Origin of the sequence: Arcicella sp. LKC2W (genome assembly GCF_034931005.1) — a bacterium.
In the GTDB taxonomy this organism is placed as follows: Bacteria; Bacteroidota; Bacteroidia; order Cytophagales; family Spirosomataceae; genus Arcicella.
In genome coordinates, this window is the sequence record NZ_JAYGIN010000014.1 from 173015 (window position 1) to 230685 (window position 57671).

General features: G+C 35.4%; 45 protein-coding genes (1 of these 45 cut by a window edge). 33 read left to right on the plus strand and 12 right to left on the minus strand.

The genetic code is table 11. The annotated features are described in order from the left end of the window. Positions 1-25: 25 nt before the first annotated feature. The 7 genes from VB796_RS12775 to VB796_RS12805 all read left to right on the plus strand — a co-directional run bounded on the left by VB796_RS12775 (position 26) and on the right by VB796_RS12805 (position 9466). On the plus strand, positions 26-1000 hold the full coding sequence (locus VB796_RS12775) for an NAD(P)-dependent oxidoreductase (protein WP_323346937.1): 975 nt from the start codon (positions 26-28) through the stop codon (positions 998-1000). Positions 1001-1057: 57 nt separating this feature from the next. Continuing rightward, positions 1058-2119, plus strand: coding sequence for a metallophosphoesterase (locus tag VB796_RS12780; protein ID WP_323346938.1), 1062 nt, complete (start codon positions 1058-1060; stop codon positions 2117-2119). A 288-nt stretch (positions 2120-2407) separates the two neighbouring features. Next, positions 2408-4378 (plus strand): M1 family aminopeptidase, encoded by a 1971-nt coding sequence (locus VB796_RS12785; RefSeq protein ID WP_323346939.1) that lies wholly within the window; start codon positions 2408-2410, stop codon positions 4376-4378. A gap of 164 nt (positions 4379-4542) precedes the next feature. Further along, complete coding sequence (locus VB796_RS12790; protein WP_323346940.1) at positions 4543-5172, plus strand: DUF1080 domain-containing protein; 630 nt, start codon at positions 4543-4545, stop codon at positions 5170-5172. A gap of 237 nt (positions 5173-5409) precedes the next feature. Beyond that, entirely contained in the window at positions 5410-7647 is a 2238-nt protein-coding gene (gene katG, locus VB796_RS12795) for a catalase/peroxidase HPI (protein ID WP_323346941.1), read from the plus strand. 536 nt (positions 7648-8183) lie between these two features. Then, positions 8184-8873, plus strand: a complete 690-nt coding sequence (locus VB796_RS12800) for a YafY family protein (RefSeq protein ID WP_323346942.1) — start codon at positions 8184-8186, stop codon at positions 8871-8873. A gap of 95 nt (positions 8874-8968) precedes the next feature. Beyond that, on the plus strand, positions 8969-9466 hold the full coding sequence (locus tag VB796_RS12805; protein WP_323346943.1) for a DinB family protein: 498 nt from the start codon (positions 8969-8971) through the stop codon (positions 9464-9466). A 148-nt stretch (positions 9467-9614) separates the two neighbouring features. On the opposite strand, the gene VB796_RS12810 is transcribed toward VB796_RS12805, so the two are convergent. Continuing rightward, entirely contained in the window at positions 9615-10451 is an 837-nt protein-coding gene (locus VB796_RS12810) for an endonuclease/exonuclease/phosphatase family protein (RefSeq protein ID WP_323346944.1), read from the minus strand. Between the two features lie 71 nt (positions 10452-10522). On the opposite strand from VB796_RS12810, the gene VB796_RS12815 reads away from it, so the two are divergent. Next, on the plus strand, positions 10523-10657 hold the full coding sequence (locus tag VB796_RS12815; RefSeq protein WP_323346945.1) for a hypothetical protein: 135 nt from the start codon (positions 10523-10525) through the stop codon (positions 10655-10657). Positions 10658-11044: 387 nt separating this feature from the next. Here the strand turns inward: VB796_RS12815 and VB796_RS12820 are convergent, their stop codons facing one another. Together VB796_RS12820 and VB796_RS12825 are read right to left on the minus strand one after the other, a co-directional pair. Continuing rightward, entirely contained in the window at positions 11045-11617 is a 573-nt protein-coding gene (locus VB796_RS12820) for a hypothetical protein (protein WP_323346946.1), read from the minus strand. A gap of 115 nt (positions 11618-11732) precedes the next feature. Then, positions 11733-12791: a CFI-box-CTERM domain-containing protein gene (locus VB796_RS12825; protein ID WP_323346947.1), complete on the minus strand. Its 1059-nt coding sequence runs from the start codon at positions 12789-12791 to the stop codon at positions 11733-11735. 393 nt (positions 12792-13184) lie between these two features. On the opposite strand from VB796_RS12825, the gene purL reads away from it, so the two are divergent. The 8 genes from purL (at position 13185) to VB796_RS12865 (ending at position 25219) form a co-directional block, all read left to right on the plus strand. Continuing rightward, on the plus strand, positions 13185-16931 hold the full coding sequence (purL, locus tag VB796_RS12830) for a phosphoribosylformylglycinamidine synthase (RefSeq protein WP_323346948.1): 3747 nt from the start codon (positions 13185-13187) through the stop codon (positions 16929-16931). A 188-nt stretch (positions 16932-17119) separates the two neighbouring features. Beyond that, positions 17120-17584: a hypothetical protein gene (locus tag VB796_RS12835; RefSeq protein ID WP_323346949.1), complete on the plus strand. Its 465-nt coding sequence runs from the start codon at positions 17120-17122 to the stop codon at positions 17582-17584. Then, positions 17584-17988, plus strand: a complete 405-nt coding sequence (locus VB796_RS12840; RefSeq protein ID WP_323346950.1) for a hypothetical protein — start codon at positions 17584-17586, stop codon at positions 17986-17988. Before VB796_RS12835 ends, VB796_RS12840 begins: the two co-directional genes overlap by 1 nt. 519 nt (positions 17989-18507) lie before the next feature. Beyond that, positions 18508-20934 (plus strand): TonB-dependent receptor, encoded by a 2427-nt coding sequence (locus VB796_RS12845; protein WP_323346951.1) that lies wholly within the window; start codon positions 18508-18510, stop codon positions 20932-20934. 148 nt (positions 20935-21082) lie between these two features. After that, positions 21083-22222 carry a DUF4249 domain-containing protein gene (locus VB796_RS12850; protein WP_323346952.1) on the plus strand — a complete coding sequence of 380 codons (1140 nt, stop codon included), beginning with the start codon at positions 21083-21085 and terminating at the stop codon, positions 22220-22222. A 76-nt stretch (positions 22223-22298) separates the two neighbouring features. Beyond that, the gene (hemH, locus tag VB796_RS12855) at positions 22299-23363 is read left to right on the plus strand and encodes a ferrochelatase (protein WP_323346953.1); all 1065 of its coding nucleotides are present in this window, start codon (positions 22299-22301) and stop codon (positions 23361-23363) included. A 492-nt stretch (positions 23364-23855) separates the two neighbouring features. Beyond that, on the plus strand, positions 23856-24749 hold the full coding sequence (locus VB796_RS12860) for an EamA/RhaT family transporter (RefSeq protein WP_323346954.1): 894 nt from the start codon (positions 23856-23858) through the stop codon (positions 24747-24749). A 53-nt stretch (positions 24750-24802) separates the two neighbouring features. Further along, entirely contained in the window at positions 24803-25219 is a 417-nt protein-coding gene (locus VB796_RS12865; protein ID WP_323346955.1) for a hypothetical protein, read from the plus strand. 2 nt (positions 25220-25221) lie between these two features. Here VB796_RS12865 and VB796_RS12870 read toward each other — a convergent pair whose 3' ends face one another. From VB796_RS12870 to VB796_RS12880, 3 genes are all read right to left on the minus strand, one after another. Further along, positions 25222-25785 (minus strand): DNA-3-methyladenine glycosylase, encoded by a 564-nt coding sequence (locus tag VB796_RS12870; RefSeq protein ID WP_323346956.1) that lies wholly within the window; start codon positions 25783-25785, stop codon positions 25222-25224. A 227-nt stretch (positions 25786-26012) separates the two neighbouring features. Beyond that, positions 26013-26672 (minus strand): cyclase family protein, encoded by a 660-nt coding sequence (locus tag VB796_RS12875; RefSeq protein WP_323346957.1) that lies wholly within the window; start codon positions 26670-26672, stop codon positions 26013-26015. Further along, positions 26669-26911 carry a CBU_0592 family membrane protein gene (locus VB796_RS12880; RefSeq protein WP_323346958.1) on the minus strand — a complete coding sequence of 81 codons (243 nt, stop codon included), beginning with the start codon at positions 26909-26911 and terminating at the stop codon, positions 26669-26671. Before VB796_RS12880 ends, VB796_RS12875 begins: the two co-directional genes overlap by 4 nt. Positions 26912-27034: 123 nt before the next feature. Here VB796_RS12880 and VB796_RS12885 point away from each other — a divergent pair, with 123 nt between their 5' ends. Next, positions 27035-27466 carry a peptidylprolyl isomerase gene (locus VB796_RS12885; protein WP_323346959.1) on the plus strand — a complete coding sequence of 144 codons (432 nt, stop codon included), beginning with the start codon at positions 27035-27037 and terminating at the stop codon, positions 27464-27466. A gap of 167 nt (positions 27467-27633) precedes the next feature. On the opposite strand, the gene VB796_RS12890 is transcribed toward VB796_RS12885, so the two are convergent. Together VB796_RS12890 and VB796_RS12895 are read right to left on the minus strand one after the other, a co-directional pair. Then, on the minus strand, positions 27634-30135 hold the full coding sequence (locus tag VB796_RS12890) for an FtsK/SpoIIIE family DNA translocase (protein ID WP_323346960.1): 2502 nt from the start codon (positions 30133-30135) through the stop codon (positions 27634-27636). A gap of 280 nt (positions 30136-30415) precedes the next feature. Further along, positions 30416-32671: an FG-GAP repeat domain-containing protein gene (locus tag VB796_RS12895; protein ID WP_323346961.1), complete on the minus strand. Its 2256-nt coding sequence runs from the start codon at positions 32669-32671 to the stop codon at positions 30416-30418. Between the two features lie 185 nt (positions 32672-32856). On the opposite strand from VB796_RS12895, the gene VB796_RS12900 reads away from it, so the two are divergent. Beyond that, a complete protein-coding gene (locus VB796_RS12900; protein WP_323346962.1) occupies positions 32857-34167 on the plus strand; it encodes a UDP-N-acetylmuramoyl-tripeptide--D-alanyl-D-alanine ligase in 1311 nt (436 codons plus the stop codon). 246 nt (positions 34168-34413) lie between these two features. Continuing rightward, complete coding sequence (locus tag VB796_RS12905) at positions 34414-35403, plus strand: hypothetical protein (protein ID WP_323346963.1); 990 nt, start codon at positions 34414-34416, stop codon at positions 35401-35403. Positions 35404-35551: 148 nt separating this feature from the next. Here VB796_RS12905 and VB796_RS12910 read toward each other — a convergent pair whose 3' ends face one another. Further along, entirely contained in the window at positions 35552-35947 is a 396-nt protein-coding gene (locus tag VB796_RS12910; protein ID WP_323346964.1) for a hypothetical protein, read from the minus strand. A 346-nt stretch (positions 35948-36293) separates the two neighbouring features. On the opposite strand from VB796_RS12910, the gene ahcY reads away from it, so the two are divergent. The 4 genes from ahcY (at position 36294) to coaD (ending at position 39680) form a co-directional block, all read left to right on the plus strand. Then, on the plus strand, positions 36294-37610 hold the full coding sequence (ahcY, locus tag VB796_RS12915; RefSeq protein WP_323346965.1) for an adenosylhomocysteinase: 1317 nt from the start codon (positions 36294-36296) through the stop codon (positions 37608-37610). Between the two features lie 106 nt (positions 37611-37716). Beyond that, complete coding sequence (locus VB796_RS12920; RefSeq protein ID WP_323346966.1) at positions 37717-38340, plus strand: Uma2 family endonuclease; 624 nt, start codon at positions 37717-37719, stop codon at positions 38338-38340. A 93-nt stretch (positions 38341-38433) separates the two neighbouring features. Further along, entirely contained in the window at positions 38434-39228 is a 795-nt protein-coding gene (locus VB796_RS12925; RefSeq protein WP_323346967.1) for a DUF3822 family protein, read from the plus strand. After that, positions 39225-39680 (plus strand): pantetheine-phosphate adenylyltransferase, encoded by a 456-nt coding sequence (gene coaD, locus VB796_RS12930; RefSeq protein ID WP_323346968.1) that lies wholly within the window; start codon positions 39225-39227, stop codon positions 39678-39680. The genes VB796_RS12925 and coaD overlap by 4 nt, the downstream gene beginning before the upstream one ends. Here the strand turns inward: coaD and VB796_RS12935 are convergent. After that, positions 39670-40203 carry a MarR family winged helix-turn-helix transcriptional regulator gene (locus VB796_RS12935; RefSeq protein WP_323346969.1) on the minus strand — a complete coding sequence of 178 codons (534 nt, stop codon included), beginning with the start codon at positions 40201-40203 and terminating at the stop codon, positions 39670-39672. The two genes, coaD and VB796_RS12935, sit on opposite strands and share 11 nt — an antisense overlap. 196 nt (positions 40204-40399) lie before the next feature. Between VB796_RS12935 and VB796_RS12940 the strand changes: the two genes are divergently transcribed. The 4 genes from VB796_RS12940 (at position 40400) to VB796_RS12955 (ending at position 45692) form a co-directional block, all read left to right on the plus strand. Further along, positions 40400-41437 carry an HlyD family secretion protein gene (locus VB796_RS12940; protein ID WP_323346970.1) on the plus strand — a complete coding sequence of 346 codons (1038 nt, stop codon included), beginning with the start codon at positions 40400-40402 and terminating at the stop codon, positions 41435-41437. A 45-nt stretch (positions 41438-41482) separates the two neighbouring features. After that, positions 41483-43066, plus strand: a complete 1584-nt coding sequence (locus tag VB796_RS12945; protein ID WP_323346971.1) for a DHA2 family efflux MFS transporter permease subunit — start codon at positions 41483-41485, stop codon at positions 43064-43066. Between the two features lie 88 nt (positions 43067-43154). Then, complete coding sequence (locus tag VB796_RS12950; protein ID WP_323346972.1) at positions 43155-44483, plus strand: TolC family protein; 1329 nt, start codon at positions 43155-43157, stop codon at positions 44481-44483. Between the two features lie 87 nt (positions 44484-44570). Then, a complete protein-coding gene (locus VB796_RS12955) occupies positions 44571-45692 on the plus strand; it encodes a BamA/TamA family outer membrane protein (RefSeq protein WP_323346973.1) in 1122 nt (373 codons plus the stop codon). Between the two features lie 136 nt (positions 45693-45828). Here the strand turns inward: VB796_RS12955 and ald are convergent, their stop codons facing one another. Next, positions 45829-46941, minus strand: coding sequence for an alanine dehydrogenase (gene ald, locus VB796_RS12960; RefSeq protein ID WP_323346974.1), 1113 nt, complete (start codon positions 46939-46941; stop codon positions 45829-45831). 280 nt (positions 46942-47221) lie between these two features. On the opposite strand from ald, the gene VB796_RS12965 reads away from it, so the two are divergent. Continuing rightward, entirely contained in the window at positions 47222-47680 is a 459-nt protein-coding gene (locus VB796_RS12965; RefSeq protein ID WP_323346975.1) for an Lrp/AsnC family transcriptional regulator, read from the plus strand. A gap of 98 nt (positions 47681-47778) precedes the next feature. On the opposite strand, the gene VB796_RS12970 is transcribed toward VB796_RS12965, so the two are convergent. Next, the gene (locus tag VB796_RS12970; protein ID WP_323346976.1) at positions 47779-48906 is read right to left on the minus strand and encodes an NAD(P)/FAD-dependent oxidoreductase; all 1128 of its coding nucleotides are present in this window, start codon (positions 48904-48906) and stop codon (positions 47779-47781) included. A 20-nt stretch (positions 48907-48926) separates the two neighbouring features. Between VB796_RS12970 and VB796_RS12975 the strand changes: the two genes are divergently transcribed. The 5 genes from VB796_RS12975 to VB796_RS12995 form a co-directional block, all read left to right on the plus strand. Beyond that, positions 48927-49280: a DUF952 domain-containing protein gene (locus VB796_RS12975; protein WP_323346977.1), complete on the plus strand. Its 354-nt coding sequence runs from the start codon at positions 48927-48929 to the stop codon at positions 49278-49280. A gap of 323 nt (positions 49281-49603) precedes the next feature. Continuing rightward, positions 49604-50215 (plus strand): transposase, encoded by a 612-nt coding sequence (locus VB796_RS12980; RefSeq protein WP_323346978.1) that lies wholly within the window; start codon positions 49604-49606, stop codon positions 50213-50215. A gap of 15 nt (positions 50216-50230) precedes the next feature. Then, on the plus strand, positions 50231-52714 hold the full coding sequence (locus VB796_RS12985) for an endonuclease MutS2 (RefSeq protein ID WP_323346979.1): 2484 nt from the start codon (positions 50231-50233) through the stop codon (positions 52712-52714). A gap of 221 nt (positions 52715-52935) precedes the next feature. Next, a complete protein-coding gene (locus VB796_RS12990) occupies positions 52936-57057 on the plus strand; it encodes a DEAD/DEAH box helicase (RefSeq protein ID WP_323346980.1) in 4122 nt (1373 codons plus the stop codon). Positions 57058-57148: 91 nt separating this feature from the next. Beyond that, positions 57149-57671, plus strand: the 5' end (the start) of a protein-coding gene (locus VB796_RS12995; protein ID WP_323346981.1) for a BACON domain-containing protein. 2672 nt of this gene lie beyond the right edge of the window; the window shows 523 of its 3195 coding nt (coding positions 1-523); it begins with the start codon at positions 57149-57151; its stop codon lies off the right edge, out of view.

Below are 57671 nucleotides of genomic sequence, written 5' to 3' on the forward strand. Positions count from 1 at the left end.
GGAAACCTGTCCTACTGATAATAGAATGAAAAAAATACTAATTGTTGACGATTTACACGAAAATATCTTCCCATTATTAGCGGATATGAATTTTGACGTAAACTATCAACCAAACATTAAACGTCCTGAGATTTTAGAAATCATTAAAGATTATGAAGGGCTAATCATCAGAAGTAAAACCAAAGTTGACCTTGATTTTTTATATCATTGTGATAAATTAGAATTTATCGCCCGAGCTGGTGCAGGTTTAGATTTGATTGATTTACAGGAAGTTGAGCGAAGAAAGATAAAAGTTTTTGCTGCGAATGAAGGAAATTCAGATGCCGTTGCAGAACATACGTTGGGTATGATTTTAGGACTTTTTAATAAACTCAATTGGGCTGATAGTGAAGTGCGTCAGAGCATTTGGCAACGAGAACAAAATCGTGGCATTGAGCTAAAAGGCATGACCGTTGGGATAATCGGTTTTGGAAATATGGGTGTTGCCGTTGCACAAAGATTAATGGGTTTTGGCGTGACGGTTTTGGCGTATGATATTGCCCCAAAAGATTGGACTGAATACGGGTTTTTAGCTAAAAAAGCCACAATGGAAGAAATTTTTGAACAAGCGGATTTACTCACAATTCACGTACCGCTTACGCCCGAAACCAAAATGATGGTGAATGATGCATTCATTCAGAAATTCAAGAAAAATATCTTTTTAATCAATACTTCAAGAGGAGAAGTTGCTTCTGTAAAGGCAATTTTGAATGGATTAAATTCAGGGAAATTACGAGGTTCATGTTTAGATGTTTTGGAAAATGAGAAATTAGCAACGCTTTCTGAGGAGCAAAATGAAGTTTATTCTCAATTATTTCAAAAGAAAAACGTTATACTCTCGCCACACGTAGCAGGTTGGACAGTTGAGAGTTACCGTAAAATCAATGAAGTTTTGGTGAGTAAAATTAGAGAACAGGTTAGTAACGCAGACTTTAGTCTGTTTGCTAAAAGAACAGACTGAAGTCTGTGTTATAATGCAGACTAAAATAAAGGACAGACTGAAGTCTGTGTTACAAAAATGAAAAAAATACTTTTGATTTTATTATGCTTTATTTTGAATGATTTACAGGCTCAGAATAAACCCTATTCACTGTTTCTCATTGGCGATGCAGGCGATGATATTGTGCAGAACGACGTACATAAAACTTTGCAAAAACACCTAACCGAAAATCAAAATGGAGGAGTTGTTTTTTTGGGGGATAACATTTATCCACGTGGTTTAGATGGAACAAAAGACGCAGAATTGAAACTGTTAACGCAACTGCACACACTCAGAAATTTTAAAGGAGATTGGTTTTTTATTCCAGGAAATCACGATTGGGCAAAAGGGCGTTGGAAAGGCTACAAAAATGTAATTCGTCAGGCAAATTACATTAATAAATTTGCCAAAGATTCTCTCAATCAGCCTAATACCAAACACTTTTTTCCCGAAAAAGGCTTGCCTGGCCCTGTAACACGTGATTTAGGTAATAATATCGTACTTGTTTTTACCGATACCGACTGGTGGCTTCATCGTTCGTTTTATCATAAAGTTGGCAAGGAGGAAACATTTAAAAAAATGGATATTGCCTATTTCAACCGTCTTGATTCTATTTTGACTGCCGTTGAAAAACAGGGAAAGAAATCCATTTTTTTATCTCATCATCCCATTGTTGACTACGGCGAACACGGGTATCATAAAGGAAAAAGTTGGTATTATGCTTTGGTAAATTACACACCGCTACAAACGTTTGGACTTTTAGGGGTCAATCGTGCTTTGAATGCGGAGATGAATCAGCCCCGTTATATGAGACTGGCTGATAAAATGTATTTGATGTTACAAAAGCATAAAAATGTCATTGCCATTGCGGGTCATGAGCATAATTTACAAGTAATCAAACGTCCCAATTCTTTGTTTTTAATTAGTGGTTCGGGTAGTAAATTGACTCCATTGAAAAGAAAAATAACCCAAAAAGATTGTCTTTTCAATGCCAGTAAACCGGGTTTTATGGAATTGATTTTTGAAACAAACGGCAAAGTAGATTTGAAAGTTTGGGGAGGTGATGGGAAATTATTAAATGAGCAAAAGGGGATTTTTTGAAATTAATTTGATGTGTTATAGACGGCTAATTACACTGTTATAGAGAATGACATAACTTATTGGAATAAGAACTTCCCGAAAGTTTAAAACTTTCGGGAAGTTGAGCCGAATTACTAAATTTTACTTCTAATAAGTTATGTCTCAGTCTATAATAAGTTAAATTATTGATATAATCTTTTTCATAGTTGTAAGAAAGTTTAAATAAATGGAGTTTTGTAGTATAATTCATTCAATACGTAATAATACGAATAATCTATTTCCGTTATTTCATCAACGACAAATTTTCCCATGAAAAACTTACTATTTTTAAGCTTATTTATTTTAACGCATTTTACCATTTTCGCTCAAATTCCTGATAGCGAATGTGCCATTGGTAAAATTGCTGCGATGCAAAAACGCTTGCAAAATGCCAAATTGCAGGGTAATCAAGCGGCTGATAATAATATTGATGTAACGTATTATAAACTTGATTTGAGTATTGCTTACACCACTAAAAGCATCAAAGGAGAAGTAACCATTAATGCCAAAAGTAAAATCTCAGAACTTAATCAAGTGACCATTGATTTACAGAATGCCCTCACGACTGACTCCGTTAAAATAGGGAATAGCAAAATGCCTCATCTGCATCAATCCAATCAGATTTTAATCAATTTAGATAGAAAATATACTGAAAATCAGCTTGTTAGTTTAGTGATTTATTATCACGGAACTCCAGGTTCGAGTGGATTTAATAGTTTTGTTTTTGGAACTCACAACAGTCAAAAAGATTTAGCGATATGGTCATTGTCTGAGCCTTATGGCACACCAGATTGGTTTCCTTGTAAAAATGCTGTTGAGGATAAAGCCGATTCTTCTGATGTTTGGATTACAGCGGATAAATATTATGTTTCTGTCTCGAATGGAATTTTGGAGAAAGTCATTGAAAATCAGAATGGTACAAAGACTTATCAATGGAAAAATCGTTATCCAATAGCTCAATATCTCATTTCGATTGCCCTTAGTAATTATTCAGAATATAAAAATTCTTTCAAATACGATGGGGTAAATGAAATGCCCGTTACCCATTTTATTTATCCAGAATCCTTAACAACTGCCAATAAATTAGCACTTGATAAAACCGTTTTTATGTTGGATTTATTCTCTCAAAAATTCGGATTGTATCCATTTATCAAAGAAAAATATGGACACGCTCAGTTTGGTTGGGGCGGAGGTATGGAACATCAAACTTGTTCCTCAATGGGCAGTTTTGGCGAAACTTTAATTGCCCATGAATTGGCTCATCAATGGTTTGGCGATAAAATAACCTGCAAAAATTGGGAAAATATTTGGCTCAATGAAGGTTTTGCCTCTTACGGTGAATGTATTTATAATGAAGCCGTCGGTGGAAAAGTGGCGTATGATAATTATATCAAGAATTTTATGACCAGTGCCAAAACTGCCAAAGGGACGATTTTTGTGCAGGATGTAAGCAATATTAATGAAATATTCAGCTCCCCACGCACGTATCGGAAAGGAGCAACGGTACTGCACATGATGCGTGGAATTGTGGGGGATGATGTTTTTTATAAAATCCTACAAACTTATATTGCTTCCAAAAATGCTTATTCAAGTGCCACAACTGAAGATTTTCAAGCCATTTCCGAACAAGTTTCCGGACAAAAATTAGACTATTTTTTCAAGCAATGGATTTATGGAGAGGGGTATCCAAAGTATAAAATGCAATGGTCGTCGCAGGCTCAAATTAACGGATTTTATAAAGTCAATTTGAATATTTCTCAAAATATAAATACCAATCCAACTTTTTTCACAATGCCAATACAGTTGAAAATTGATTTAGGTTTGGGAGATACTACTGTCACTATTTTTAACGATAAATCTTCACAATCTTTTGAAGTTGTACTGAAAGAAAAGCCCTCCAATGTAACGTTTGACCCTAATAATTGGATTTTGAAAGATATAGAAATACTGAATGTGTTAGCAAACGAACCTGTTTTTGGGGATAATTTTGGCTTGAAAGTATTTCCTAATCCGAGTTCAGATGAAATATATGTAAGTTACCAATTGTCTAAAAATGCAATCGTTAAAATTTCGATGATAGATTTTTCTGGAAGAGAAATTTTTAGGAGTTCAGAGGAAAAATTGCCACAAGGAAGTTATTCACAAAATATCAAAATCAATGATTATCCCGCAGGAACATACATTATCAATTTGAATGTCGATGGACAAAATGAAAGTAGAAAGTTATTGATGGTAAAGTGAAATATCGGGGCTTTGTAATTCAAAATTTAACAATCGTTTCTCAAAATGTTTCAATCGTGGTAAGATGGGACAGAATTGTATTGTTTTTTAGTAAATTTTATTCATATAAATCCATTTGGAAATATTACTCATGGGTATCTCTTAACGTAAAATGTCATTTCAAAATGAAACAAATCGTATTATTTCTTAGTTTTTTATTAACCACAAATGTCTCTTTTTCTCAGAAAAAAGAAAAAGGTTGGGTATCACTATTTGATGGAAAAACCTTTGCGGGTTGGCACGTCAATGAAGAGCATCCAAGCACTTTTTCAATTGAAGACGGAACAATAAAGGTGGCAGGTGAAAGAACTCACTTATTTTATGAAGGTTCAGTTGCCAATCATGATTTCAAGAATTTTGAACTAAAACTGAAAGCGAAAACTTTGGCAGGGTCAAATTCGGGTATTTTTATTCATTCTGCTTATCAAGCAAGTGGCTGGCCCGACAAAGGTTATGAAGTGCAAGTAAACCAAACGCATGGAGATTGGCGTAAAACGGGAAGTTTGTACAGTTTTAGCGATGTAAAAGAAAATTTTGCTAAAGACAATGAGTGGTACGAATATCATATTATTGTAAAGGATAAGCACATCGTTATCAAAATCAATGATAAAGTAGCGGTTGATTATACCGAACCCGACACGCTTCCTGCCGACCGTGGACAAAAGCATTTGAGTTCAGGAACATTTGCACTGCAAGGACATGACCCTAAAAGTATTGCGTATTTCAAGGATATTAAAGTGAAGGTTTTGAAATAAAAAGAAAGAGTCCAAAACGGAGCAAATGAATTTCATTTGCTCCGTTTTGCTTTTAGAGTCATGGCTTTTGTCTTGATATTTCCTGACAAAATATCTTTTAAGGTTATGGTCATTTCTGTAAATTATTACGCTTTGTTAAATATAAATTAAATTTATATTTCCATAGAATATATAGATGAAAATTATTGAAATATTAATTCTAAATTTGTTCTATCAAAATTAAAAAAATCTCTCAAAATGGAAAATAACACAGATTCGAGTAAATTACACGACATGAACAGTGGGGGGAAATGTCCTTTTCCGCACGGAAATACGACATCAATATTGAAAAGTGCTGGAGCAGGTACAAGAAACCGTGATTGGTGGCCTAATCAATTGAAATTGAATATTTTACGTCAGCATTCTACTTTGTCAAACCCAATGGGCGAAGCATTTAATTATGCAGATGAGTTTAAATCGCTTGACTTAGATGCTGTAAAGGCTGATATTTTTGATTTAATGACTACCTCACAAGATTGGTGGCCAGCAGATTATGGTCATTATGGCCCATTCTTTATTCGTATGGCTTGGCACAGTGCAGGAACGTATCGTATTCAAGATGGTCGTGGTGGTGCAGGTGCAGGAACACAACGTTTTGCTCCATTAAATAGCTGGCCAGATAACGCCAACCTTGATAAAGCACGTTTATTACTTTGGCCTGTAAAAAAGAAATATGGTAAAAAACTCTCATGGGCTGACCTTATGGTTTTGGCAGGAAACTGTGCTTTAGAATCAATGGGCTTTAAAACTTTTGGTTTTGGTGGTGGACGTGAAGACGTTTGGGAGCCTGAGGAGGATGTATATTGGGGTTCTGAAAAAGAATGGTTAGGAGGTGATGCCCGTTATACAGGCGAACGTGACCTTGAAAACCCTTTGGCGGCGGTTCAAATGGGACTTATTTATGTGAATCCAGAAGGACCAAACGGAAATCCAGACCCGTATGCTGCTGCTCGTGATATTCGTGAAACTTTTGCTCGTATGGCAATGAATGACGAAGAAACAGTTGCTTTAATTGCAGGTGGACACACTTTCGGAAAAACGCACGGTGCTGCAGACCCAAGTCAATATGTTGGTAAAGAACCAGCCGCAGCAGGTATTGAAGAGCAAAGTCTTGGTTGGAAAAATACTTACGGAAGCGGTAGTGGAGTTCATACAATTACGAGTGGATTGGAAGGTGCATGGACAACTACGCCTACCAAATGGAGTAATAATTTCTTTGAAAATCTATTTGGTTTTGAATGGGAATTAAGTAAAAGTCCAGCGGGAGCTCATCAATGGAAGCCAAAAGCAGGTGCAGGAGCAGGTACAGTTCCTGATGCTCACGACCCAGCTTTAACACACGCTCCGACAATGTTGACGACTGACCTTGCTTTGAGAATTGATCCTGCTTATGAGAAAATTTCAAGACGTTTCTTTGAAAACCCTGACCAATTTGCAGATGCCTTTGCTCGTGCATGGTACAAATTGACTCACCGTGACATGGGACCAATTTCGAGATATTTAGGAAAAGAAGTTCCGTCAGAAATCTTGATTTGGCAAGACCCAATTCCTGCACGTACCTATGAATTGATTAATGATGAAGACATTACTACTTTGAAAGGGCATATTGCTGCTTCAGGTTTATCAGTCTCTGAATTAGTATCAACGGCGTGGGCTTCTGCATCAACTTTCCGTGGTTCAGACAAACGTGGTGGTGCTAATGGTGGAAGAATTCGTCTTGCTCCTCAAAAATACTGGGCAGTCAATAATCCTTCTCAATTATCGAAAGTTTTAGATACGCTTGAAGGAATTAAAGCTACATTCGATAGCACTGGCAAAACAGTTTCAATGGCAGATTTGATTGTTTTAGCAGGTGGTGTTGGAGTTGAACAAGCGGCTAAAAATGCAGGAATTGATGTAACAGTACCATTTACGGCAGGACGTACTGATGCGTCGCAGGAAGAGACAGACGTTGATTCATTTGCAGCATTAGAACCTGTGGCAGATGGTTTCAGAAATTATCAAAAAGCACGTTTTACTACTTCTTCAGAAGAATTATTACTTGATAAAGCTCAATTATTAACGCTTACAGCTCCAGAAATGACTGTTTTAGTGGGTGGTTTACGTGTGTTAAATGCCAATTTTGATAAATCTCACATTGGAGTTTTTACGGAGAATCCAGAATCGCTTACTAACGATTTCTTCTTGAATTTGCTTGATTTGGGTACAACTTGGAAATCGGTATCAGAATCTCAACAAGCTTTTGAAGGTCGTGACCGTAAAACTGGAGAAGTTAAATTTACTGCTTCTCGTGTAGATTTGATTTTTGGTTCAAATTCAGAATTACGTGGTATTGCTGAAGTTTATGGTTGTGAAGATTCTAAAGATAAATTCGTGAAAGATTTCGTTGCTGCATGGACGAAAGTAATGAATCTTGACCGTTTTGATTTAGTGTAATATTAGTGAGTAGTTATTGGAGATTGGTTATTGGGAAACTGGTAACTACTTTGTGATAGTTTGATTTCTTAGAAGGGGTAGTCTGGAAACAGATTACCCCTTTTTTGTTAATGGGAATAAAGCAGTCAAAGTTAGATTTCCTCCAACAAGTTCCGAGTAACGCAGTCAGCGTTCAAAACGCTGACTTGATTTCACTTCACAACACCACCTCTTACCTCCATATCATTGTTCCTGAGTAACGCAGTCAGCGTTCAAAACGCTGACTTGATTTCACTTCACAACACCACCTCTTACCTCCATATCATTGTTCCTGAGTAACGCAGTCAGCGTTCAAAACGCTGACTGCGTTAGACTTGCTTGAATAACGTAGTCGATATTAGGATTCGATAATGAGGAATTGTATAATTTACAAAAGCCACGTATATTTGAAATAGTTAGAAACAGAAACAGAAATATTTAAGATTGAAACTTACTCAACGTCGGTGAGATTCAAACCCTCGCTGACGTTCTTCCATTTACATTAAGACAAATTACAAATGAATCGCATCGATAGACTTTTTGGAATATTAACTTTTTTGCAATCGAGAAAATATGTTTTAGCAGAAACGATTGCAGAAAAATTTAATATAAGCGTCCGTACTGTTTATCGAGATTTAAAGGCTTTAGGCGAGTCGGGTATTCCATTAAGTTTTGAACCCAATAGAGGTTATTTTATCGTTCAAGGCTATTTTTTGCCACCAATTTCGCTTTCTACTGAGGAGGCAAATGCCCTATTATTGACAGAATCGTTGGTTTATGGTTTTACGGATAAGTCAATCCAGAAACATTATTCCAATGCTCTTAATAAAATAAAGGCAACGCTACCGCATAAACAAAAAGAGAAGATTGATTTATTGACCAATAATATTAAGTATCAAGTTCCTGAACGGTTAAATCAAGATTACGAGCATTTATCGATTTTGCAACGTACCATTGCGTCCAAAAATATCATTTCGTTTTCCTATAAAAATAATAAAGAAGAATACAGTACACGCCAAGCTGAACCCATTGGATTGATTTTCTATGCTTTTGGCTGGCATCTTATCGCATGGTGTCATAAACGGAATCAGTACCGAGATTTTAATGTGTCAAGAATGTCTCAAATCCAAGATACGTATCAAGCTTTCAAAAAAACTGACCATATAGAAGTAAGCGAATATATGCCTCAATTGCCTGTAAAATATTAATTTAAAAAAATAAAAACATCAAAAAATGCACTGACATAGGGTTGTCAGTAGGAGGTATTTTCTTTGTATCGTTAACTAAAAAACAAAGGAAAATTATGTCAATGATTGAAATGTACCTCAAAGAAGTAGAGCAAGAATCGCTTGTTACTCGTAAAATGTTATCTATCATTCCTGAAGATAATTATAACTGGCGACCGCACCCCAAAAGTATGACAATTCGTACATTGGCGACACACATTGCTGAATTACCAACTTGGATAACGATGGCACTAACCACTGACGAATTGGATTTTGCTTCTGCTCCTTACAATCCAATAATCATCAATAATAATAATGAATTATTGGAGTTATTTGAAACCTCTTTAATAGATGGACGTTCTCAATTAGTATCAGAAAATGAAGAGAAAGTTACTGAAAATTGGACATTACGTACTGGCGAACAAATTCACATGATGTCAACTAAAGGGGAAACTATTCATCATGCTTTATGTCAAATTATTCACCACAGAGCCCAATTAGGTGTTTACTTACGTTTGTTAGATGTGCCGATTCCAGGAAGTTATGGACCAAGTGCTGATGATACTAACTTTTAGTATTGGACAGTTTAGTATTTGGTAAATTAAAAAGGGTATCCATTGCTTTGAGAAAGTAATGAATACCCTTTTCGATTTTATACCAATAAACATCTTGTGAAGCTGATTTACTTGTTATAAACTTCCAATGATTTATAAAAACGCTATACTAAAACTCAAGTTGAGCCAAAACGGCATGGTGGTCGGAAGCAAAACGACCACCCCAAGTGTTACTCAAAGTAGCGTGTTTGAGGACTTTAATTTTATCGGTATTCAAGAAAATATAGTCAATTAATTTGCCCGTTATTTCCTTTGACTCAAAACCATTGAAGGTGCTTGCGGGTCCAAAATGAGCTTGTTTAGAGACTTTTTGAGCATCAATCAAGCCTTCATTGATAATAACAGTTGGTTCTTCCGTCGGCGTACTGTTGAAATCTCCCGTTAAAATTACGGGTATTTTTGGGTCAATCGCTTTGATTTTGGCTACCAACATTTTAGCACTTTCACGACGAGCGACTTGCCCAATATGGTCGAAATGGGTATTGAAAACGTAAAATACTTTTTTCGTTTTGTTATCTTTCAATTTTGCGTAAGTGACTATACGATTTAAAGCGGCATCCCAACTTTTACTTGGTTTTTCGGGCGTTTGGCTCAACCAAAAAGTATTGCTCTCCAAAACCGTGTATCTATCTTTTTTATAGAAAATGGGCGAAAATTCCCCACCTTCTTTGGCATCGTCACGCCCAACGCCAATATATGTATATGTAGGAAGTAATTTAGTTAAATCTCTAATTTGTCCTACCAAGACCTCCTGCATTCCGCAAATATCCGCTTCGTAAAACTCAAGCATACTTGCAAGATTTTCCTTACGTTTTGACCACTGATTTTCTCCATCCTGAACGGTTTCCATTCGGATATTGAAAGTCATGATGTTTGTTTTTTGCTGAGCAAAACTGCCGAAAGAGGTACTTAATAAAAGTAAAAGCAGATAAAATGTCCTTTTCATAGATTGTCAATTTTTTCAACAAAACTATCAATTCTAACTGGTAATTCTACCCTGACTATGATGAAATTTGTGTGAATTTTGGAGGGGGAAATGTTGATGGAAAATATTATCAATCGCTTGCCTCTTGGCGAGTGACTGATGGAAACTTTCCGAAACAATATCCATTGTGGGTTTATAACTTTCGGGAAGTTAAAGCAACTTGTTAAACAGTTTATTCTTTACAAACCGAATAAATTTTAGGTACAAGTGACGTTATGCTTAATATTTGTATCAGTGGGGAGGCGGGCGACTGATGGAAACTTCCCGAAAGTAGAAATAACTTTCGGGAAGTTAAAGCAACTTATTAAACAGTTTATTCTTTACATACAAACTGAATAAATTTTAGGTACAAGTGACGTTATGCTTAACACTTGCATCAGTGGGGAGGCGGGCGACTGATGGAGATAACTTCCCGAAAGTTATAAACCCACAATGGATATTGTTTCGGGAAGTTAAAACAACTTATTAAACAGTTTATTATTTACATACAAACTGAATAAATTTTAGGTACAATTGACGTTATGCTTAACACTTGCATCAGTTGGGGACTGAGTTTATTTTCTTTCAAAAAATTTTAAAATGTTATTGATATTTACTCCAAATCCTGCAATGTTAGGTTCAAGAATTATTGTGTCGTTCAATATTTTCCCGATTCCACCTTTCAATTCCTTTTTCACTTTAAAGTTTTTGATTTCCTTTTTGTCTTTAATGTCTTGAAATACTTTTTCAATTATTTTAATAACGTCTTGAGGTGTCTTGCAAACCTTTGCAATTTCAATAAATACTAATTTGTCTTCTGGAATTTTCCCCCCGATTGACTGTTTGTCATTACCATCTAAAAAGTATTTCGGATGAATGGTTGTAATCATCAAAGCAGGAAGAAGTTCTTTCGGGTCAATTCCGTTCACAGATTCCCAAGACATTAGTTCAGAATAAAAATGGCTTTCAGGAATTCCTTGAATAGCAAGAGAATTATTTTCGGCAGCGAATTTTGCAATCTTATCAAAACTGTCACGCAATATTTTACTAATTGGTTCGTCCCAATTGTAATAGTCAAGAATATAGAGATAGTAATTACGTTCTACACTCTCTGGTATTGCTGCAATTGTGCTAATTTTTAGTCCCATTGTAATTTGTGATGTCTGTTTTTAAGCTGATTGGTTACTTTTATAGATACTAAATTTAGATACTAAATTGTTGTCATACTTTTGTAATATTTGACACTTTACCAATAATTATTCTTTAATACTGAACTTTTCTGTCTTGGTATTGAGTTTTTTCAACTCCCGATTCGAACAGTTTGACAACAAATTTATCAAGTTGTTTACGCCCTATACTTTTGAACCATTTAGTTTCACCAAACTTACGTACAAGTATTGGACTAATTCTATAATAGGTTTTAACAAACAATCTTCCATGCCAATTTCTTGCAAGTGTATTGTCTCTAAACCGTCTTAATGCCCAAACTTCAGGACAATCATATGAACCGTAAATAGAAGTTGCAATATAACATCCTTCAGAAGAGATGTCAATTGTTGGTGTTTGATAAGATGAATCATATACCTTTATTTTTTCTGAATATTGAAGGATTATATTTTTATTAAATTCCTTATCTTGAAGCAGATTAATATACCCATTATGCATTTTAATTCCACGCTTCCATGCATCAGATGCAAGAGTTCCAAAAGTGTCTTCGAATGTTTCTGTCAAACAATTGCCGAAATTATAAATTATGCCAGCCGAAGCTGATACATTATTAACATATTGTTGAGTGTAGTTATTTCTAATTTGAATATCTATTTTGTTGTAATGGCTTTTTGCAGCATTGTACAACATTTCAGAAATCAATAAAATTTGTGCATAAAGCTCAGTTACAACATTTGTTTGTTCTTCACTATCAACAATTCTATTTTTTACCAAATGAAACGTCGAAGGAATACAATTGCTTACGGATATGGCTGCATTTTGAATCTCTGAAATTTTACAAGACATTCCTCTAAAGAACACAACGTAAAAATTAGCTTCCCAACTACTTGGGTCTTTGACTAATATCATATCATAATATCTAAGAGCGTTTTCATTATTGTGACTATCTTTGGCTCTTCTTGCAACTTCATATAAGTTTGTTAACTCCGATGATGTGTCAATTTTTACAGTTCCTGTAACTTCAATTGTACCATCAATTATCATCTTCTTTGCTTCTTCAACAGAATATTTTGTACTGCAAGATTGGCAGATAAAAACACCATCTTCTTTTATCAAATTAGTGCTATCACATATTTCACACGTTAATACTTTCATAGTTTCAGTCTCTTTTGCTACTTGTTGTTTGTTTTATAATGGTAGTTAATACGTGTATTTGCGAAGTTTCTAATTTGGCTAAAATACACCTGTAATTACTTTGGTAAAAAATGTGTTATGCAAAATTCCAATATGGCACAACACTCAAATATACAAAAGTGTTGTAGTACTTTTGGGAATTTTCGACATTTTGCTAATCATTATTTTGGGAATACTAAAATTTTTCAAAACCTCCCACAATCTACAAAATCCCATCTCCCCAACCAAGCCTATTTATTATACGGCAAAGGCTTAAATCCTATCTCTGCCAAATCCAAGCATAAATATCTCGCTTTGTTCATTTTTAAGCCCTAAATTTGTACTCTTCAATGTTTAATCAAAATTGCTTATAAAATGATTCATTTCTTCGGAAGTCCTTGGAGTGCTAACTCCAACACCGTTTTTGCGGTTCAAACGAAAGACCAATTCTCTCAAGAAGACATCTCTAAATTGTTGTGGTTATTTAATAGTTCGCTTGACAATAAATATACCATCACCAATAATAATGAATCATCGCTGAATGCAGTTTTTGTGGGGCCTCGTGCTGCTATGATTACGCCTTGGAGTACCAATGCCGTAGAAATCACGCAAAATATGGGTATTTCGGGCATTATCAGAATTGAAGAATTTACAGAAGTATCGGAAGATTTTACGGATTTCGACCCGATGCTTTCTCAAAAATATACCCAACTCCACCAATCAATTTATACCGTTAATGTTCAGCCTGAGCCAATTTTAGAAATTGAAGACATTGCGGCTTACAACAAACAAGAAGGATTGTCACTGAGTAATGAGGAGGTTGATTATTTGAATAATTTATCTGTAAAATTAGGTAGAAAATTAACGGATTCTGAGGTTTTTGGATTCTCGCAAGTAAACTCGGAACACTGTCGCCACAAAATTTTTAACGGTACTTTTGTTATCGACGGAGAAGAAAAAGAAACTTCGCTTTTCAAATTAATCAAGAAGACTTCGCAAGAAAATCCAAACGATATTGTTTCTGCTTATAAAGATAACGTTGCCTTCATCAAAGGTCCAAAAGTTACGCAATTTGCCCCTCTAAGTGCTGATAAACCCGATTTTTACGCTGAAAAAGAATTTGATTCTGTCATTTCTGTCAAAGCAGAAACGCATAATTTCCCTACTACGGTTGAGCCTTTCAATGGGGCTGCAACAGGTTCGGGTGGTGAAATTCGTGACCGTTTAGCGGGCGGACAAGGTTCTTTACCGTTGGCAGGAACAGCTGTTTATATGACTTCTTATTCACGTTTAGAAGAAAATCGTCTTTGGGAAAAAGGTATGAATGAGCGTGATTGGTTGTATCAAACGCCAATGGATATTTTGATTAAAGCCTCAAATGGTGCGTCTGATTTTGGAAATAAATTCGGTCAGCCATTGATTACGGGTTCGGTTTTAACTTTTGAACACGAAGAAACCCCCTCTAACTCCCCCGATGGAGGAGAACAAAAAAGCCGCAAATTAGGTTTCGATAAAGTAATTATGTTGGCGGGTGGAATTGGCTATGGAAAAGAAAGTCAAGCCATTAAGCAAAAGCCAAGTGTAGGCGATAAAGTGGTGATTTTGGGCGGTGAAAACTACCGAATTGGTATGGGAGGAGCGGCAGTTTCTTCGGCTGATACGGGTGCTTTTGGTTCGGGAATTGAATTAAATGCTATTCAACGTTCTAATCCAGAAATGCAAAAACGTGCCGCCAACGCCATTCGTGGTTTGGTAGAAAGCGACCATAATCCAATTGTTTCTATTCACGACCACGGTGCGGGTGGACACTTAAACTGTCTTTCGGAATTGGTTGAAGAAACGGGCGGTTTGATTGATTTAGATAAATTACCAGTGGGCGACCCAACGCTTTCGGCTAAGGAAATTATCGGAAACGAGTCGCAAGAACGTATGGGTTTAGTGATTGGCGAAGCCGATTTAGACATACTCCAACGCATTGCCGACCGTGAACGCTCACCTATGTACGCAGTGGGTGATATTACGGGAAGTCACCGTTTTACGTTTGAATCGAAAACAACAGGAGCGAAGCCAATGGACTTTGCGATTGAAGATATGTTCGGAAGTTCTCCAAAAGTGATTATGGAGGATAAAACCATTGAAAGAAATTACGCAGCATTAGACTATTCATCTGAAAATATTCCTGCTTATTTGAATCAAGTGCTTCAATTAGAGGCAGTTGCTTGTAAAGATTGGTTAACTAATAAAGTTGACCGTTGCGTAGGCGGAAAAGTTGCGAAACAACAGTGTGCGGGACCTTTGCAGTTGCCTTTGAATAATGTTGGGGTGATGGCATTGGATTTTAAAGGAAAAGAAGGAATTGCCACCACCGTTGGCCATTCACCTGTGGCATCGTTAGTTGACCCTGTTGCAGGTTCAAGAACGGCTATCGGAGAAGCATTATCGAATATTGTTTTTGCCCCTTTGAAAGACGGTTTAAAATCAGTTTCATTATCAGCCAACTGGATGTGGGCTTGTAAAAATGCGGGTGAAGATGCCCGTTTATACGAAGCCGTGAAAGGTTGTTCAGACTTTGCCATTGAATTAGGAATCAATATTCCAACGGGGAAAGATTCACTTTCAATGAAACAAAAATATCCAAATGATGAAGTAATTGCCCCAGGAACCGTGATTATCTCAGCAGGTGGAAATTGCTCGGATATTACGCAAGTTGTTGAACCTGTGTTGAAAAGAAATGGTGGTAATATTTACTACTTAAATTTATCACAAGACTCATTCAAATTAGGTGGAAGTTCATTCGCACAAATTTTGAATAAAGTTGGTAAATCTGTCCCAACCATTACTAATTCAGCGTATTTCAAAACAGCTTTCAATACCTTACAAGACTTAATTAAAGCAGGGAAAATCAAAGCAGGTCACGACGTAGGTAGCGGTGGTTTGATTACGACTTTAGTAGAAATGTGCTTTGCTGATGTCAATTTGGGTGCAAATTACGATTTAAGTTCTTTGCGTGAAATTGATACCGTTAAGGCACTTTTTAACGAAAATATTAGTATTGTTTTCCAAGCGGATGCGGAAGTTGAAACCGTTTTTGCTCAACATAATATTGCCATTTTCAATATCGGACAAGTGGTTGAAGGTGATTCGGTTACGGTTAAAAATAATGCCGATTCATTTACCTTCAATGTTTCTGAATTAAGAGATACTTGGTATAAAACGTCATTCCTTTTAGATTCAAGACAATCTAAAAATGGAACTTCTTTAGAGCGTTATACAAATTACAAAAATCAACCATTGACTTATACTTTCCCTGCTCACTTTACAGGGAAATTGCCAAACTCCCTCCCTGTTGGGGAGGGTCGGGGTGGGGTTCGACCAAAAGCGGCTATTATTCGTGAAAAAGGTTCAAACTCAGAACGTGAAATGGCAAATGCGATGTTCTTGGCAGGTTTTGATGTAAAAGACGTTCACATGACGGATTTAATTTCTGGTCGTGAAACTTTGGAAGATATTCAGTTTATTGGTGCCGTTGGTGGATTCTCAAATTCAGACGTTTTAGGTTCAGCTAAAGGTTGGGCAGGAGCATTCTTGTACAACGAAAAAGCCAATACTGCTTTGAAAAACTTCTTCAAACGTGAAGATACACTTTCGGTTGGTATTTGTAATGGTTGTCAGTTGTTGATGGAATTGGAATTGATTAATCCAGACCATGAAGTCCACGGAAAAATGCAGCATAACGTTTCGCATAAACACGAAAGTATTTTTACATCGGTGAAAGTTCAGCAAAATAATTCGGTGATGCTTTCTACTTTAGAAGGAGCAACATTAGGCGTTTGGGTATCGCACGGAGAAGGAAAATTCAATTTGCCAGCTTCAGAAGACCAATATAATATCGTTGCAAAATATGGTTATGAAAGTTATCCAGCCAATCCAAATGGTTCAGATTATAATACGGCTATGATGTGTGATGCTACGGGAAGACACTTAGTAATGATGCCTCATATTGAACGTTCAACTTTCCCTTGGAACTGGGCAAATTATCCAGAAAGAGGACAAAAAGACGAAGTTTCTCCGTGGTTAGAGGCATTCGTGAATGCTAAAAAATGGATTGATGCTCAGGCATAGTAAGATTGATAGATTACGAAGAGAATCAAACAAAAAACTTTGAGTTTGATAGTTATTATAATGAAGCTATTTTTGCAACCCTGTTTAAACGGCTTCAAGAACAAAAAATCTTCTTCGAGCATCAAATTTAAACTAAAAGTTTAAATTTGAATTAAATTTGAATTTAATAAACTATTCTAATTAAATATATGGAATGTTTGTCAGTTAAATCTGAAATATCAGACACTTTTCGAAGTGTTAGAGATTTTTCGTTTCATGCGAAAAAAGAATCTTTGTATGACGAAGAAAAGATCAACGCATTTTTGGATACTATTTTAGAGTTTAAGCTAATTCTTGAAAAGAAAACAATGACGATTAATAACGTAATTGAAAAAATAGAAAAACTAACTTGGTATAATAATTTGGATGATGAATCTTTAATGCTAATCAACGATTTAATTTCCTCAATCAAAGATTTACATTCTACTTTAATTAGGCAGTATGTTTCTTTAAATATTATACGTTCTAAAGGAATAGCAAAAGAAGAATTAAAAAAATTTAAGATTGCCATTGATGATTTGAAAGAAACCTATCAAGACTTGGAGTCAGTATTTTTCTTTTTGCCAGAGATTCCTAATTTTAAAGAAACTACAACCTTATTATCTGTCATTTGATGAAAGTATTTTGTCTTGAAGAGTTTAAACTTGAATTTGAGAAACTAAGAAATAAAAAGTCATATAAATCAATTGAGAAAGATATAATAGATTACTTCTTTGGGAAAAGTGTTGAGGAGTTAAGTTCAGGAACAAGATTGAATAATAGTATTGATGCTCCCTACATTAAAAAGCGTTTAAATGGTAGAGGAGGATTTCGGTGTTATTTTTTGTTGGTCATTAAAGATGAAAATCTTTATTTAATGTTTGTTCATCCTAAGACAGGAACTTTAGGTTCTGATAACATAACTGACGAATCTAAAGCATATTTATACAGAAAAGTATATGAATGTATTGAAAATGAGAGTTTATACTTGTTAGAATTGAACACTGAGAATGATTCTATTAATTTTAAAAAAGTGTAATATTTATTAAGTTATAAATTTGCTATCAGCTAAATAGTTTACATACTTGTTATATTTCAAAAGGCACAAAAGAACATTTCTTTTGTGCCTTTTTTTAGTCTTTTTATCTGTGTATTGAATCCTTGAGGAAAATACAAATTCAGCAGAAGTATAGTAATAATCTATTTGTTGATAGGAATTATCAATTTGACTTATGGTTTTTCTCCTTTTAAATTTGTGTCTATAAATTAGTAATTCATGATATAGTTCTAAAAACAACGTTCTGTTGATTCATAGAGATTTTAAATCATCAAATGCTATTCACTAACACAAATAAAACAGCATTAGAGCAAGTCGGGCAGGATTTGTTTTAGTGCTTTTTTTATGATACAACTTTTGCTCTCTTAAATTGGTCATTATATCTACACATACCAAGAAAAGCAACATAATATGATATGTTTTTTTTAGAAATTAGCGTTCTTTGTAAGTAAAATTATCTCTCCAAAAACACAATCAATATTCACAACAAACAAAAATCGAATGTTTAAAAAATTACGATTCGTATTACTTACTAATCTTCTAACTTATTGCTTGATTTTCATTGCTTTATCAGATATTTCTGCTCAAAATAGAGAAATACAATTGCCAATGTTAGATGGAAAAGTGACAGACTCTAAAACTGGAGAGCCTATTGCAGGAGCAACTATTTCATTAGATTTTAAAAAGACAGGAATTACTACTGACACGGCTGGTTATTATCAATTGTATCTACCTATTGGCGAGTATATTATCAAGGTAAGTCATGTTGGATATAAGCCTTTTAGAATTAAATTGATGTTGACTTCCGACAAAAAAATGGATGTTCAGTTAGAGGATGTAACCAAAACTTTAGAGGAAGTTATCGTGTCAAGTCAGGCTACACGGAAAGATATTCAAACGCCTTCTTTGGGGGTAACGCTTTTGAGTATCAAGGGAATCAAAAAACTTCCTGCCATGATGGGCGAAGTGGATGTTATTCGTTCCCTCCAAACGCTTCCAGGTGTATCTTCTGTTGGTGAAGGCTCAAACGGAATTAATGTTCGTGGAGGAGCAATTGACCAGAATTTAATCTTCATCGACGAAGCCCCCGTTTTTAATCCGACGCACCTTTTTGGCTTATTTTCTGTATTTGCCTCTGATGCCATTCGTGAGCTGGAGCTTTACAAAGGTGGTGTGCCTGCTCGTTTTGGTGGTAGAACCGCTTCTATTTTAGATATTAAAATGATTGAACCCAATCTGGAAAAATTTAAAATGTCGGGAGGAATAGGTCTGGTTTCAAACCGTGCTATGGTTGAGGTGCCAATCATCAAAGATAAATTATCTATTTTGGCAGCAGGACGTTTATCTTACAATGACTTTTGGTTTAAACTTTTAGGTTCAGACAACATCAAAAATACACGTGCTAATTTTTATGATTTGGCAACGAAGGTTTTCTATCGTCCAAATAAAAATAACACTCTTTCATTGTCAACATATATAAGCCACGACTATTATCAGGTGGATTCTTTGTTTAGTTTAGATAATGTGATTGCCAGACAAACGCAATTTAATTATGGACACCTCAATTTTTCAGGACGTTGGAGCCATTACTTCAATACACGTTTGAGTATGGATGTTTTGGGTGTTGTAAGTAATTACAAAACTCGTACTTTTTCGCCAGATAGTGTTAATAGAATTGATTTGGGCAATAATATCAATTATAAAAATGTAAAAGTCAATTTTGATTTTAATCCGAATGATAATCATAAAATCAATTTTGGCTTGTCGGGAGTACGTTATGATATTTCTCCAGGAACACTAAATAAAGATATAAAATCAAGAATTGCTACTGTCATTTTACCTGATGAGCAATCAATGGAATTGGCGGCATTTGTGGATGATGAATATAAAGTAAGTAAGAAATTTACGATACAAGCAGGGCTTCGTTATGCGTTTTTTATGAATTTAGGCCCATATTCAATCAGAAAATATATTGACGGACAACCCCTAACAACTAATTCTCAGATTGGAATTGAAGAAATAGCAAGCGGTTCAATCGAAAAAAGTTATGGTGGCATTGAACCAAGAATTGCGATGAAATATTCAATTGGTGAAAATTCGACTATAAAATTGGGCTATAACAGAATGCAACAATTTATTCAGTTGCTTTCTAATAACACAACGCCTTTGCCAACTGCTCGTTGGAAAACCTCTGATACCTACATAAAGCCTCAACGAAGTGATTTTATCTCTTTAGGATATTTCAAGAATATCAAAGAAAACGTTTATGAGTTGTCGGCAGAAGGATATTACCGTGAAACCAATCATGTTTTGGATTATATTTCAGGAGCTAATTTACAACTGAATAATGCTATCGAAACTCAAATTGTATCAGGTCAAGCAAAGGCTTATGGTTTAGAATTGATGCTTACCAAAAAACGTGGTGAAATGAGTGGCTGGATTAGTTATACGTATGCTCGTTCATTACAACAAGTACGTGGGGATTATCCAGAATTACAACAAATTGCACAAGGAAATTGGTATCCATCTAACTACGACAAACCGCATACCGTAAACGCAATGGTTAATATTCAGCCAACAAAACACCATAGTTTTGCTTTTACTTTTGCTTATAATACTGGTCGTCCGTTCTCATCACCTTCTGGTTTGTTTCAATTAGATAATAAAAAATATCCTGTTTATGAAACTCGTAATAATGACCGTATTTCAGATTATCATCGCCTTGATTTTTCTTGGACAATCACCAATCCAAGTTTGAAAGAACAACGTTGGGAGGGAAGTTGGACATTTACAGTTTATAATCTCTACGGACGAAAAAATGCGTATTCAGTGTTCTTTAAACCAGTACCTGCAGGTATAAGAGCTTACGAGTTGAGCGTTTTTGGTGCTCCACTTATTTCATTAACATACAATTTTAAATTTTTGTAGAAGTAATAAGGTTTATTAGTGGCTTTGCAAAATAGTATGTAAGGTTTTGATTTACAGTTAATTATTGTTTTTTAAATTATCTGAAAATAATCAATGCTCAGTATTGAGTTACTAATACCCATTTACCGATACTTCAGAAACAATACTTATGAAAAAGAAATTTCCAATATATCTAATATTATTATTACTTCTCGTTGGTTCTTGCATTACGCCAATTACAGACTTTACACAAGTCTCTTCGCAAAGTTTTTTAGCGGTTGAGGCTGCGTTGACAGACCAATTTGGACCACACAAAGTGCGTTTATATATGTCTTCGGATAAATTGACAGGTAGTTTTTTTACCCCTGTTACCAAAGCCAAAGTATATATTTTAGATGATAAAGGTGTCAGACAAGACTTTACCGAAGTAACAACTTCAAAGGGTACATATTTGTCATCCTCCAATTTTGCAGGTCGTGTAGGCGGACGTTATGTTTTAAATATTGAAACTACGGAAGGGAAAAAATATCAATCAGTAGCTGAAACGATGAAAGCTGTGCCTGAAATTGAAAATTTAATTACTCGTTTTGAAGTGCAAGATAATTATGCAAAAGGTGATGCTCGTCGTGCAGGTTTTAATGTTTATCTCGATTTTCAAGACCCCAATACCACAGGAGACAACTATCAATGGTACTGGAAGCATTATCAACGAGCAGATATTTGTGAAACTTGTGTAGGCGGAAGTTATAATTTTAGATTGAATGCCTGTGTACAACCTGCTATTCCAACAGAGCAAACGTTGAGTTATAAATGTGCAGGTGATTGTTGGGACATTAGTTTTTCAACGGATTTGAATATTCTTTCAGATTCTTATTTGAATGGGCAGAGAATTACGGGAAAATTGGTCGCAAGAATCCCATTTGATGGTACGTCTCCTTATTATTTACAATTAGAACAAAGAGCAATTACTGCTAATTCTTATAATTATTACCAAAGTTTAAAAGCTCAAACCCAAAATAATGGAACCTTATTTGATGTTCCTGCTGAAACTCGTTTTAGCTTCAATATCAAATCAATCACAAATCCAGAAGAGAAAATTTTAGGTGTTTTTGATGTTTTTGCCGTTCGTAAAAGAATATTTTATATCGACAGAAATCCAGCCAATACGCAAGGAGAATTACCAATTCCGAGATATACTTTGGGCGAAATATTTGCTTGTCCTCCAGGTTCAATAAATTGTCAAGACTTGATACAATGTACCGATGGGGTATATCGTACGCCTTTCAAACCAGTAGGCTGGAAAGAATAAATAAACAAAGTAAAGTATTTTATGGTTAATTTTGAGTCTGATTAGACATAATAACCGTAAGTCTTATAAAAACATTATGCAAACCATTGAACCACAAACATTGTCAGAGTCTCAACAAAAAATGAAATTTAAAACAGGTGTATTGATTGTCAATCTGGGTACTCCTGATTCTCCTAATACACCCGATGTTCGTAAATATCTTCGTGAATTTTTGATGGATGGACGAGTGATTGATATTCCTGCTATTGGTCGCTGGCCTTTAGTAAATTTGATTATTGCTCCATTTCGTTCTCCTAAATCGGCTAAAATTTATAAAGAATTATGGGAAGATAGAGGTTCACCGCTTAAATTTTATGGAGAAGATGTTGAGAAAATGCTTCAAGATAGATTAGGCGAAGACTATGTTGTAAAATTGGCAATGCGTTATCAGTCGCCAAGTATGGATGATGCTTTAGAGCAGTTCAAAAAATCTGGTTTTCAGAAAATTATTGTCGTGCCGTTTTTCCCTCAATACGCTTCCGCAAGTACGGGTTCAGTGTTTGAAAAAACCATGAAAATAATGTCAGGATGGCAAATTATTCCCGAAGTAAAATTCACGAATACTTTTTTTGACCACCCTAAATTTATACAACATTTTGCCGATACTGCCCGAAAATATATGGCAGAAACCAATTTTGAGCATTTCCTTTTTAGCTATCACGGATTGCCAGAAAGACAAATGACCAAAGGTGATTGTACTGGAAATACTTGTAAATTTGGCTCTTGTTGTGATACCTTGCATTCAATGAATCAATATTGTTACAGAGCTCAATGTTTTGCTACAACACGATTGATGGTAAAGGAATTAGGTTTGAAAGAAGGAACATATACAACCGCATTTCAATCTCGTTTGGGCAGTGACCCTTGGATAAAACCATATACCGATGATGTTATCAAGGATTTAGCAAAAGCAGGAACAAAGAGTGTTTTGGCATTTTCGCCAGCTTTTGTTTCGGATTGTTTGGAAACTACTATTGAAGTAGGAGAGGAGTATAAAGAGATTTTTGAAGAAAATGGCGGTGAACATTGGCAATTAGTGGAAAGCCTTAATAATTCACCACTTTGGGTAGATTTATTAGAAGATTTAGTAAGAAAATCTTAATTGATAATGCAGTGAATTTGCTAAATAAAAACGGAATAAACGATTATTCCCCGCACAACCGCCGACAGGGCGAAAAGCCGCTGTCGGGGTGTCGGACTTAACCCTGACAGCGTTTTTTTATCCACAATGGAATTGCCCGTCAGCGGTTTGCGTAAATAAGTACATTGTTCCGAAATAAAATTCACAAAAATGGCACGAATTCAAAAGTTCGTGCCATTTTTGTGAATTCAATTTATTTATGGAACTATAAAGCGTTTTTCGCAAGATAAAATTAGACCACGGATTTCACAGATTTAACAGATTTACACTGGGACGCACAGTCTGATAAAATCAAGAATAATCTGACTGTCCGTCCCAGTGTAAATCCGTCGAATCTGTTAAATCTGTGGTCTAATCTTGTCTGCGACAAATAGTTTATACTTCCGTTTATTTATTGAAAGATAATTACTTGTACAAACCAATCGACCAATAACCGATTTCCAATAACCACTTATGATTTACTTAGCCCTCAGCGTATTTTTCTCCGTTTTATTGCTCATTAACTTTCGTGTTCATCCACGTTTTGGGGTTAATACTTTTCAAGCAATTATTCTCAATTATCCTGTTTGCTTTTTAACAGGTTTAATTTTCTTACCAAGTACCCAACATTTTTCAGTTGATTTTACCCAACCTTCTACGCTTTTTGCCATGCTTTTGGGTGTGGGTTTTGTGGTAACTTTTTTGTTATCAGGCATATCAACGCAAAGAATGGGCATTACAGCTACTTCATTGGCAAATAATATCTCTTTGGTAATTCCTGTGATTTTTAGTTTAGTTGTATTAAAAACAAGTCAAAATTTTGATGGATTAAACTATTTGGGTTTAGTCTTAGCCATCGTTGCAGTTGTTTTAAGTACCCTAAAAAAAGAAGAAAATACAGAAAGTCGTTCCGTAAAAACTTCCGATTGGTTGTTGCCGATTGTCGTATTTACGATGTACGGAATTACTAATACAACCTTCAATTTCTTGAATGCCAAATACGTAACTGCTTCTGGAAATACCATTCCTTTTACCTTAACTATTTTGATAGGCTCAATTGTTTTTGGAGGTATTGTCTTGATTTTGAGAATAATACAAGGGAAAGAAAAGTTAGAATTGAAAAGTCTTTGGGCAGCTTTTCCATTAGGCATTCCTAATTTTTTATCATTCTATTTTTTATTGAAAGCCTTAGATGCTTTTCAGAATAACGGAGCGTTTGTTTTGCCGATTTATAATATCAGCGTAATTCTAATTTCTGCTTTGATAGCCTTGATTTTCTTCCAAGAAAAACTGTCAAATCTTAATAAAGTTGGATTGGCTTTAGCAGTTATCGCCATCGGATTGATTTCGTATCAAGGACTTTTGTAACACGGACAGTCTTATTCGAAGTGATATTAGACAATAAACAAACTTGAAAACTTATGACAATTCTTGACGAATTAAAATATTTTTGGGAAGTTAATAATTTACCGATTGATGGAGGAGTAAAGGATAAATTCAATGAGGTAAATATTGGTAGATTTTCGTTTAAATATCCCAATTTAGACGGAAAAGCATTAATGTTACACGATTTGAATCATTTGATAACTGGATATAAAACCAACTGGACAGGAGAGTGCGAAGTCAGTGCTTGGGAAATAGCCAGTGGAGGAAGAAGAGGTTATCTAAGAACGTGGATTTATCCGATAAGTCTTGTATTGATTGGTATGGTTATTTGCCCCTTCAAAACATATAATGCTTTTGTGAAAGGTTTAGGAAAACGTAATAGCTTTATTATTTCTAACCAGACCAATATCTGGAAACTAACCAAATCGGAATTAATATTATTAGTTGGATAATTCTACTTCCGACTAACAAATTTATTATCCTTCAAATAAAACCGATAAGGCAAGTCTGCACCTTGCGTAATGCCAATTCTGGTAGTGGTAATGATTTCATTATCAGGGGTTTCAGTCTTTGGGGTAATGATTTTTAGGTCATTCTTCAAGATATTCCAATGATTCATTCCTTTATGAATTGCCATTGCTTGTACTAATTTTCCTGGCCCTGAGCATAAATTTTTGATTAAATCAGTCTTACGTCTTTCCTTCATCAATTCTATTCCGTCCACAGGTTCTAAAGCACGGATTAATACGGCTTCGCCAATGTCTTTTTGGTTAGTGGAAATATTGACACAAAAGTGCATTCCGTAAATTTGATAAACGTAAATTGTTCCTGCTTCGCCAAACATCGGAGCATTACGTTCACTTTTTCGTCGGTACGCATGGCAAGCGGGGTCATCTTGTAAATAACTTTCTGTTTCCACAATAATTCCCGCAGTTATCCCTTCTTCGCTTTCGTGTATGAGTGTGTATCCCAGTAATTGTTTGGCGACAGAAAGTGTATCTAAATTGAATAAATCCATATTCGTGTATCTGGGAATCTTTCCTGTGAAAGTAAAACGGAAGTATATACAATTTGACGCAAGTCAAGTTTTTTCAATAAAAACCTCACCCCGACCCCTCTCCGTTGGAGAGGGGAGTATTCGACCTCTTTTTTCTCCCCTTTCCAACGGAGAGGGGTCGGGGGTGAGGTTTTGCGTCAAATAGTATATAATTCCGAAGTAAAATAGGAAAGATTCCCGTCGTTATTCTAATCTAAAACGGCATAAGCTCTAACTGGAAATGTTCCCATACCCTTTACTTTTGGTGGTGTTGCCGAAAATTTAAAAGGAGTATTGGCTGGAATTTCTTTCAGATTGCAAAGATGTTCAACAATTAAAATTTCATTTTTCAGCAAAATTGTATGCACTGGACGAGATTTGCCTTCAACATCGTCAATATTATGAGAATCAATTCCCACTAATTTTACGCCTTGAGAAACCAAATATTCAGCCGCATCGGCAGTCAGAAATGGATTGTTAGAATAATAGGCATCTGTTTTCCAATTTTCGTCCCAATTGGTGTTTACCAACATAGCTTTATTGTGTAGGTCTAAACCTTCAAAATTTGACTTATCAATCCGTAAAGTTTGTTGATAAGGAATTTGAATTAGTACGGCATCCAACATGGCAGTTTGTTCAATCAAGATTTCAGATAAATCTTTGCCGTCTTCGTAACGGTGAAAAGGCGTATCCAAATACGTACCCGTATTAGAAACCATTTCAATTTTTCCCATCTGAAAAGATGTTCCTTCTTCATACCATTGTTTGGATTCCTCACGAGTCCAAAAATCGCAAATAACGGGTGCTGGCAGGCCTTTATAAGTAACAACGCCTTCTTCAATGGTATGGCTTAAATCTATAAATCTCATGATTTTTTGTTTTTTAGTAAGGCAAAAATGGCAATAAAAACCCAAACAACATTGACCATTGCCGATGGATAAGCCTTGTGATGAATTGTATTAACGATAAAAAAAATACCTCCTATAAGATTGGCTAATTGATAGGCGGTAGATGTGGAGGGAATTTTATTAAGCGAATTGAGAGCAAATGCTCCAACGATGAGTATTGAGGCTATCCAGCCAATAAATTCAATAATTAGTTCGTTCATTCAATAAAATTATAGATTGTTTTTCGTACTTCAAATTTTCAGACTAAACTAAAACTATATTTTCAAATTAGCATATTTAGCGGGCATTCCCGACCTTTGCCCAAATTTTAACAAACATAGACAATGGCACAAGTAAAATCGGGCGATAAAATTAACGTCCACTACACAGGAAAATTGACTGATGGAACTATTTTCGATAGTTCAGCAGGACGTGAACCTTTAGAGTTTGAAGTTGGTTCTGGAATGGTTATCAAAGGTTTTGATGAAGGCGTTACAGGTATGAGTGTAGGTGAGAAAAAAACGATTCATATTCCTGCGGCGGAGGCTTACGGAGAAGTTGACCAAAATTATTTGGCGGTTTTCAACAAAGCTGAAATTCCTGCTGATATTCCTTACGAAGTAGGTATGCAATTAAATATGCACCAAGATGGTTCTGGACAAGTAATGCCAGTAACGGTGGTTGAAGTAACTGATTTGACTATCACTTTGGATGCTAATCACCCTTTGGCTGGAAAGGATTTAATTTTTGATTTGGACTTAGTTTCTATTGGGTAAGTGAGGAGAAATGGGGGATGAGTAATGGGGTTATGGGTAATTAGGTAATGGAGTTATGAGTAAAGTATAACCCATAATCCCCTCAACTTCATAACTCATAACTCCATACCCCTTAACTCCATACCCCTTAACTCCATAACTCATAACTCCTTAACTTCATTCCCTTCCTAAAGTTCTTTTAGCAATCTCTCCAAAGCATCCATATCTTTTACCAATACTTCACGAGCTTTTGAGCCTTCAAAAACACCTACAATTCCTGCTGCTTCTAATTGGTCAATTAATCGTCCTGCACGGTTGTATCCTAATTTTAATCGTCTCTGAATCAATGAAGTAGAGCCTTGTTGATGCGTTACAATTAAGCGAGCGGCATCATCAAAGAATGGGTCACGATTGCTGGCATCAAATTCTGCTTTATCATTTCCGCCTTCATTATCTCCTTCAAACTCTGGCAACATATACGCAGAATCATAGCCTTGTTGATTGCCGATAAAATCACAAACGTCGTCCACTTCTGGAGTATCTACAAAAGCACATTGTAAACGAATAATATCCGAACCCGTCGAGAGTAACATATCTCCCATACCTACTAATTGTTCTGCTCCACCTGTGTCTAAAATGGTTCTTGAGTCAATTTTTGACGTTACTTTAAATGACAAACGAGCAGGGAAGTTTGCTTTAATCGTACCCGTAATTACGTTTACCGAAGGACGTTGCGTAGCAATTACCAAGTGAATACCAATGGCACGAGCCAACTGAGCCAAACGAGCAATAGGTTGTTCAACTTCTTTACCTGCGGTCATCATTAAGTCGGCTAATTCGTCAATAACCAAGACAATATAAGGCATGAAATAATGACCTTTTTCTGGATTTAATCTTCTATTGACAAATTTTACGTTGTATTCTTTCAAATTTCTACAACCTGCATCTTTCAATAAATTATAACGATTATCCATTTCGATACACAATGAATTGAGGGTGTGTACAACCTTTTTAGTATCGGTAATAATGGCTTCGGCAGAGTTTGGTAACATTGCCAAAAAGTGGCGTTCTATTTTATTGAAAAGCGTTAATTCTACCTTTTTGGGGTCAACCAATACAAACTTTAATTGTGATGGATGCTTTTTGTATAATAACGAAGTCAAAATCATGTTCAAACCAACTGACTTTCCTTGTCCTGTTGCTCCCGCCATTAATAAGTGTGGCATTTTGGCAAGGTCGGTAACAAAGATTTCATTACTGATGGTTTTACCCAAAACAATTGGTAAATCAGCGGTTGATTTTTGGAATTTCTCTGAACCAATTACCATTCTGACAGGCACCATTTCACGGTTTTTGTTTGGTACTTCAATACCAATTGTCCCTTTTCCTGGAATTGGAGCAATAATACGAATTCCCAAAGCCGCTAATGAAAGGGCAATATCATCTTCTAAATTTTTGATTTTAGAAATTCTAACCCCAGCATCTGGAATAATTTCGTAAAGCGTAACGGTTGGTCCAATCGTAGCTTTAATTGAGGCAATTCCGATTCCATAGTTACCCAAAGTCTCCACAATTTTATCAGAATTTGCCTTCAATTCTTCCTGCGAAACATTGGCTTTACCTGTATCATATTCCTTCATTAAATCTAAAGTTGGGAATTTATAATGCGGTAAATCAAGCATTGGGTCGTACAAACCAAACTTTTTCAATAACTCTTCGTTGACGGCATCTTTTTCATCTAAAACTATTGGCGTTTCTTCTTCTTCGATGGTTTCTGGAATGTCTTCGACATTTTCAATCGTCAATGAAATTTCACCCTTTGGACTTTTAGTCGTTGGCGTTGGCGTTGTCACAACTGGCGGAAGGTACGGGCGAATATTCTCTTCATCGTGATTATCAACATGGTCGATAGTTAAATCTTCCAATTCCTCCTCAATAATTGGTGGAGCTTGTAAATCTTGACGAACTCTTTGTATATTTTTAGCATTTGCGATGTCTTTTTCAACTAATACTTCTTCCTCTTCATCGTCAGCTTCTTGCAAAACGGTTTGTGAATTTAATTTATCCGAAAGTTTACTTACTGAGTCGATTCCGTAATAATAAACCACAAAAACAATCAGCACGAACATAATGACTAAAATTGATGCCCAGCCAATTACACCATACAGACTTTGATTAATAAAATAACCGATTCCTCCGCAAACGTTGCTTAATGTTGCTTGTGCGTCGAGCATGAATACAAAAAAACCAAAGAAACAGCTAAACCAAAATGTATAAAATAAGGCTTGCCAAGTAAGATTTTCTAAGGGAATAAGTTCTCTTTTGAAACTCATTTTGAACCCTGAAACAAATAGTATTGGAATCAACAAAAATGCTGACCAACCAAATAATTCAAATATCAATAAATGAGATAATTTTGCTCCGTACAAGCCAAAAGGATTAGCTGTTTTTTTATTCTTCTGAGTATGTGCTAATGCTGCATCAATTTCACTCTGGTCGGCATTTCCTGTGAAAAGATGAGAGAAAAACGAAATGAGCATAAACGCTGCTACGAGCATAAACAAAACCCCCACAACAAACTTGAATTGTTCATTTTGGGTTAAACTCTTAAAGTTAAAATCAAATGATAATTGTTTATTTGGTTTTCGTTCTTTAGGACGGTCTGCGATTTTGGGGATATTCTTTGCCATAGTAAGGATGTTTGTTGATTGCGGATTTTCAGATTTTAATTTCGGATTTAAAACTTCCAAAATTGAAATCATTCCTCAATCATTCAATTAACCCAAAGTTCGTAAATTTGAGGGTGTTTTGCGAGATTTTTTTGAAAAAACTGTTATTTGTGGATTTTGTAGAAGAATTGTGTAGTTGTGAAAGTATGAATGGGTTTTGTATTTGAAAATGTGCAGCACAGTTGCCAAACCATTTAGGTACTGATTGCAAATCAGTACCAGCGGGATTGTTGTATAAGTTTTATTTCCTCAAAAGCACCTTCTCCGTCTGCTCAATTTTCCCATCTTTAGAGATTTTTAAGATATAAATTCCATCTGTTTGAGCAGCTAAATCCAACACTAAATCCTGATTGGTAGTTTGGTTTCTTTGTGATAATACTTTTCTGCCCATTGTGTCAAATAGCTCATAATCAGCCATGATGGGATTTTTGACGTATAAATAGCGACTGGTCGGGTTCGGATAAACGATAAAGTTCTTCTGCTCTTCGGTGGAGGTAATCAGAAACTTAGAAGTATTTTTTAGCCATTTCAAACCACCTGTATTTGTCCCAATCATTAAGTCGGGAATTAAGTCATTATTAAGGTCGCTTACTGCAATATTTAACATTCCACCTAATGGTAATTGAGCATTTTTGTTGTTGAATTCGTCAAAAATAGAGGTGCTATCAGCTACAAATTTAGTTTGGTTTTGTTCTGTAACGTTTTTATAAACTTTGACAAATCCACTTCTACTGCCTGTGATTAATTCTTCTTTACCATCGCCGTTCAAATCTGCCACTGCTAAAGAAATATTCCCAACGGTATAATCATCCGTAATGCCACCCAATTGGTCTTTTTCAATCGTATAAATGGGCTTTTGAGCTGTTCCTGTATTTTTATAATATTCCAAACGTCCGCTTCCCTTTCCTAATAAAAGGTCTTTGAGTCCGTCTTTATTCAAATCAAAAAAAAGCGGATAGTCGCCATTGGCGAGGTATTCTACTGATGGAATGGTAACGACTTCTGTCAATCTTACATCAAATGCTTTTCCTTTTGCCGCTCGATTGGGAAAATAACGAATAGAAGCTCCCACGAATGAATTGGATATGAATCCAAAATCGTCCACTCCATCAGCATTTAAGTCGGTTATAAAAGGCTTAATTTCAAATAATTGCTGGTTTTTAGCAATGCCTAAATAATCATTATTCGTTAATTCAAAAGTATTGTTTCCTTTATTTTCAAACAAAGAAATACTGGCTCTATAACCTGTATCGCCACGATTTCCCGCATTGCCAACCAATAAATCTTGGTCGCCGTCACCATCAATATCTGCAAAAACTGGAGCCGTATTTTCACCCAAATCCACCATGCTATTTTGCAACATATTAGTCTGAACAAAACTGAAATCTGGCTTGTCGTCTTTACCGATATTCTTATAAAACCAAACCGAATTTTGATAATCTACCGTTTGTAAAGCATTATCTGCACCATTTGGCGACGATATTAAATCTTTAACTCCGTCAAAGTCTAAATCTTCGTAATACATGGCAGGAAATACGGCAAAATCAATAGGCTTTGCATTCGGGAATTTATAGTTTGCCGCACTAAACCTTGCTCTTGCAAGTGTGCCTGTGTTGTTTAAAGATGCTACATTATTTTTAGTGACATGACCGAATAGAATATCTTTTAAGCCATCTCCATTTATGTCTAAAAGCAATAAAGAATTACCAGAATGTAAAATTTTAGCGTTTTTGTCGGTTTCAAAAGGATTGGCTAATGGAACGGGATTATCTCCGCAAGGTTGATTGAAAACGATGTCGTCAAAATGTTCTTTATAAAAACCTCCCCAGCAGTCTCCGACCCGTCTAAATTCTAAATTATCGGCATTTTTATAATTTTCAATACTGAAATTTCTATGAAACATCGTGAAATTTCCCGACACATCAAAGGCAACAATGTCATCATCACCATCATTGTCAATGTCTGCAATAGATGGCATATCGGTAGAACTCAAGTAAAGATTTAATTTGCCAGAATATCCTGTGCTATAAATTGGGTCAGCAAAAAGTTGAAAACTTAGGTTGTCGGTTGTCGTATTTTTATAGGCTTTTATTCCACCTGGTGTATAGGTGAAAATATCCTTTTTCCCGTCTCGATTGTAATCTCGCAATAAAATCCAATTATTAATTTTGGGAAAGGCACTTTCAAATTGTGGGGCGTACTGCCAAAAGTATTTACCTGTATTGTCTTGTTTAGCTAAAAAAGTATATAGTTTTTGAGCAGTTCTATCAAATACAACAAGGTCGTCGATACCGTCTTTGTCCAATTTACAAGTTGAAAATTGCGGAGCGTTGATCCCACCTGTAAAAGCATTAGTTAAGGTTTGTCCATTTTGAACAATTTTCAAAGAATTATCGAATTTGAAGGTAAAATCCTGAGCAAAACTAAATTCATAACTCAAAAAAATGAGAAATATGAATATTAGAAATGAAAATTTATGGGTAAATATTCCTTGCATCGCAATATATTTAGATTTTATGTTTTCAATAGATTAATTTCGTATTCGTTGAATTTAGTCAGACGATAGTCAGACTAAATTAAGGTCTGACTATCGTCTGACCTGCTGATATGAAATAATAAATTAGGGTCTGACTATCGTCTGACCTGTTCATACGAAACTTCAAAACCATAACGAAAAAAACAATGATTTCGCTTATTGATTTATATCAAAAATACAGAGAATGTTCTGGTGTTTCAACGGATACTCGTAAAATTGGCTCAGATTCAATGTTTTTTGCCTTGAAAGGACCCAATTTTGATGCTAATGCTTTTGCACAACAAGCACTCGAAAAAGGTGCAAGGTATGCCGTAGTTGATGACCCAGAGGTAGTGACTGACGAGCGTTTTCTGTTGGTAGAAGATGGCTTGAAAGCTTTACAAGATTTAGCTAATTTTCATCGGAAACAGTTTAATATTCCTTTCATTGGACTTACGGGTTCTAACGGAAAAACAACTACCAAAGAGCTGATTAATAGTGTTTTATCGACAAAGTTTAATACTTATTGTACCGTTGGAAATCTCAATAATCACATCGGAGTTCCGCTTACTGTTTTAGCTATTGATGATTCGGTAGAAATTGCTATCATTGAAATGGGAGCAAATAAACAAGGTGATATTAAGGAATTGGTAGAAATTTGTGAACCTACACATGGCTTTATTACCAACATTGGAAAGGCTCATTTAGAGGGTTTCGGTGGGGTAGAAGGCGTTGCAAAAGGTAAGGGCGAATTATTTGATTGGTTAGCTCAAAATCACCAAACAGTTTTTGTCAATATTGCTTCTGACCCAACGTATGAAATGGCTCAAGAACTTCATGGGTTTAAAGAAATAATCACTTATACAACAAATACCAACAGAAGATTTCCGACAGTAGTGACCATGCAGGAAGAAATTCCAGTGGTAACTTTTACCGAAAGAGAAGGTGGATATTTTCAGTCTCATCTTACAGGTGCTTACAATTTTCAAAATATTGCGGCAGCGGTACGAATCGGTGAATATTTTGGTATTGATACCAAAACCGCTTGTCAAGCAGTGGCAGATTATGTTCCGAACAATAACCGTTCTCAATTTGTAGAGAAAGGTACAAATATGATTTTGATGGATGCTTACAATGCTAATCCATCGTCAATGTCGGCAGCTATTAAGAATTTCAATAATTTGAAAGCCGATAAAAAAATGGTGATTTTGGGTGATATGTTTGAATTGGGAGCCGAAGCCGAAGCCGAACACCAGGCCATTGGAACGCTTTTGTCAGCATGTAATTTTGAGAAAATTCTTTTGGTAGGGTCACTGATGGAAAATGCCGTAAGAGTTTTACCTGTGATGAAAGTGCTATATTTCCCTGATAAATTTGGGTTACACACATGGTTGCAGGATTATCCGCAAACCAATACACACGTACTCGTAAAAGGTTCTCGTGGAATGGGCTTAGAAAGTGTTTTACAGTTTTTGTAAAGTAACACAGACTTCAGTCTGTAAAAAAATAGATTTTATAATGTAACACAGACTTCAGTCTGTAAGTATTTTTTCTACATACAGACTGAAGCCTGTGTTACATCAATAGCCGTTTACTCATTTTCTATACCATTTACTCAATCACTCATAAACATTCCTGATTGAAAATATTACATTTGAACCATGTTACGTTAGTAATCATAGAATATCCCAAATTTTATCAAACTAATACCACCCATCAAAATCATGGATAATTATTCATCTCAGAATTCCCCGCAAAAATCTGGAAATAATAATAATGCTCTCAAAGCAGGATTAGTAGTAATGACCTTACTATCAGGCGGTTTAGGTTATATGCTTTTTCAGTCGAAAGAGACAGTTACCAATCAGCAAGAAGTCATCAGTACGAAAGTGATGGAATTGGCACAAACTCGCACGAAATTAGATTCAATCACGGTACAATTAGACGCTCAAATTGCAGAGGTGCAAAAATTAGGAGGCGATGTTACTGAATTGCAAAAGGCAAAAGCTGAATTGGAACAAGATAAAAAAGATTTATCGAAGCGTTCATCAAGCGAAATTGCCAGTGTAAAATCTAAATATGAAGATAAAATCAGAAATTACGAATCATTATTAACTGCCAAAGAACAAGAATTAGTAAAACTTCGTGAAGAAAATGGCGTGTTAGCTTCCGAAAATCAAAATCTTAATTCTGAAAACTCAACACTTAAAACCGAAAAGCAAGGATTGGCTCAAAGTGTTGAAAAAGAAAAAGCTGAAAAAGAAGAAGTAACATCTAAAAATAAGATTTTAGCTGAAAAAGTAACCAAAGCAGCGGCTTTGAAAGCTGAATATGTGAAGGTTATCGGAATTAACGAAAAAGGAAAAGAATCAGAAGAAAAGCGATATAAAGCTAAAAAGTTGGCTAAAATTAAAATTGCTTTTCAGTTAGCCAAAAATGATGTAACTGAACAAGAACGTAAAACGGTTTTTATCAGAGTGCTTGACCCAGACGGTTCAACGATTTTTGATTCGGCAACAGGTTCTGGAAACTTTACTTTTAATGGTCAAGAATTGGCTTATACCACTCGTGGAGATTTGAATTATGACAATGAAAATCTTTATATCGAAATGGTTTATGGTCGTGGAGGAACACTTTATCGTGAAGGAAAATATACCGTAGAATTATACGCCGAAGGTTTCAAAATTGGAACGGGTGGATTTGAGGTAAAATAATATTTTAAGATATTTTTTAAGAGGGTTTCGTTCAAAACGAAGCCCTCTTTTTATATTTAAGTGTTACAGTAAAATTAGTTTTGCTTTAATGTTGAAAATCAATATCTTATGAAAATCAATCAACCAATAACTAATTTTCAGTAACTACTTAGCACCCACAAAAACCTCTGAAAGTGTAAAAATAAGCTTTCTTTTTCACCACTAATTTTACTTTATAAAGCTGATATTCCAAACAAGAATTAGGTTCTTTTCGAGTAGCTGTTTGTCGGATAAAAATACTTGCTTTTCCATTGCTATAACCTATTGGGTATTTTTTTGAGCCTTTAATTTCATGGAAATCTTCATCTTTTCCATACAGATTAAACAAGGTAATATTTTTCCCTAACGAATCCTCTTCCGATAAATTTCCAATAATTTTATTTCCTGATTCAATATAACAACCTGCGTGACTTTTAGGGTCGAGCAAAGGTTTGAAACTTGGTTTTTGTGCGAATGTATTGGCATAACTTAAAAAAAGTAAAACCGCAGTGAAGATTGATTTCATGAGATATTTTGAGTTAAAGTTTTCTGAGAACAATATAGAACTATATTCTCAGAAGTCTTTCTAATATTTAGTATTCGGTACACTGTCATTATCAAGGGAGGAAAATAGTTTGGCATAGGCGTTTTATATCATAAAGTTATAAAAATGGTATGCTTATATCCTCTTGAATAACCTTGAAAGGTAGATAAATAATCTTTGAAAATTATTTTTTACGATAAAATATCTGATTTTAATGATTTTGATGGAAAAACTAAAAACTTCTGCTCAATCATTTTTTAAATCAAAGATAAAGGCATTAATTTTGTATTATTCTAAGAAATAGCATTGTACAAAAATTATTATAAAAATGTCAACTGAAACGCAACAGTACGTTCCGTACAAAGTAAAAGACATCGCTCTTGCTGAGTGGGGTCGCAAAGAAATTCGTTTAGCAGAAGCTGAAATGCCAGGTTTAATGGCTCTTCGTGCTGAATACGGTGCTGCACAACCATTGAAAGGTGCAAGAATTGCAGGATGTCTTCACATGACAATCCAAACAGCCGTTTTGATTGAAACTTTAACTGCTTTGGGTGCTGACGTAACTTGGTCATCTTGTAACATTTTCTCTACACAAGACCATGCTGCTGCGGCTATCGCTGCTGCGGGTATTCCAGTTTATGCTTGGAAAGGTATGAACGAAGAAGAATTCAACTGGTGTATTGAGCAAACTTTATTTTTCGGAGAAGAGCGTCAACCATTGAATATGATTTTGGATGATGGTGGTGATTTGACAAACATGGTGTTTGACGAATATCCTGAGTTAATCGACGGTATCAAAGGTCTTTCAGAAGAAACTACTACGGGTGTTCACCGTTTGTATGAGCGTTTGAAAAATGGAACATTATATCTTCCTGCTATCAACGTTAATGATTCAGTAACGAAATCTAAATTTGATAACAAATACGGTTGTAAAGAATCATTAGTTGACTCAATCCGTCGTGCTACTGACTTAATGTTAGCTGGTAAAGTAGCGGTTGTAGCAGGTTATGGTGACGTTGGAAAAGGTTCTGCTGAATCTTTACGTGGAGCTGGTTGTAGAGTTTTAGTAACTGAAATTGACCCAATCTGTGCTTTACAAGCAGCAATGGACGGTTTTGAAGTTGTTACGATGGACGAAGCCGCTACTCGTGCTAATATCTTCGTTACAGCAACTGGTAACTTAAAAATCATTCGTGAGAAACATTTCAGAGCGATGAAAGATAAGGCTATCGTTTGTAACATCGGTCACTTCGATAACGAAATCGACATGGCTTGGTTAAACGGAGCTTACGGTTCATCGAAAGAGCAAATCAAACCACAAGTAGATTTGTATAATATCGACGGAAAAGAAATCATCGTATTGGCTGAAGGTCGTTTAGTAAACTTAGGTTGTGCTATGGGACACCCATCTTTTGTAATGTCTAACTCTTTCTGTAACCAAACTTTGGCTCAGTTAGAATTGTGGGTAAATACAGACAAATACGAGAAGAAATTATACATCCTTCCTAAGCACTTAGATGAGAAAGTTGCCTTCTTGCACTTAGCTCATATTGGTGCTAAATTGGAAAAATTGGAAATTGACCAAGCTGAATATATTGGTGTATCGGTTGAAGGACCATTCAAATCAGAACACTATCGTTATTAAGATTTTGGAATCTTGAGCATTAAAAACTCCCTGTCGGATTTATCTGGCAGGGAGTTTTTGTATTTACAGAATCTAATACCTATTTTTAAGTTTAAATTATATACAAATGGTAGCTACTCGCTCACAAATACGAAAAAAGCGTCTTCCTGTTAAAACGAAAGATATACCTTCATACCTTATCTACGAAGTGATGGATGGAAAACCTATTTATTATGAAGGATTTAGAGAAGTTCTAACAAACCAAAAGACATTTGAAGAAGTAATGGGAAGTAGCCGACTACAAACAAGAATTATAATGGCTATAATTAGCTATATGTTAAAAAATATTTCTGAAGAAATTTATGAAATCGTAACAAATGAATTTGGACTACATATTGGGCAAGGAAATAATTTGTCAGGAGATATAGGTATTTATGAAATAAATCAATTAAAAGATAGTCCAGACGAAGATAAATATTTTAATATCCCGCCCAAAATAATGATTGAAATAGACACACAAGCCAATATGGATTATGTTTTAGACAATGATTATTTTCATAAAAAAACACAGAAACTACTTGATTTTGGCGTGGAAAAAGTAATCTGGTATTACACAATTTCTAAGAAAGTTATGGTGGCAGAAAACGATAAATCTTGGACAATTGATAATTGGGATAAAACGGTAGAAGTGATGCCCAATCTTTACCTTTGTCTGACTGATTTGATGTTGAAAAAAGGTATTGCACTATAAAATTCTTTATTATTGAACTCCTACTAAAGTGGGAGTTTTTGCTTTTCAGCGATAATTATTCGTAATTTGCACCCCAAACATATAAAAACTCCCTTGCCTACAAAATCTTTACATATAGAACCATCGTTAAAAACCGAAAGCCCGAGATTTGATATTGAGAAATTAAATCAATATAAACTTTCTTGTGAGGTTTCTGAATCATCTTTTTACTGTGAAGTCACTGATTTGACTGATAATGAGGTGATTGCAACTGAAAACTACCAATTCCCTGTTTCTGAATCTGACAATTCAATTTCTCAGTTTTTACAAACCATTTATGAAACTCATGATTTCTTGAAGTCTTTGAAATGGAAATCTGTTGAAATTATTATTGATAATCAGGCATTTACTTTAGTTCCAACAGATTTATTTAGAAAAGAATATACCATTAGATACCTCCAATTAGCGAAGGGTGTATTAATCACAGATGAGGAAGAAGTGAATGCTTACACACACGAAGATTTAGGTGTTATCAATGTGTATAGCACTGACCGTGAATTATGTAATTGGTTTTCAGAGGTTTATCCTTTAGTCGATATTTCATATAAACATAAAACGAGTCAATTAATTGATTTTGCAGTTCTGTCAAGTAAGGCTCAAACTGCTTTTGTCCATTTTGGTAATCAGCATTTTACAATGGTTATTACTGTAAATGGTACTTTGAAATATTGTAATCGTTTTCTTTACAAAACCTCTCAAGATTTGGTCTATTACGTTCTTTTTGCCATGAATGAATTAGAAGTAGAACCAGATGAAATTTTCCTTCGACTTTACGGAAACATTAAGGAACAAACGGAAGATTTTAATTTACTTAATCAGTATTTACCAAATGTTAAAATAGGTATATGAAAAAAGTTGGTTTCTTTCCTGGTTCTTTTGACCCTTTCACGAAGGGACACGAAGATATTGTAGTACGTGCTTTGACTCTTTTTGATGAAATTATCATCGGAATTGGACATAATGCCAATAAAGCAAGATATTTTCCGATTGAAAAAATGATTGCTTGGATTGAGCTGACTTTTGAAAATCAGCCCGTTAGTGTTGTTTCTTACAATGACTTAACTGCCAATGTCGCCAAAGATATGGGGGCAAATTTCTTGATTAGAGGATTACGCAATACCACAGATTTTGAATACGAAAACTCTATTGCTCAAGTAAACCGATATTTGGTGGAAAATTTGGAAACTGTATTCTTAATTACTTCACCACATTTAGCACCTATCAGCTCAACCATTATTCGTGATTTGCATCGATACGGCACAAATGTTGACGAGTTTTTGCCTTATAATATCAACACTTAATTTTTCCTTCTACTAAATTTATTTTTAAATAACTGGTATCTGAACCTAATTCATTGTGGTTTTCGTAATAATTTGTCAGAGAAAATAGAATATCTTTTAGTTGTTCTAATTTCTCTTTGCCAATTATTTCCATGATTTTTGCTTCAATCATCTCAGAGCATTCTTTCCAATCAAGCATACAGTCAACGCCTTTTTCACTCAATTTGACGACCATAATTCGGGCATCGCTCGAATGTTTTTCAGTTGTTACGTATCCTTCGTCTTGTAATTCTTTTACCAATTTACTCATTGCTTGTTTCGTTACGCCTGCCAATTGAGCAAGTGTATTGATATTTGAGCCTTGAAAATCAATGTGAATTAAAGCCACCATGTGTCCAACACGAAAATTTACATATCCTTTGGAACGTAAAAATTCCCCTGCAATTTCCCTAATCAGGCGATGAGACTTACTTAATAAGCCTCCTAAATGACGTTTTTTGCCTTGTTTAAAGCTATCTATTTCTTCTATTTTCAGATTTGACATATCAGTTTTGGATTATTTCCAAGAGTAAAGATGATATTTTCAAGACAAAGTTACAAATAAAAAAAATAATTGTCAATCTACTTGACTAATTTAGTAAACTTCGTTTACCTTTGTATTGTCAATAAGGTTTACTAAATAGTTTATGTTCAAAACTACTTCTTAAATCAATCACACAAACTCCAAATAAATAGATAAAATGGAAAATCAAAATACTATCAAAAAGTACATTCCACGTATCATAATTTTTACATTATTAGGTTTTGGAGCGTATTACGGGTACAAAAAATACCACTACGCCCAAACTCATGAGGATACTGACAATGCTCAAATCGAAACTTATTTCGTGCCAGTTTTGCCAAGAATGGCAGGTTACGTCAAGACTGTCAGTGTTAAGGATTATGATTTGGTGACTAAAGACCAAGTTTTAGCAGAAATTGATACTGATGAAGCAAAATTAATTTTAGATGAATTAAATGCTGATTATGTACAAGCTCAAACAGACGTTGAAAATGCAAAAGCTAATATCAGCAACCTTAATATTACAGTGAAGTCGGCGGAGGCAAATTTGAAAGCAAATTTTTTACGTAAAGAAAAAGCTAAAAAAGATGCTGACCGTGATGCCAATTTAGTAGCTGAAAATGCCATTACTCGTAAACAATCAGATGATAGCAAGGCGAATTTTGAGATTTTGTCGGCTCAATATGATGCAGGAAAAGAGGATATTTTAACGGCAAAATCGAAAATGCCAATTTTACAAGCCGCTTTACATAAGGCAGAGGCAGTTTTGGGGGTGAAGAAAGTCAAAATTGAGCAACAAAAATTGAAACTGACTTATGCTAAAGTATATGCTCCATCGTCAGGAAGAATTGGTAAAAAGAATATAGAAGCAGGTCAATTTATTCAAGCAGGTCAGCCTTTGATGACGGTGGTACAAGATACCAATTTTTGGGTAGTTGCCAATTTCAAAGAAACGCAAGTGAGCCGTTTGGTAATCGGTGCAGAAGTTGAATTAAAATTAGATGCTTATCCAAACCGTATTTTGAAAGGTAAAATTGTTTCCATTGCTGAATCAACAGGAGCAAAAACTTCCTTGTTACCTCCTGATAATGCTTCTGGAAACTTTGTGAAAGTTACGCAACGTGTACCTGTGAAAATTGAAATTGAAGATTTGCAAAAGAATAAAGATATACTTCGTGCAGGACTTTCATTAGAGGTTTCAGTGCCTTTAAAATAAGCTTTTTTGAATTACCTATCATCAACATAAAATTTATATCTTAAAATGGCTGCTAAAACAGGTCTTGCAAAATATGTTATCGTCCTCACGACGGTTACGGCAGCAATCATGGAATTGCTGGATACCACCATCGTGAACGTTGCCTTGAACCAAATGGCTGGTTCATTGGGAGCGACGATTGAGGACATCGCTTGGGTGATTACATCTTACGCCATTGCAAACGTTATTATTATCCCAATGACGGGTTTTTTGGGTGAATATTTTGGTCGGAAAACCTATTATTTGACCTCAATGGTCATATTTGGCGTGGCTTCTTATTTTTGTGGAGCATCAGATACTTTATGGGAATTGGTGTTTTGGCGTTTTATTCAAGGTATTGGCGGTGGTGCTTTATTATCAACGTCACAAGCTATCCTTTTTGATGCTTTTGAACCTAAAGATAGAGGCGTTGCTTCTGGATTATTCGGAATGGGAATTGTGCTTGGACCAACTTTAGGCCCAGTTTTGGGTGGCTACATTCTTGATAAATACGATTGGTCGCAGATTTTTTATGTAAATATTCCCATCTGTGTGATTGCAACAATTCTGACGGTTTTATTCATCGAAAGAGTGGAGGGAGAAGGAGAGAGAAAAGCGGAAATAAAAATTGATTATTTAGGGATTGCCTTGCTGACGTTAGGCATTGGTTCGTTACAGTTTGTTCTCGAAAAAGGAGAATCAGAAGACTGGTTTCAATCTCGTATGATTGTCACAATCAGTATTATGGCTTTTGTAGGTATTGTCGGTTTTATTTGGCAAGAACTCACCACCGAACATCCAGCGGTCAATTTGAGTGTTTTTAGGTACAAAATATTTGCCGTTTCTACCATGTTTACGCTCATTGCAGGTTTAGGATTGTTCACGTCATCTTTCGTTTATCCAGTTTTGGTACAGCGGGTAAACGGTTTTACGCCTTACGAAGCAGGCGTTTCGTTGGTTGCTCCAACTTTAGCTGCGGTATTTTTATTCCCTATTATTGGTAAAAGAATGAGTGCGGGAGCTCCACCGTTGCCATATATGTTTGCTGGTATTTGTATGTTTATTTTCTTCGGATTTTATAGTGGAACTGCTACGCCAGATATGGGACGTTGGGATTTCTTCCCGATGCAACTTTGTAGAACAGTTGGGATTTCATTATTGCAATTACCCCTTATTAATCAGGCAGTTGCAGGTTTGAAACCAAAAGAATATCCAGCAGGAATTGCTTTGTCAAACATGATTCGTCAGTTGGGAGGAGCATTTGGTATTGCTTTAGCAAACAATTTTGCAACTAATAGAGCAGCTCAACATCGTTCAGATTTGATGGCAAATATGAGTCCCGATAATCCACTTTTTACAGAGCGTATTACAGGAATGGCTAATAACATAATTGCCAAAACTGGCGATGTTTTCAATGCTACTTCAATGGCTTACAAGCAGTTAGACTTAGCCGTTTCAAGACAAGCCTATTACTTAGCATATCTGGATACATTCCGATTAATTGGTATATTTTTTATCTGTATTTTACCATTTTTATATTTCCTAAGAACGCCCAAATTATCTGCTGAGGAAGCGGCTGCGATGGCTAAAGCAACGGCTGAAAGTCATTAGAACGTTAAGCTAAAAGCGGTATAATTTAATAAGCTTTTAAACGATTTGCTTTTCGCAAATCGCTTTTCTCTTAATATCACTCAATATCATGAAAAAAATATTAAAATATATATCTGCAATTGTTCTTTTGGGAATGTCAAATAGTATGATTTTTGCCCAAGAAAAAACCAATGAAACCTTAAATCAATTGGTACGTTCAGCGATTGAATATGCCCCTAAAATCAAAGAGCAACAACAAATGGTTGCGATTGGAGATTATAAAACTAAAATCCAACAGTCTGCTTTAAAGCCCCAAATTCAGTCGGAAATTGGTGTAACTCGTTTTGACCCCGTTGCAAAAGCAAATTTTGGCGGAACGGCAATTCAATTTCAACCAAATATGAATTACAATGCCAATATTGGCGGAAGTTATGTAATTTATGATTGGGGGAAGCAATTTGTAAATATTGAGAAATCAAAACTTGAAACAGCATTATCGAAAACCAATGTTGAAGGTCTGAAAAATATTTATGCTTATCAAGTTGCCAATTTATACTATGGAATTATTTATACCCAAAAGGCAATTGAAGTACAAAAAGAACAATTGAAATTGGTTGATGAAAACGGAAAAGTGATTGGAAATCGTTTGAAACAAGGTGATGCTTTGGATTATGACCAAGTTTCAATTCAGGTTCGTTATAAAAATTCAGAATCTCGTTTGACCGATTTACAAAGTCAATTGGAACGTCAAATTATTTACCTTTCTTCATTAATCGGTAAAGATGCTCATGGATTAATTCCTTCGGGAACGGACTTTAATTTAGGCATTGCCGACTTAACAATTGAAGGTGCATTAACACAAGCTCAAACAAACAATTTTGACCTTAAAGCGTTAAAAGATAGAGACTTAATTGCTGAACGTGACGTAAAATTAGCCCAAATGTCAACCTTGCCAAGTTTAGCTGCCAACGCTCAAGTTGGTATTAAAAATGGATATTTACCAAGAATTAATGGTGAAATGCCTGCCATTATGGACGATTTTAAATTCAATACAACAGTAGGGGTAAAGCTCACGATACCTGTCTATTCAGGACATCGTGGTGCTTATCAAACAGAAGTTGCCAAGATAAACCGTGAAATGTTGAAATACTCAGTCGATGCAACCAATCAAGCATTGAAACGTGATTTAGAAGCAGCTCAAAATGATTATAATTCAGCAAAAAATAAGTTAGATTTATCAGAAAGAAATGTTTTTCAAGCACAATATGCACTCAAGTTAGCCAATATACGTTATCAAAATGGTGTATTAACAAATGTAGAGATTGAGGCGGCTCAAACGGCTTTGAAAGATGCTCAGTTTGCTCAATTGCAATACCAATACCAAATGGCTTTGGCTAAATTAGACATGAATCGTTTGTCGGGCTTGAAGTTTTGGTAAGTTTAAAAAGTTCTAAACAATAGACTTTATACAAAAGCCGTAAGTAAATATCATTACTTGCGGTTTTTGTCATTTCTAAATTTAAACATGAAAAAACTATTACTCATTACGCTTCTACTAACAACTTTTATTCAGACTCAAGCTTCTGATATTCAAGATTCTACACAATTGTCGAACTCTAAAGTTTACAAATTTTTCACTTCTCCAAAGTACATCATTTCTCCTTTTGCCTTTTATATGCCCGAAACAAATTTGGTAATTGGGGCAGGAATCAAGCATTTTTATGATTTTGGCAGCGAAAATGATAGCCTTACCAGAGTTTCTAACATAGCGGCATCGGTTCAGTATTCATTAAATGGACAGTTTTTAATCCGTAGTCACTATGATTTATTTTCTAATCATGAAAAATATTATGTAACGGGCTATTTAGGATATAGTCGTTTCCCGATGACATTTTATGGAATTGGAAATAATATTGACATGGAAAAACACGAATCTGTTTCGTTTGATTATCTCCGTTTCGATAATCTAACCTATCGAAAAGTCGGGCAACATAGTTTTGCAGGTTTGGGTTGGCGTTATATGAAAATGTTTAATGTTAAAATGAAAGAAAATGGAATGTTGTCGTCAAACGAAGTAGCTGGAAACTATGGTTCAACTGTGTCAGGCATTAATATTTCATATTTACTTGATAGTAGAGATAATATTTTAACTCCTTCAAAAGGTGTTTTTGCACAATTAACCTATTCAATTCATAGTAAAACCACCGCCAGTTCTCATGCTTTTAATCGCTGGCAATTTGATGCCCGTTATTTTATAAAACCATTTAAGAAACGAGAAGACGTTTTGGCTTTTCAAGGATATGGCTTTTTATCATCTGGAGATGTCCCTTTTAATGAATTGGCTCAAATGGGTGGGGATATGATTATGAGAGGGTATTTTCAAGGAAGTTTTCGGGATAAAAATCTATTAGCTTTACAAGCAGAGTATCGTTTACAGGTTCTGAAGCGTTGGGGAGTTGTTGGTTTTGCTGGAACAGGTGGAATTTCTGACGCTATGGGAAAGTTTGATTTGGGCAATACAAAACCAAGTTATGGAGGAGGTTTACGGTTTAAGATTAATCGAAAAGAAAATGTAAATCTTAGAATGGATTATGGTTTTGGGAACGGACAACAAAATATTTATTTCTTTATCGCTGAGGCTTTTTGATAAAACAAGAAAACCCGTCATCAACGATGACGGGTTTTTGATTAATACCTAACCACTATTTAATATTTTCGTTTATTTTTCAATAAACATAATCAAATATATAGTATAAAATGCTTAAAAGCAAGTAGTTATATAATTATAACCATTTCTTAACATCACTTAAAGGTAAGCCCCAAGCGTCAGAAACACCTTTATAAACGACTTCTCCACTTACTACGTTCAATCCTTTAGCTAACTCCTCATTTTCACGACAAGCTTTTTCCCAACCTTTATTTGCCAATTGTATAGCATACGGTAAAGTTGCATTGGTTAAAGCTAAAGTTGAAGTATATGGCACAGCTCCTGGCATATTGGCAACACAATAATGAACTATTCCGTCAATTTCAAAAGTTGGGTTTTCGTGAGTTGTTGGCTTGCAAGTTTCAATACAACCGCCTTGGTCAACGGCAACATCCACCAAAACTGTACCTGCACGCATTTCTTTCAACATTTCACGAGTAATTAAATGCGGTGCTTTTGCTCCTGGAATAAGAACCGCTCCGATTATCAAATCTGATAATTTAATGGCTTCACGGATATTATATTCGTTGGACATCACCGTGTCAACATTGGCTGGCATTACGTCTTCCAGATAACGTAAACGAGGTAAACTTACGTCCATAATGGTTACGTTTGCTCCTAAACCTGCTGCCATTTTTGCAGATTGTGTTCCCACAATTCCACCGCCTAAAATCAGCACATTGGCTGGTTTTACCCCTGCTACACCTCCTAACAAAATACCACGTCCACCCATTGGTTTTTCTAAATATTTTGCTCCTTCTTGAATCGCCATACGTCCTGCCACTTCCGACATCGGTACTAATAATGGCAAACTTCTATCCGTTTTTTCGACTGTTTCATAAGCCAGACAAATTGATTTACGCTCAATCATGGCATGGGTCAATTCTTCTGATGAAGCAAAGTGAAAATAGGTAAATAATAATTGATTTTCTTTAATGAGGGCGTATTCAGAAGCAATAGGCTCTTTTACCTTGCAAATCATTTCTGCAATGGCGTAAATTTCTTCAATAGTAGATAAAATGTTTGCTCCTGCTTTAGTATATTCTTCATCTGAAAAACCACTTCCTGTACCTGCTTGTGACTGTATATAAATGGCATGACCATTTTTCTTGAATTCAGCTACACCTGCTGGTGTTACAGCAACACGATTCTCATTGTTTTTGATTTCCTTTGGAACACCGATTATCATAAAATTGGGATTTTAATGGATTCAAGAGTTTAGGAGACTTTTGGAATAATTATGTATTTAACCAAATGTAATGTGTAATCAAGTAATTTTTTCAAATAAACAATTAGCTCCTAAACTCTAAATCCTTGTCTGTAAATGAAGTGATGTACAAAATTAATCATACAGGAAATACTTTTGTAAAAAGTGAAATAATAAGAAAATTGATTATTTTTTGAATTAGGTTAAAGAAAATATTTCTGTAAATTTGTTATTTAACAATTATTTAAAGTAAATTTTTCTTATGACCATCGACAAAACAGATATTCGTATTTTACAACTCCTTCAAGAAAATGCACAATTTACCTTGAAAGAAATTTCGCAAAAAATAAATTTGTCGATGACTCCAACGCATGACCGTATCAAAAGACTTGAAAATGAAGGGGTAATAGAGAAATACGTAACGATTTTGAACAAGAAAATGATTGGCAATCCGCTAACCGTTTATTGTAGTATTAGTTTGGATAAACAACAAAAAAACCATTTTGAAGAATTTGAGGAGGCAATCAAACAGTTTCCAGAAGTCATAGAATGTAGCGTTATCTCGGGGAGTTTTGACTATATGATTAAAGTTATTGCAAAAGATATGGAAGCCTATAATGAGTTTTATCAGAAGAAACTGTCTGATTTACAGAGTGTTGCTCATATCAGTAGCTCGTTTGTAATGTCGGAAGTGAAAAATACAACGGTATTACCCTTGTAAATCACAGCTTCTGCTTCGACCGTTTATAATCCGAATCTATGTAACTCGAATCTCCTGATTCGACCCTTTATAGTCCGAATCAGGAGATTCGGGGTACATCAAAAAACTTTTCCATGTGTTGCTTTAATAATTACTCCCAAAGCTGGGCGGATTATTTTTAACGTTCCCCAAGCAATTTCAGAAATTACTTCATTGCCAAATAATTTTTGAACGATTCTTCCAACCCAAAGTCGTTGCGAAAAATGCTTTTTCCATCGATTTTGATAATTGGTTTCTACCAAACCTCTATCGTTAAAGTTCTCTAAAATGCTTTCAGACAACAATTTAGCTCCGTGAATGGCAATTGCCATGCCGTTTCCGCAAAGTGGTGTAATTAATCCTGCCGAATCTCCTACCATTAAAATATGGTTCTCAATAGTTGTTTTTGGAGCAAAAGATATTTCGTTGATGACTTCTGGTTTTTCGTATAGGAATTCAGATTCAGTAAATATTTTTTGTAAATGTGGATTTTTCCAGAGAATATTTCTTTCCATTTCTGCAATTGTTCCATGCTTACGAAGATTCTCACGAGTTGTCAAGTAGCATAAACAATATTTGTCTCCTTCAATGGCAGAAATACCACAATAACCATCTTTAAAATTATGCAGGGCAATTAAATCTTTCGGGAAATCGGTTTTGATATGATATTTTACACCAATGTACGGGCTGCGTTTTGTGAAGAAATCTCTTTGTAGTGTGGCATCTAATTTTGTGCGTTTTCCAAAAGCTCCAATAACAAAACGGCTATTAAAAGTTTCAAAATGTGTTTTTACGATAAATCTATCGCTTTGAAAATCAATGCTTTCTACGGTATTTTCTAATAAAAATGTTACGCCGTTTTTTTGAGCTAATTGAAACAATGTATCGTCTAATTGATAGCGACTGATGCCAAATCCGCCCAAGTCTAAATTGGTTTCTAACTTCCTTCCTTTGGGAGAAGTAAACTGGAATTTTACGATTTCTTTTACGTTTAATTCCTTAAAATTTAATCCGATAGACTTCAGAAATGGACGAGTTTCATTAGAAATATATTCGCCACAAACCCGATGAAAAGGATATTTTTTCTTCTCAATTACCAAAACTTTTTTACCAGCTTTCGATAAGAGAATACTACTCACCAATCCTGCTAAACCCCCACCTGTGATGATAATGTCATACATAATTTGCTCATTTTCAAAATCTGACAATAATATCGTAAATTTAGGTCATGGAAACAACAATTTATCATTTAGTGATTCCCGAATGGTGGGAAAATTTTGCAGACAAAGATTATTACGAATCAGAAATGCTTCACGAAGAAAAATTTATTCATTTATCAACTGCTGAACAAGTTAATAACACACTAACGAATTATTTTAAAGGCGTTGAACGTGTGCTTTTGCTTCATGTAGATACCTCAAAGCTAACCTCTGAATTGATTTTTGAAGATATATTTGGGATTGGGATTCAATTCCCACATTTGTATGGGCGTTTGAATAAAGATGCCGTAACATTAGTAGAGACGTTGCCCGCAACGTCTAATTGGACGAATATCAGTAGAGACGTTGCCCGCAACGTCTAATTGGACGAATATCAGCAGAGACGTTGCCCGCAACGTCTAAATGGACGAACATCAGTAGAGACGTTGCCCGCAACGTCTAAACAATTTAACCAAGACGTTGCCCGCAACGTCTAAACAATTTAACCAAGACGTTGCAGGCAACGTCTAAACAATTTAACCAAGACGTTACAGGCAACGTCTCTACAATTTAACCAAGACGTTGCGGGCAACGTCTCTACAATTTAACTAAGACGTTGCAGGCAACGTCTAAACAATTTAACCAAGACGTTGCCCGCAACGTCTCTACAATTTAACCAAGACGTTGCAGGCAACGTCTCTACAAAATGAACGAAAAATATAAAAATCTATACCGAATACCGTCTGCACGTTTACAAAATTGGGATTATACGGCAGATGGGGCATATTTTATAACAATTTGCACAAAAAATCGTATCCATTTTTTCGGTGAATGCGAAAAAGGGAAAATGAAATTATCTACCATTGGAGCAATTGTACAAGGGCTTTGGTACGATATTCCTAATCATCCTCCGTACTCGGTTATTTTAGGGGATTTTGTTGTGATGCCAAATCATATTCATGGAATTATTGTTATTGATAAATCGACAGTAGAGACGTTGCCCGCAACGTCTAAGACTGAAAATGAGCAAATAATAGACATTCAACCTGAACCTGAGACGTTGCAGGTAACGTCTCTACCTTTGAAAAATGAATTTTATAAACAAATTGCTCCAAAAGCAGGTTCGATAGCAAGAATAGTTGGGGCTTTTAAATCTTCTTGTTCTCGACACATAAATGCAGGGTTTCCTGATATAAATTTTGCTTGGCAAGAACGCTTTTGGGATAATATTATTCGTACAGAGGAATCTTATGATAATATTTCTGATTATATTATTAACAATCCTTTCAATTGGGATAAGGATAAGTTTTTCGATTAATATAAAATTATATAGATGCTTTACCCACAAAATATAGAACAAAAATTAGGTTTCGATAAAATCCGTGAGCGACTCAATGAATTGTGTGTCAGTACATTGGGGCGTTCTTTTGTTGAGAAAATACGCTTTTCGGATAATTACGACCAAATTCAGAAAATGATTCGTCAGGTGGATGAAATGAAGAATATTCTCCAATTTGAACCACAGGCTTTTCCTTCTCAGAATTTTTTAGACGTTAATTATCAATTATCTAAAGCCTCCATTGAAGGGGCTTTTTTAACGGAAGAAGAGTTCTTCAACGTAAAACTTTCACTTCGTACTATTCAAGAATGTTTACGTTTCTTTGATAATAAAGAGCCAGAAAGTTATCCAACTTTACGGGAATTAGTTGGCAGTGCTTTTGCTGAAAGGGAGAAGAAAGAAGATGAAAAATCAAAAGTTCAGATTCAAAATCCAAAATTAGAAATTCGTTCTCTGCTTGATGCTTTCGATAAAATTATTGACGATAGAGGCAAGCTGAAAGATAATGCCAGTGCTGAATTACAGGCAATTCGTAGAAGAATACAAGTGCAAGAAGTTGATTTACGGAAGAAATTAGACAGCATTCTCAAAAATGCACGCTCAAATGGCTGGATTTCTGACGATTTTTCATTGACTTTGCGGGGCGGTAGAATGGTAATTCCCATTGCTGCCGAACACAAACGAAAGATAAAAGGATTCGTTCATGATGAATCTGATACAGGAAAAACCGTTTTTCTCGAACCAACGGAAGTATTGGAAGCCAATAACGAAATCCGAGAATTAGAGTCGGCAGAAAAACGAGAAATTGTCAGAATTTTGATGGAATTAACCACCAAAATGCGTCCACAAGTTCCTGTTTTACGGAAGGCTTACACCTTTTTGGGCATTGTAGATTTTATTCGTGCAAAGGCAAGATTAGCAATTGAAGTCAATGGAATTGCACCATTAAGCATTAATAGTCAGGTAGTTGATTGGAAAAATGCAGTTCACCCTTTGTTATTTTTATCATTCAAAAAACAAGGGAAAACGGTAAAACCATTGACGATAACGCTCAATGCTGAAAATAGAATTCTGTTGATTTCTGGACCCAATGCGGGCGGTAAATCTGTGACCTTGAAAACACTTGGTTTACTCCAATTTATGTATCAATGTGGTTTGTTAGTGCCAATGGCGGAGCATTCAACGATTGGAATGTTCCGAAATGTTTTTATTGATATTGGCGACGAACAAAGTCTTGAAAATGACCTCAGTACGTACTCGTCTCACTTGACGAATATGAAATATTTTCTCCTCAATTCCGACCGTAAAACTTTGTTTTTGATTGACGAATTTGGAACAGGAACAGAACCAAGTTTAGGCGGCGCAATTGCAGAAAGTATTTTGGAAGACCTCAATAAATCGGGAGCTTACGGAGCGATAAATACGCACTATACCAACCTGAAAACTTTTGCCGATAAAACCAATGGACTTGTAAATGGAGCGATGCGTTACGATGCTGAACTACTTGAACCGATGTACGAATTGGAAATTGGAAAACCTGGAAGTTCATTCGCTATTGAGATTGCCTATAAAATTGGATTACCTAAAGCGATAATTGATAAATCGAAGCAACGGATTGGTAATCAACAGGTTAATTTCGAGAAATTACTTAAAGAATTAGAAATTGAGAAGAAGGTTTTTGCTGATAAAAATGTAGAAAATGCAACCAAACAGCGAAAACTTGACCAATTATTAGAACAATATGGTTCATTAAAAACCTATTTGGATAATGAGAAAAAGACGATTCTGAATACCGCAAAATTACAAGCGAAAGAATTGGTGAAAAATGCCAATCAAAAGATTGAGGCAACCATTAAAGAAATTCGTGAACAAGGAGCAGAAAAACTATCAACAAAGGAAATCAGACAAGATTTACATGATTTTCAGGATGGTTTGAAAATGGAAAAAGTGGTGGCTCAGGCTGCACCGAAAGAAGAAAAAGAGCAGGTTGAAAAAGACGTAATTGAGGTAATTTTGGGTGAAATTACGGTTGGTTCTTTGGTAAGAATTAAAGGACAAGAAGCATTAGGAGAAGTGCTGGGGCTACGTGGAAAAGATGCGGAAGTTGCCATCGGTGATTTGAAAACAACAGTAAAATTGAATCGTTTAGAAAAAATTTCTCGGAAGGAATTTAAACAAAAAACAGGTTCAAAAACCAAAGTAGTTGGGGTGGATATGAACGACAAAATGATGAATTTTTCGTTTAATTTAGACATCAGAGGAAAGCGAGGAGAAGAAGCCTTAGTAGAAGTTGATAGATTTATGAACGATGCCATTATGGTTGGTTATGACGAACTTCGTATCATTCATGGGAAAGGCGATGGTATCCTTAGAACGCTGATTCGCAACCATTTACGTGGCTATAAACAAGTTGGAAAGACCCAAGACGAACACGCAGATAGAGGCGGAGCAGGCGTTACGCTTGTGAGTATGAAATAATTAAGAAAGAGGTAATTAGTTATTGGTGATTAGAAAACTTGTAAAATACTTATGCTAAATGATTAGTTTATTTTCTGAGGAATCAACTAATATCCATATCCAATAACCAATATCCAGTAACCAATTTCCAGTAACTAATATCCAGTAACCAATTTCCAGTAACTAATTCCCAATATCCAATATCCAGTAACCAATTTCCAATAACCAATACCCTTTAACCAATGGAATATCAAGAATTATTAGCCAAATTTAACCCAAGCGAGCAACTTATTTTACAGTATTATTCAATGTTGGATGAAAAACTCAATGCGGGAGAATTTGATAGTTTTTTAGCAAAAATGAACCTTACCAACGAAGGAAAGACTTTTAATGGGTCGCTTTGTACAAAACTAAGGCAGAAATATATTGATAATGGTATTTTAATTAAGCAACCCATTAATAATTATTTGTTTTTTGTAGATATTTCTTTCAAAGAATTTTTGATTAAAAAAGCATCGGAAGAAGATTGGTTTGGGGAGGCTTTGAGCAAAATTAAATTGTCTTATCCAATCCAATTGTGGGACTATACTCGGGCTGAATATAGAAAAGCAAGAGATTTTAGATTAGCTATTTACGGGCAGAATTTTTCTTATTTAATGGAAAAAATCGACCCTGAGGAAATAAATGAGAGTCATAAACAAGTATTGGCGATTGTTTTTAAGTACGGGTTGAGTTTAGCAAATCTTAGTATTTTTCCGAAACAAATTATCCGTCAGGTATTAATAATGCTCGCCAATGATGCTATTATTCGAGGGGATTCTGTTCATGTTTTTTTAGAACATTGGCTTGAAAATAATCTTCCTAAAGATGTCAGATACATTGATTATCAGTGTACTGAGTTGTTTTTACAAGGAAATTTAAAAGAATCTTTAGCCATTATTAAGGCACAAAAAGAACTTAATTATCGCCTTTTGAGCCTCTGGGGATTGATTGAAACCATGAATGGCGATTATTCCTCAGCTATTAAAATCTACGAAGAATCTTTAAAAGCATGGAGAAAAGAAACGAAGAAAAAGAAGGGCTACTTTATTGAATGGTCGTTGTTGGGCTACGGTTTGGCACTTTACAAAACCAAAGAAAGTAGCTTTTTGAATTTTTATCAAGACTACGAAAAATACGCTTATAAAAACTTCGATATTCAGAATTATGTGCAGGTTTTGGGTTCATTATACGCATTTTCAACCAATAATGATGCTCGTGCAAAAAGCCTACTTCAATCGGTAAATATCAACACCTTTTCAGTCTTTCAAACCTTTTGGTTACTGATTTTTTCTTCCAATATTCCCAAAGCATCTTTTGAAGAAAACCTTGTTTTTAATGCTCTTCGCAATGCCGAAGATAAAGGGTTAAAACTCGTTGAAAGAGAAATTTTATTTAATATTTCTCGAAAAAAAGAATCTTCTTTTACCGAAAATCAAGCTGAAAGATTAGAAAAATTGAATCATGAAATTGGTAATATTCCAATAGGCGGAATTATTCCTGTGGTGGAAGATTGGGAGCGAAGTTTGACTATTTTAGCGGCATTGGGAGAAGAAATAGAAGGGGCAAATTTATTGACAAAAGTAGCCGAAGGAACGCAAAGATTGGCATGGTTTATTGATTTTAATGGTCAAATAATTCAACCAACTGAGCAAAAAATGAATAAAACAGGTTGGACAACGGGTAGAAATGTTGCCTTGAAAAGGTTGAAATCGGGAGAATTAAAATACTTGACTTCTCAAGATGAAAAAGCCGTTCAAATAGGACTTATTGAAGAAACTCAAAGTGGTGGTTGGGGGTATTATGGTTCAACGACTAATCTGTATTTTGACTTTGAAAAAACGCTGCCTGTTTTGATTGACCATCCTCTTTTATTTTTGATGTCTCCACCAAATTTGCCTGTAAGTTTAGTAAAAGGGGAAGTTTCTTTGCAAGTAAAACAAGATAAAAATGGACTGAAAGTAACTTTTGATGAGACTTTTAATCAGGCTGGTTTGATGTTAGTTAGAGAAACTGCTACTCGTTATAAAATATTAACTATCACGCCTTTACACGTTAAAATTAGGCAAAGTTTTTCTGGAAAATCCCTGAATATTCCTGCTTCTGGCAAAGAAAGTTTGCTCAAAGCCTTGAGTCCATTAGCTAAAAAAATGGCAATTCAAAGTGACCTTGACGAACAACTTACCGACTTGCCAACCGTTGCAGCTGATTCAAGAATCTATGCCCTTATCAATCCGATGAACGATGGTTTTCATCTTGAACTTTTTGTAAAACCATTCTCTTCTACTGCTCCATACATGAAAGCGGGTAAAGGTTCAGAAAACCTGATGGGTATGGTCGATGAAGTCCGCACGCAGACAAAAAGGGACTTGAAAAAGGAAAAGAAAAATCTGCAGGAAGTCGAAGAAATGTGTCCGTATTTGGTGGCGACTGAAAATGAAAATCACGAATGGATTTTGGATACCCCCGATGATTGTTTGCAGGTGATGATTGAATTGGAAAAACCCAAACAGCAAAATAAATTGGTTATTGAGTGGCCAAAAGGTCAAAAACTCAAATTGGCAGGTAATATCACTTCCGAAACGCTCAATATCAACATTATCAGTAAAAATAATTGGTTTGAAGTTTCGGGAGAAACAAAGGTTGATGATGGCTTGGTGATTTCCTTGCGAGATATTTTACAAAAGCTGAACGGACAAAGTAATTTTATCGAAATGTCTGACGGTCAGTTTATTAGCATCACCGAAAAACTTAGAAAACACCTGCAAATGATGCGTGCCGTTTTGGACGATAAAATGCGTGGAAATATTTTGGTATCCAGTGTTTTTGAAGATTTATCGGATGAAGTAAAGAATTTTAAGGCAGATAAGGCATGGAAAGACAACATCAAGCGTTTAAAAGATGTGCGGTCGGTGAAGGCAGAAATTCCAAGTACATTTCAGGCAGAATTACGTCCATATCAAGAGGAAGGTTATCAATGGCTTTCGCAATTGTCCAATTGGGGCGTTGGGGCGTGTCTTGCCGATGATATGGGACTTGGAAAAACCATTCAAGCCCTTGCTTTATTGTTGCAACGTGCCGAAAAAGGTCCTGCTTTGGTGGTTGCTCCTTTGAGTGTTTGTCGAAATTGGGAGAAAGAAGCTCGCCGTTTTGCTCCGACTTTAAATCTGTTAATTTTTGGAGGAACGAGCCTTGAACGGAAGGAATTATTAGAAAATGCCAAAGGATTTGACCTTGTGGTGGTGAGTTATGGATTACTTCAAACAGAAGAAGAACTTTTCAAGCAAACTAAATTTGCCACGATTCTTTTGGACGAAGCTCAAGCCATTAAAAACCGAACAACTAAGCGTTCTAAAACAGTAATGGCATTGGATGGAGATTTCAAAATTATTACCACAGGAACGCCCGTAGAAAACCATTTAGGCGAATTATGGAATCTTTTCAATTTTATAAATCCTGGACTTTTGGGTTCTCACGACCGTTTTAATGACCATTTTGCCATTCCAATTGAACGAAATCAGAGTTTGGAAAGACGAAGAGCTTTGCAAAAAATTATTCAACCGTTTATTCTGAGAAGACGCAAAAACCAAGTTTTAGATGAACTTCCTGCCAAAACAGAAATCGTTTTGAACGTAGAAATGTCTCCCGAAGAACGCTCTTTTTATGAATCATTACGCTTAGATGCCCTTGAAAGAATTGCCTCAGATTCGGGTGAGATTCAAGATAAAAGGTTCAAAATTTTAGCAGAATTAACCCGTTTGAGATTAGCTTGTTGTAACCCCAAATTGGTCAATCCAGATATTCCGTTGAGTAGTTCAAAACTCGAATTATTTGGCGAAGTCATCGAAGAATTACTTGAAAATAAACACAAAGCCTTAGTATTCAGTCAGTTTGTAAAGCATTTGGCAATTGTAGAAGAATATTTAATTTCCAAAAATATCTCTTATCAATATCTCGATGGTAGTACGCCAGCCGTAAAAAGACAAGAACGTATTGATGATTTTCAACGAGGAAAAGGCGATGTATTTTTGATAAGTTTGAAAGCTGGAGGAACGGGGTTGAACCTCACCGCTGCCGATTACGTCATTCACCTTGACCCTTGGTGGAATCCAGCGGTGGAAGACCAAGCTACCGACAGGGCTCACCGAATGGGGCAACAACGCCCCGTAACCGTTTATCGTTTGGTGACGGAAGATACCGTAGAAGCGAAAATTTTGAAACTCCACGAAACAAAACGAGATTTGGCAGACGGACTTTTGGAAGGTTCGGAAGGAAGTGGCAAACTTTCAGCAGACCAATTAATGGATTTGATTAGAGGAATATAAGATTATGTACCACAGGCTTTAGTCTATAAGTATAAATAATTGCTTACAAACTAAAGCCTGTGGTACTTTATTGATTTTCACAACATATAAAATGTCTATTAAAAAACTTATTTTTTTACTCTTCCTACTCACTTTTAGCAAGATGCTTTATGCCCAAGATAATCCAAGATATTTGGCGTTTTCTTTGGTGAATCTCGACCATCGTAATCCACAAATTGCTGATATTCAAAAAGCAGCGGATTTGGGAATGAATGCCTTTATTGTGAGTATTAGGAAAGACGTAATTGTTGGAAAAAAAGTGAGCCAAACCAATCCTTGGCAACAGTACGATGACCAAATTGCCACTGCTCGAAGTCGGGGAATGAAAATTTGTTTCAGAATTGTATTTGCTACTTGGTGTAACAACAAAACCGTTGGCGAACCACTTGATAATAATGTTGGGACGTGTACAGGTTTTAATGCTTCCGAAAGAATGTTGGGTATTGACCAAAGAGGAGCTTCAAGAGTGCATCAACAATCGTTTGGTTATACTGGTTGTGACCAAATTGACGACTGTGGACAGATGATGACAACCAGTTTGTCTTCTGCTAAAACTGTCCAAGAAATGCAAGATT

Excerpts from the sequence above, each read along its gene's own strand:
- VB796_RS12775 (WP_323346937.1), top strand. The coding sequence starts at position 26 with ATGAAAAAAATACTAATTGTTGACGATTTACACGAAAATATCTTCCCA.
- VB796_RS12945 (WP_323346971.1), top strand. The coding sequence starts at position 41,483 with ATGGCTGCTAAAACAGGTCTTGCAAAATATGTTATCGTCCTCACGACG.
- VB796_RS12820 (WP_323346946.1), bottom strand. The coding sequence starts at position 11,617 with ATGGGACTAAAAATTAGCACAATTGCAGCAATACCAGAGAGTGTAGAA.
- katG (WP_323346941.1), top strand. The coding sequence starts at position 5,410 with ATGGAAAATAACACAGATTCGAGTAAATTACACGACATGAACAGTGGG.
- VB796_RS12965 (WP_323346975.1), top strand. The coding sequence starts at position 47,222 with ATGACCATCGACAAAACAGATATTCGTATTTTACAACTCCTTCAAGAA.
- VB796_RS12805 (WP_323346943.1), top strand. The coding sequence starts at position 8,969 with ATGTCAATGATTGAAATGTACCTCAAAGAAGTAGAGCAAGAATCGCTT.
- VB796_RS12895 (WP_323346961.1), bottom strand. The coding sequence starts at position 32,671 with ATGCAAGGAATATTTACCCATAAATTTTCATTTCTAATATTCATATTT.
- VB796_RS12975 (WP_323346977.1), top strand. The coding sequence starts at position 48,927 with ATGGAAACAACAATTTATCATTTAGTGATTCCCGAATGGTGGGAAAAT.
- VB796_RS12865 (WP_323346955.1), top strand. The coding sequence starts at position 24,803 with ATGACAATTCTTGACGAATTAAAATATTTTTGGGAAGTTAATAATTTA.
- VB796_RS12825 (WP_323346947.1), bottom strand. The coding sequence starts at position 12,791 with ATGAAAGTATTAACGTGTGAAATATGTGATAGCACTAATTTGATAAAA.
- purL (WP_323346948.1), top strand. The coding sequence starts at position 13,185 with ATGATTCATTTCTTCGGAAGTCCTTGGAGTGCTAACTCCAACACCGTT.
- VB796_RS12780 (WP_323346938.1), top strand. The coding sequence starts at position 1,058 with ATGAAAAAAATACTTTTGATTTTATTATGCTTTATTTTGAATGATTTA.
- VB796_RS12940 (WP_323346970.1), top strand. The coding sequence starts at position 40,400 with ATGGAAAATCAAAATACTATCAAAAAGTACATTCCACGTATCATAATT.
- VB796_RS12935 (WP_323346969.1), bottom strand. The coding sequence starts at position 40,203 with ATGTCAAATCTGAAAATAGAAGAAATAGATAGCTTTAAACAAGGCAAA.
- hemH (WP_323346953.1), top strand. The coding sequence starts at position 22,299 with ATGCAAACCATTGAACCACAAACATTGTCAGAGTCTCAACAAAAAATG.
- VB796_RS12950 (WP_323346972.1), top strand. The coding sequence starts at position 43,155 with ATGAAAAAAATATTAAAATATATATCTGCAATTGTTCTTTTGGGAATG.
- ahcY (WP_323346965.1), top strand. The coding sequence starts at position 36,294 with ATGTCAACTGAAACGCAACAGTACGTTCCGTACAAAGTAAAAGACATC.
- VB796_RS12920 (WP_323346966.1), top strand. The coding sequence starts at position 37,717 with ATGGTAGCTACTCGCTCACAAATACGAAAAAAGCGTCTTCCTGTTAAA.
- ald (WP_323346974.1), bottom strand. The coding sequence starts at position 46,941 with ATGATAATCGGTGTTCCAAAGGAAATCAAAAACAATGAGAATCGTGTT.
- VB796_RS12790 (WP_323346940.1), top strand. The coding sequence starts at position 4,543 with ATGAAACAAATCGTATTATTTCTTAGTTTTTTATTAACCACAAATGTC.
- VB796_RS12860 (WP_323346954.1), top strand. The coding sequence starts at position 23,856 with ATGATTTACTTAGCCCTCAGCGTATTTTTCTCCGTTTTATTGCTCATT.
- VB796_RS12885 (WP_323346959.1), top strand. The coding sequence starts at position 27,035 with ATGGCACAAGTAAAATCGGGCGATAAAATTAACGTCCACTACACAGGA.
- VB796_RS12890 (WP_323346960.1), bottom strand. The coding sequence starts at position 30,135 with ATGGCAAAGAATATCCCCAAAATCGCAGACCGTCCTAAAGAACGAAAA.
- VB796_RS12910 (WP_323346964.1), bottom strand. The coding sequence starts at position 35,947 with ATGAAATCAATCTTCACTGCGGTTTTACTTTTTTTAAGTTATGCCAAT.
- VB796_RS12840 (WP_323346950.1), top strand. The coding sequence starts at position 17,584 with ATGAAAGTATTTTGTCTTGAAGAGTTTAAACTTGAATTTGAGAAACTA.
- VB796_RS12880 (WP_323346958.1), bottom strand. The coding sequence starts at position 26,911 with ATGAACGAACTAATTATTGAATTTATTGGCTGGATAGCCTCAATACTC.
- VB796_RS12870 (WP_323346956.1), bottom strand. The coding sequence starts at position 25,785 with ATGGATTTATTCAATTTAGATACACTTTCTGTCGCCAAACAATTACTG.
- VB796_RS12845 (WP_323346951.1), top strand. The coding sequence starts at position 18,508 with ATGTTTAAAAAATTACGATTCGTATTACTTACTAATCTTCTAACTTAT.
- VB796_RS12785 (WP_323346939.1), top strand. The coding sequence starts at position 2,408 with ATGAAAAACTTACTATTTTTAAGCTTATTTATTTTAACGCATTTTACC.
- VB796_RS12810 (WP_323346944.1), bottom strand. The coding sequence starts at position 10,451 with ATGAAAAGGACATTTTATCTGCTTTTACTTTTATTAAGTACCTCTTTC.
- VB796_RS12850 (WP_323346952.1), top strand. The coding sequence starts at position 21,083 with ATGAAAAAGAAATTTCCAATATATCTAATATTATTATTACTTCTCGTT.
- VB796_RS12900 (WP_323346962.1), top strand. The coding sequence starts at position 32,857 with ATGATTTCGCTTATTGATTTATATCAAAAATACAGAGAATGTTCTGGT.
- VB796_RS12835 (WP_323346949.1), top strand. The coding sequence starts at position 17,120 with ATGGAATGTTTGTCAGTTAAATCTGAAATATCAGACACTTTTCGAAGT.
- VB796_RS12990 (WP_323346980.1), top strand. The coding sequence starts at position 52,936 with ATGGAATATCAAGAATTATTAGCCAAATTTAACCCAAGCGAGCAACTT.
- VB796_RS12985 (WP_323346979.1), top strand. The coding sequence starts at position 50,231 with ATGCTTTACCCACAAAATATAGAACAAAAATTAGGTTTCGATAAAATC.
- VB796_RS12905 (WP_323346963.1), top strand. The coding sequence starts at position 34,414 with ATGGATAATTATTCATCTCAGAATTCCCCGCAAAAATCTGGAAATAAT.
- VB796_RS12800 (WP_323346942.1), top strand. The coding sequence starts at position 8,184 with ATGAATCGCATCGATAGACTTTTTGGAATATTAACTTTTTTGCAATCG.
- VB796_RS12955 (WP_323346973.1), top strand. The coding sequence starts at position 44,571 with ATGAAAAAACTATTACTCATTACGCTTCTACTAACAACTTTTATTCAG.
- VB796_RS12980 (WP_323346978.1), top strand. The coding sequence starts at position 49,604 with ATGAACGAAAAATATAAAAATCTATACCGAATACCGTCTGCACGTTTA.
- VB796_RS12875 (WP_323346957.1), bottom strand. The coding sequence starts at position 26,672 with ATGAGATTTATAGATTTAAGCCATACCATTGAAGAAGGCGTTGTTACT.
- coaD (WP_323346968.1), top strand. The coding sequence starts at position 39,225 with ATGAAAAAAGTTGGTTTCTTTCCTGGTTCTTTTGACCCTTTCACGAAG.